Origin of the sequence: Mammaliicoccus sp. N-M50 (assembly GCF_022386995.1) — a bacterium.
Taxonomy (GTDB): Bacteria; Bacillota; Bacilli; order Staphylococcales; family Staphylococcaceae; genus Mammaliicoccus; species Mammaliicoccus sciuri_A.
The window spans coordinates 1-57,671 of sequence record NZ_JAJNJA010000005.1 but is presented as its reverse complement, the minus strand read 5'-3'; the positions used below and the strand labels follow the sequence as shown (position 1 = coordinate 57,671).

General features: G+C 32.8%; 47 protein-coding genes, 2 pseudogenes and 1 riboswitch (1 of these 50 running past the window's edge). Of the genes and pseudogenes, 26 read left to right on the top strand and 23 right to left on the bottom strand.

Features of this window, described 5'->3' with window-relative positions; translation table 11 throughout:
- From LQ622_RS09120 to LQ622_RS09105, 4 genes are all read left to right on the top strand, one after another.
- Positions 1–639: the 3' portion of a glycerophosphoryl diester phosphodiesterase gene (locus LQ622_RS09120; protein ID WP_126476579.1), read on the top strand. It extends 105 nt beyond the left edge of the window; the window shows 639 of its 744 coding nt (coding positions 106–744); its start codon lies off the left edge, out of view; its stop codon occupies positions 637–639.
- A gap of 162 nt (positions 640–801) precedes the next feature.
- On the top strand, positions 802–1,755 hold the full coding sequence (locus LQ622_RS09115) for an extracellular solute-binding protein (RefSeq protein ID WP_239774989.1): 954 nt from the start codon (positions 802–804) through the stop codon (positions 1,753–1,755).
- Positions 1,752–3,293, top strand: a complete 1,542-nt coding sequence (locus tag LQ622_RS09110; protein WP_239774987.1) for a sensor histidine kinase — start codon at positions 1,752–1,754, stop codon at positions 3,291–3,293. Before LQ622_RS09115 ends, LQ622_RS09110 begins: the two co-directional genes overlap by 4 nt.
- 5 nt (positions 3,294–3,298) lie before the next feature.
- Positions 3,299–4,033, top strand: a complete 735-nt coding sequence (locus LQ622_RS09105; protein ID WP_037589169.1) for a response regulator transcription factor — start codon at positions 3,299–3,301, stop codon at positions 4,031–4,033.
- Positions 4,034–4,067: 34 nt separating this feature from the next.
- On the opposite strand, the gene uhpT is transcribed toward LQ622_RS09105, so the two are convergent.
- The 3 genes from uhpT to LQ622_RS09090 form a co-directional block, all read right to left on the bottom strand.
- The gene (gene uhpT / locus LQ622_RS09100) at positions 4,068–5,447 is read right to left on the bottom strand and encodes a hexose-6-phosphate:phosphate antiporter (RefSeq protein WP_159316073.1); all 1,380 of its coding nucleotides are present in this window, start codon (positions 5,445–5,447) and stop codon (positions 4,068–4,070) included.
- Positions 5,448–5,614: 167 nt separating this feature from the next.
- Entirely contained in the window at positions 5,615–6,958 is a 1,344-nt protein-coding gene (locus LQ622_RS09095; RefSeq protein WP_239774985.1) for a dihydrolipoyl dehydrogenase family protein, read from the bottom strand.
- Between the two features lie 20 nt (positions 6,959–6,978).
- Positions 6,979–7,416, bottom strand: a complete 438-nt coding sequence (locus LQ622_RS09090; protein WP_037589172.1) for a MarR family transcriptional regulator — start codon at positions 7,414–7,416, stop codon at positions 6,979–6,981.
- 195 nt (positions 7,417–7,611) lie between these two features.
- Here LQ622_RS09090 and LQ622_RS09085 point away from each other — a divergent pair, with 195 nt between their 5' ends.
- Positions 7,612–7,797, top strand: coding sequence for a hypothetical protein (locus LQ622_RS09085; protein WP_037589173.1), 186 nt, complete (start codon positions 7,612–7,614; stop codon positions 7,795–7,797).
- Between the two features lie 49 nt (positions 7,798–7,846).
- Here LQ622_RS09085 and mecA1 read toward each other — a convergent pair whose 3' ends face one another.
- Positions 7,847–9,847, bottom strand: coding sequence for a PBP2a family beta-lactam-resistant peptidoglycan transpeptidase MecA1 (gene mecA1, locus LQ622_RS09080; protein WP_126476573.1), 2,001 nt, complete (start codon positions 9,845–9,847; stop codon positions 7,847–7,849).
- 619 nt (positions 9,848–10,466) lie between these two features.
- Here mecA1 and LQ622_RS09075 point away from each other — a divergent pair.
- From LQ622_RS09075 to fadH, 4 genes are all read left to right on the top strand, one after another.
- Positions 10,467–11,804 (top strand): aspartate aminotransferase family protein, encoded by a 1,338-nt coding sequence (locus LQ622_RS09075; protein WP_037589175.1) that lies wholly within the window; start codon positions 10,467–10,469, stop codon positions 11,802–11,804.
- A 12-nt stretch (positions 11,805–11,816) separates the two neighbouring features.
- Entirely contained in the window at positions 11,817–12,890 is a 1,074-nt protein-coding gene (locus LQ622_RS09070; RefSeq protein WP_126476572.1) for a YkvI family membrane protein, read from the top strand.
- Between the two features lie 193 nt (positions 12,891–13,083).
- Positions 13,084–13,962: a hypothetical protein gene (locus tag LQ622_RS09065; protein WP_185805773.1), complete on the top strand. Its 879-nt coding sequence runs from the start codon at positions 13,084–13,086 to the stop codon at positions 13,960–13,962.
- A gap of 185 nt (positions 13,963–14,147) precedes the next feature.
- The gene (gene fadH / locus LQ622_RS09060) at positions 14,148–14,912 is read left to right on the top strand and encodes a 2,4-dienoyl-CoA reductase (RefSeq protein ID WP_159316064.1); all 765 of its coding nucleotides are present in this window, start codon (positions 14,148–14,150) and stop codon (positions 14,910–14,912) included.
- Between the two features lie 49 nt (positions 14,913–14,961).
- Here fadH and nadA read toward each other — a convergent pair whose 3' ends face one another.
- Genes nadA through LQ622_RS09045 form a run of 3 tightly spaced genes read right to left on the bottom strand, consistent with a single transcriptional unit; the run spans position 14,962 to position 18,421 of the window.
- Positions 14,962–16,062: a quinolinate synthase NadA gene (nadA, locus tag LQ622_RS09055; protein ID WP_239774983.1), complete on the bottom strand. Its 1,101-nt coding sequence runs from the start codon at positions 16,060–16,062 to the stop codon at positions 14,962–14,964.
- On the bottom strand, positions 16,063–16,896 hold the full coding sequence (gene nadC, locus LQ622_RS09050; RefSeq protein ID WP_239774981.1) for a carboxylating nicotinate-nucleotide diphosphorylase: 834 nt from the start codon (positions 16,894–16,896) through the stop codon (positions 16,063–16,065).
- Positions 16,847–18,421, bottom strand: a complete 1,575-nt coding sequence (locus LQ622_RS09045) for an L-aspartate oxidase (protein WP_239774979.1) — start codon at positions 18,419–18,421, stop codon at positions 16,847–16,849. Before LQ622_RS09045 ends, nadC begins: the two co-directional genes overlap by 50 nt.
- 88 nt (positions 18,422–18,509) lie before the next feature.
- On the opposite strand from LQ622_RS09045, the gene LQ622_RS09040 reads away from it, so the two are divergent.
- The 7 genes from LQ622_RS09040 to LQ622_RS09010 all read left to right on the top strand — a co-directional run bounded on the left by LQ622_RS09040 (position 18,510) and on the right by LQ622_RS09010 (position 27,905).
- On the top strand, positions 18,510–19,601 hold the full coding sequence (locus tag LQ622_RS09040) for a cysteine desulfurase family protein (RefSeq protein WP_204258695.1): 1,092 nt from the start codon (positions 18,510–18,512) through the stop codon (positions 19,599–19,601).
- 1 nt (position 19,602) lies between these two features.
- A complete protein-coding gene (locus LQ622_RS09035) occupies positions 19,603–20,121 on the top strand; it encodes a transcription repressor NadR (protein WP_239774977.1) in 519 nt (172 codons plus the stop codon).
- A 178-nt stretch (positions 20,122–20,299) separates the two neighbouring features.
- The gene (locus tag LQ622_RS09030; RefSeq protein WP_239775069.1) at positions 20,300–22,636 is read left to right on the top strand and encodes an immune inhibitor A domain-containing protein; all 2,337 of its coding nucleotides are present in this window, start codon (positions 20,300–20,302) and stop codon (positions 22,634–22,636) included.
- A gap of 143 nt (positions 22,637–22,779) precedes the next feature.
- Positions 22,780–23,292 (top strand): YfiT family bacillithiol transferase, encoded by a 513-nt coding sequence (locus LQ622_RS09025; protein ID WP_058612126.1) that lies wholly within the window; start codon positions 22,780–22,782, stop codon positions 23,290–23,292.
- Positions 23,293–23,460: 168 nt separating this feature from the next.
- A complete protein-coding gene (locus LQ622_RS09020; RefSeq protein WP_239774974.1) occupies positions 23,461–24,705 on the top strand; it encodes an aminoacyltransferase in 1,245 nt (414 codons plus the stop codon).
- A gap of 150 nt (positions 24,706–24,855) precedes the next feature.
- Positions 24,856–26,163 carry a CitMHS family transporter gene (locus tag LQ622_RS09015; RefSeq protein ID WP_037589187.1) on the top strand — a complete coding sequence of 436 codons (1,308 nt, stop codon included), beginning with the start codon at positions 24,856–24,858 and terminating at the stop codon, positions 26,161–26,163.
- Between the two features lie 173 nt (positions 26,164–26,336).
- Positions 26,337–27,905, top strand: a complete 1,569-nt coding sequence (locus LQ622_RS09010; RefSeq protein ID WP_239774972.1) for a hypothetical protein — start codon at positions 26,337–26,339, stop codon at positions 27,903–27,905.
- 149 nt (positions 27,906–28,054) lie between these two features.
- On the opposite strand, the gene trhO is transcribed toward LQ622_RS09010, so the two are convergent.
- The 4 genes from trhO to LQ622_RS08990 all read right to left on the bottom strand — a co-directional run bounded on the left by trhO (position 28,055) and on the right by LQ622_RS08990 (position 30,837).
- A complete protein-coding gene (trhO, locus tag LQ622_RS09005) occupies positions 28,055–29,002 on the bottom strand; it encodes an oxygen-dependent tRNA uridine(34) hydroxylase TrhO (RefSeq protein ID WP_037589192.1) in 948 nt (315 codons plus the stop codon).
- Positions 29,003–29,240: 238 nt separating this feature from the next.
- The gene (locus LQ622_RS09000; RefSeq protein WP_239774970.1) at positions 29,241–29,717 is read right to left on the bottom strand and encodes a MarR family winged helix-turn-helix transcriptional regulator; all 477 of its coding nucleotides are present in this window, start codon (positions 29,715–29,717) and stop codon (positions 29,241–29,243) included.
- Positions 29,718–29,916: 199 nt separating this feature from the next.
- Entirely contained in the window at positions 29,917–30,249 is a 333-nt protein-coding gene (gene spn, locus LQ622_RS08995; protein WP_126476562.1) for an SPIN family peroxidase inhibitor, read from the bottom strand.
- A 96-nt stretch (positions 30,250–30,345) separates the two neighbouring features.
- Positions 30,346–30,837, bottom strand: coding sequence for a GNAT family N-acetyltransferase (locus LQ622_RS08990; protein WP_239774967.1), 492 nt, complete (start codon positions 30,835–30,837; stop codon positions 30,346–30,348).
- Between the two features lie 171 nt (positions 30,838–31,008).
- Here LQ622_RS08990 and LQ622_RS08985 point away from each other — a divergent pair, with 171 nt between their 5' ends.
- Positions 31,009–31,833 (top strand): class I SAM-dependent methyltransferase, encoded by an 825-nt coding sequence (locus LQ622_RS08985; RefSeq protein WP_159316047.1) that lies wholly within the window; start codon positions 31,009–31,011, stop codon positions 31,831–31,833.
- A 25-nt stretch (positions 31,834–31,858) separates the two neighbouring features.
- Positions 31,859–32,329 (top strand): peptide-methionine (S)-S-oxide reductase, encoded by a 471-nt coding sequence (locus tag LQ622_RS08980; protein WP_239774965.1) that lies wholly within the window; start codon positions 31,859–31,861, stop codon positions 32,327–32,329.
- Positions 32,330–33,199: 870 nt separating this feature from the next.
- On the opposite strand, the gene LQ622_RS08975 is transcribed toward LQ622_RS08980, so the two are convergent.
- From LQ622_RS08975 to fni, 5 genes are all read right to left on the bottom strand, one after another.
- Entirely contained in the window at positions 33,200–34,276 is a 1,077-nt protein-coding gene (locus LQ622_RS08975) for a phosphomevalonate kinase (RefSeq protein WP_037589206.1), read from the bottom strand.
- Positions 34,277–34,288: 12 nt separating this feature from the next.
- Positions 34,289–35,272 carry a diphosphomevalonate decarboxylase gene (mvaD, locus tag LQ622_RS08970; protein ID WP_126477642.1) on the bottom strand — a complete coding sequence of 328 codons (984 nt, stop codon included), beginning with the start codon at positions 35,270–35,272 and terminating at the stop codon, positions 34,289–34,291.
- A 5-nt stretch (positions 35,273–35,277) separates the two neighbouring features.
- Positions 35,278–36,201, bottom strand: a complete 924-nt coding sequence (mvk, locus tag LQ622_RS08965) for a mevalonate kinase (protein ID WP_025907576.1) — start codon at positions 36,199–36,201, stop codon at positions 35,278–35,280.
- A gap of 117 nt (positions 36,202–36,318) precedes the next feature.
- Positions 36,319–37,293 carry an SMP-30/gluconolactonase/LRE family protein gene (locus LQ622_RS08960; RefSeq protein ID WP_239774963.1) on the bottom strand — a complete coding sequence of 325 codons (975 nt, stop codon included), beginning with the start codon at positions 37,291–37,293 and terminating at the stop codon, positions 36,319–36,321.
- A 199-nt stretch (positions 37,294–37,492) separates the two neighbouring features.
- Positions 37,493–38,539 carry a type 2 isopentenyl-diphosphate Delta-isomerase gene (fni, locus tag LQ622_RS08955; protein ID WP_025907581.1) on the bottom strand — a complete coding sequence of 349 codons (1,047 nt, stop codon included), beginning with the start codon at positions 38,537–38,539 and terminating at the stop codon, positions 37,493–37,495.
- Positions 38,540–38,739: 200 nt separating this feature from the next.
- On the opposite strand from fni, the gene LQ622_RS08950 reads away from it, so the two are divergent.
- The gene (locus LQ622_RS08950; RefSeq protein ID WP_196308041.1) at positions 38,740–39,651 is read left to right on the top strand and encodes an osmoprotectant ABC transporter substrate-binding protein; all 912 of its coding nucleotides are present in this window, start codon (positions 38,740–38,742) and stop codon (positions 39,649–39,651) included.
- Positions 39,652–40,247: 596 nt separating this feature from the next.
- Here the strand turns inward: LQ622_RS08950 and LQ622_RS08945 are convergent.
- Positions 40,248–41,492: a Glu/Leu/Phe/Val family dehydrogenase gene (locus tag LQ622_RS08945; RefSeq protein ID WP_107576772.1), complete on the bottom strand. Its 1,245-nt coding sequence runs from the start codon at positions 41,490–41,492 to the stop codon at positions 40,248–40,250.
- A 671-nt stretch (positions 41,493–42,163) separates the two neighbouring features.
- Between LQ622_RS08945 and LQ622_RS08940 the strand changes: the two genes are divergently transcribed.
- Positions 42,164–43,087 carry an AEC family transporter gene (locus LQ622_RS08940; RefSeq protein WP_025907587.1) on the top strand — a complete coding sequence of 308 codons (924 nt, stop codon included), beginning with the start codon at positions 42,164–42,166 and terminating at the stop codon, positions 43,085–43,087.
- Here the strand turns inward: LQ622_RS08940 and LQ622_RS08935 are convergent.
- Both LQ622_RS08935 and LQ622_RS08930 read right to left on the bottom strand, forming a co-directional pair.
- Entirely contained in the window at positions 43,084–44,391 is a 1,308-nt protein-coding gene (locus LQ622_RS08935; RefSeq protein ID WP_239774960.1) for an NtaA/DmoA family FMN-dependent monooxygenase, read from the bottom strand. The two genes, LQ622_RS08940 and LQ622_RS08935, sit on opposite strands and share 4 nt — an antisense overlap.
- Before the next feature lie 30 nt (positions 44,392–44,421).
- Entirely contained in the window at positions 44,422–45,174 is a 753-nt protein-coding gene (locus tag LQ622_RS08930) for a 3-oxoacyl-ACP reductase (protein WP_196308036.1), read from the bottom strand.
- Between the two features lie 109 nt (positions 45,175–45,283).
- Positions 45,284–45,385: riboswitch (TPP riboswitch) on the bottom strand.
- 135 nt (positions 45,386–45,520) lie between these two features.
- On the opposite strand from LQ622_RS08930, the gene LQ622_RS08925 reads away from it, so the two are divergent.
- Positions 45,521–46,669, top strand: coding sequence for an NAD(P)-binding domain-containing protein (locus tag LQ622_RS08925; protein ID WP_159316035.1), 1,149 nt, complete (start codon positions 45,521–45,523; stop codon positions 46,667–46,669).
- Positions 46,670–46,859: 190 nt separating this feature from the next.
- Here LQ622_RS08925 and LQ622_RS15215 read toward each other — a convergent pair.
- From LQ622_RS15215 to LQ622_RS08915, 3 genes and pseudogenes are all read right to left on the bottom strand, one after another.
- A pseudogene (locus tag LQ622_RS15215) lies at positions 46,860–47,294 on the bottom strand (PTS sugar transporter subunit IIA); the annotation flags it as partial.
- Positions 47,295–47,359: 65 nt separating this feature from the next.
- A pseudogene (locus LQ622_RS08920) lies at positions 47,360–48,815 on the bottom strand (PTS fructose transporter subunit IIC); the annotation flags it as partial.
- A 79-nt stretch (positions 48,816–48,894) separates the two neighbouring features.
- Positions 48,895–50,766, bottom strand: coding sequence for a BglG family transcription antiterminator (locus LQ622_RS08915; RefSeq protein WP_239774955.1), 1,872 nt, complete (start codon positions 50,764–50,766; stop codon positions 48,895–48,897).
- A 517-nt stretch (positions 50,767–51,283) separates the two neighbouring features.
- Between LQ622_RS08915 and LQ622_RS08910 the strand changes: the two genes are divergently transcribed.
- The 5 genes from LQ622_RS08910 (at position 51,284) to LQ622_RS08890 (ending at position 55,481) form a co-directional block, all read left to right on the top strand.
- On the top strand, positions 51,284–53,050 hold the full coding sequence (locus LQ622_RS08910) for a YSIRK-type signal peptide-containing protein (RefSeq protein WP_239774953.1): 1,767 nt from the start codon (positions 51,284–51,286) through the stop codon (positions 53,048–53,050).
- 339 nt (positions 53,051–53,389) lie between these two features.
- Positions 53,390–53,731 (top strand): transcriptional regulator, SarA/Rot family, encoded by a 342-nt coding sequence (locus LQ622_RS08905; RefSeq protein ID WP_204253235.1) that lies wholly within the window; start codon positions 53,390–53,392, stop codon positions 53,729–53,731.
- 147 nt (positions 53,732–53,878) lie between these two features.
- A complete protein-coding gene (locus LQ622_RS08900; RefSeq protein ID WP_037589220.1) occupies positions 53,879–54,079 on the top strand; it encodes a hypothetical protein in 201 nt (66 codons plus the stop codon).
- A 134-nt stretch (positions 54,080–54,213) separates the two neighbouring features.
- Complete coding sequence (locus LQ622_RS08895) at positions 54,214–54,510, top strand: DUF3219 family protein (protein ID WP_204253236.1); 297 nt, start codon at positions 54,214–54,216, stop codon at positions 54,508–54,510.
- Positions 54,511–54,515: 5 nt separating this feature from the next.
- Positions 54,516–55,481, top strand: a complete 966-nt coding sequence (locus tag LQ622_RS08890; protein ID WP_239775067.1) for an LLM class flavin-dependent oxidoreductase — start codon at positions 54,516–54,518, stop codon at positions 55,479–55,481.
- A 186-nt stretch (positions 55,482–55,667) separates the two neighbouring features.
- Here the strand turns inward: LQ622_RS08890 and LQ622_RS08885 are convergent, their stop codons facing one another.
- Entirely contained in the window at positions 55,668–57,470 is a 1,803-nt protein-coding gene (locus LQ622_RS08885) for an acyltransferase family protein (RefSeq protein ID WP_239774951.1), read from the bottom strand.
- Positions 57,471–57,671 lie beyond the last annotated feature (201 nt).

Genomic DNA, 57,671 nt, shown 5'->3' with positions numbered 1-57,671 from the left:
TTAGATGTAGGTATTACAAAAGATGAACAATTAATCATCATACATGATGACTATTTAGACCGTACAACAAGTATGTCCGGGGAAATAACAGCATTAAACTATGAAGAATTAAAAGAAGCATCAGCAGGATCATGGTATGGTGAGAAATTTAAGGATGAACACTTACCAACATTCGATGATGTTATAGAAATAGCGAATGAATATAATATGAACTTAAACGTAGAATTAAAAGGCGTCACTGGACCGAATGGACTGGCCCTATCTAAAAGTATGGTAAAACAAGTTAAAGAAAAACTAGCAAACTTAAATCAAAATCAAGAAGTACTCATATCAAGTTTTAACGTTGTACTCGTTAAACTAGCAGAAGAAATCATGCCAGAATATAAAAGAGCCGTCATCTTCCATACGACAGGATTCAAAGAAGACTGGAGAACATTGTTAGACTATTGCAATGCGAAAATAGTGAATACAGAAGATGCCAAACTCACAAAAGCAAAAGTAAGAATGGTCAAAGAAGCGGGTTATGAATTAAACGTTTGGACCGTAAACAAACCAGCACGCGCAAACCAATTAGCAAACTGGGGCGTTGATGGCATATTTACAGACAGCGCAGATAAAATGGTGCATTTGTCTGAGTAGGAGAGACTATAAAAATATAATCTTTTATACACTAGGTTGTTCAAATAGAATAACCTAGTGTTTTTTGTTTGTAATATGTAAAAAAACATATTGATAATTTATTCCAAATGATAAAATAATTTCAAGAGTAGTAAATGAAAAACAATAAACGGGAGAAAAAGTATGAAAAAATTTTTTGTTTTAGTTTGCTTATTATTGATTGTTTCTGGCTGTGGGAAATTAAACAATCATCAAGAAACGATAACTGTTTATTCTCCGTATCCTAGAGAATTAATACGTTCTTTATTAAATGACTTTGAACAAACTGAAAATGTTAAAGTTGAACTTAAGCAGGGTTCAACACAAGTATTATTAAGGGAAATACATCAATCAGATGAAGATGAACTAGGGGATATTGTGGTTGGTGGTGTTTTGTCAGAAATGATTGAACATCCAGATGATTTTGAAGTATACGAATCGAAAAATCAGAAGTATATGAAATATGCAAAACAAAAAGTTCCGTATGTATCAGATTTCATATTAATGCCAACTACGATTGTTGTGAACGAAGACTTAATAGGAAATATTAAAGTTAGAGGTTATAAAGACTTACATGCAAATGAATTGAAAGGTAAAGTGGTCTATTCTAATCCTCTAGAAACAACGACGGGATATCAGCATATGAAAGCTATTGAAAGTATCAACCATGATGTTGATGACGTAAAAGATTTTATGGCTTCTGCAAATAAAGTTGATAAATCTTCTAAAGTTATTCAAGAAGTAGCAAAAGGTAAATATTATGCTGGTTTAAGTTATGAATCGGATGCTAAAGCTTATATTAATAAAGGTTATCCTTTGAAAATGATTTATCCAAGTGAAGGTACAATGTTGAATCATGACGGCATCGCACTTGTAAAAAAAGAAAATATTAATCCGAAAAGTAAAAAACTGATTAATTATTTACAAAGTAAAAAAGTTCAACAAAAAATAGCAGATGAGTATAAAATTCAGTCTGGTAGAAAAGATGTTTTTAATCAAAATAAGCAAGTTGCAGCAAAGTTCAGGGAAATACCTGTTATTAAAGATGAGGACATTAGTCACTTATCAAGAAAGCAATTTTTGGAGTTGATTCAATGATACCAACTAAACCTTATCAACGTATGATTAGAAAATCTTTATTTATCACTACTATACTACCGGCATTTTTAATTATATTAATAGGATTTGCAACATTTTTAGGCGTATACAGAATGATTGAAATAAATAGTTTGAAGCATAATATAGTTGAAAGTAAAGATATTGTCACGTCATTAAATCAAAAAGTTACAAAAGCCATTAAGAATGATAAACACAAATTTGAATCTTTAAATCCTAAGAATGATCATGATAAAACAGAAATACGTCGTCTCATTAATGACTCGATTCACATAAAAGATGCTACCATGATTTATATATTAGAAAATCATGATATAAAAATGACGAATAATTATGAAGACAAAAATTTATCGAATTTACTTCGCATAAAAAGTCAAAATATAAAGTTTAACAATGGTTATTATAAACTTTCGATATACATAGAAGAACAACCTTATTTGAATCAATTGCATTATAAAAATAATCAACATTTATTATTAGTAGATAGTTATGATAATGTCTTGTATTCAAATTATGAAAAGATCCCGTCAAACTATAAAGTCACATTATCTAAATTTGGCTATGTTTATAAAAGTGAATATCTACCTGAGTTAAATGCACACATTGTTTTATTAAAAGATATACATGAAATATTGAATGACGGTTTTAAATTATTATCAATTATGTTGTTAACATTCGTCATTTTAACTATATTTGGTTACATTTCTTCTAGTAAAATTTCTCAAGTTCAAACGCGAGATATAGAATCAATTATTAAGCGAATTAAATACGCAAAAGAAAGAAAACTAGGTACATATGAACCTTTGTCTCGTACGAGTGAACTAGAAGAAATTAATAAGTATGTTTATGATTTGTTTGAATCCAATGAAGCATTAATTTATTCAATTGAAGATACAGAAAAATCATTGAGAGAAATTCAACTTAAAGAAATAGAAAGACAATTTCACCCGCATTTTTTATTCAATACAATGCAAACGATACAATATCTTGTAAGTACTTCTCCGAACAAGGCGGAAGAAATTTTGCAACAATTATCAGAAATGCTGAGATATTCATTAAGAGTTAAGTCTGATAATGTACTTGTTAAAGATGAACTCCTATATATAAAGAAATATATCTCTATTCAAAATGTAAGATTTGACGACAAAATAAAATTATTAATCGATGTACCTTCTGATATTAAAGAAATGAAAATCGATAAAATGTGTATATTTCCATTTATAGAAAATGCGATCAAACATAATGAACGTGAACATGATTTAACAATTAATATTCGAATAAGAGAAAACGCGCATCATCTTCTTATTATTGTTAAAGATGATGGGGATGGCATGTCAAAAGAACAACTAAGATTAACGCGAGAAAATTTAAATCTTTCTGTTTATGAAACAACACATTTAGGATTAAACCATTTAAATCATAAATTAATCTTGAAGTATGGTTTAAAATCAAAAATAAAAATTTATTCAATTGAAAATAAAGGCACAATGATTGCTCTAAGAATTCCTAGAGGTAGGTGAGTATAATGCATACAGTTATTATTTGTGATGATGAGAGAATTATAAGAGAAGGTTTGAAGTCTTCTATACAATGGTCTGATTATAATTTCAATGAAGTATTGTTAGCAAAAGACGGAGAAGAGGCACTGGAATTAATACATCTCAATCATCCACTACTTGTGATTATTGATATTAGAATGCCTAAGATGAATGGTATACAATTACTAGAGAACATTAAAGATATTTCTTGTGAGAAAATTATTTTATCTAGTTATGACGATTACGAATATATGAAAGCAGGCATTCAACATAAAGTAACAGATTATTTACTTAAACCTATTAACCAACAAGAATTAAAACAAATACTCAATAAGATTTATGAAAAGTATGATGATCAAGAAGAAAAAGTAGATATAGAAGTGTTTAAACCTTTAAAAGAGGTTGATTATGATGACTATTATGTAAATAAAATCATTCAATATATCCGTAAACATTATCATGATAAACAATCAGTGAAAGAAATGCTTAGTCAATTTGACGCAAGTGAAAGCTATCTTATGAGGATTTTTAAACAAGAAGTAGGTATTACAATATTAGATTACTTAAATAGATATAGAGTATTTAAATCCCTTCATCTACTAGAACACCATTATAAACATTATGAAGTAGCTGACATGGTAGGATTTTCAGAATATAAAGTGTTTAGTTATCAATTCAAAAAATATTTAGAAGTATCACCAAGTGATTATATGAAAAAATAAAAAGGAATGGGTTAAAATCCATTCCTTTTTTATATTAAATATTTAATGAGCGTATTTTCTTTTCTTCATAATATGCAACGATACATAATAAAATGATACCAATGAATAAAGCGAAGTAGAAGACGATAAAGACATCTGTCCAACCGCTAAGTGTGTATCCAAATACATTTAATCCTTTTGATTTAGGGTCTGCAATAGCAGCTAGTCCTACTTTGGCCATTGAATCACCGAATAAATAAGCGAATGATCCTGTCATACCGTTAGCAACACTGATTGCTCGTTTTGGTACAAATCCTGTTAATGAAACACCAATCAATAGTTGAGGTCCAAAGATTAATGCACCTAATGCAAATAAAGCGATATTAACCATAGCAACACTTGTAGCATTTGTATAAAGTATAACTACAAATGTAATGATAAACATACAACCAACTGCTACGACAGCACGACGTCCTTTTAGTAAATCGGAAACATATCCCCATAATAAACTCGCAACAAGTGCACCTATCTCAAAGTAGAATATGGTATTGATAGCATCAGCTTGACCGAATCCTAAATGCTCAGATACGTATAAAGGTGCCCAGTTATCTATACCTATACGTACTATATAAACAAATACGTTTGAAATACATAAAATCCAAATAACAGGATTTTTTAATATGTAAGTTTTGAAAATTTCCCATTTTGACATATGAACTGAATCAATATTTTCTTGCTCAATTGGTTCTTCCCATATTTCTTCAGCACGATTCCAACCTAATTCTTCAGGATCGTCTTTACCAATGAATAAACCAGCAATACCTATAATTAAAGCAATGACTGAAGGGAAGATGAACATACCAACAACACTACCATTAAAGAATGTATGTGCACCCCATAAAGCAAGTCCACCGGCTATTGCACCACCGATATTATGTGAAGTATTCCAAAATCCAAGGTAACGTCCTCTTTTCGAACGTGGTGCCCATCTTGAGATTGTCGAATAACTAGCTGGACCACCAACTGATTGGAACACACCGTTTAATCCCCATAAAACAATGAATAGTCCTAAAATAGAACCAAAGTAACTAAGCGTAAAGCCCATTATTAAAACAGCAAGTGCTGCTAAAACAAGTAAGAATGAAATAACTTTCTTAGTGTTCTTACCATCTATAAAGTAGCCGAGTAATGATTTACCAAGACCATATGTAATACTAAACGCTAACCCGATATATCCTAATTCTAAAGTAGTCAGACCGACTTCTTCTTTTAGTAATGGCTGAGCAGCTTTAAAGTTATTTCTAATTAAATACATTGCCATATATGTAAAGAATACTACAAAGAAAGCTTTCATAAAGTGTCGAAGCCATAACTTTCTTTGAGTTGAAAGTGGAATTCCTTTGTTAGGAATTTTGTTAATTTCAAAAAATTGCATGTAATCACCCCGTGTAGTTTTGTATATAAAAATCTTAGCAATTTGTGTAAGCGCTTTATATACGAATAAATGTCATTTTATCCAAAAAAGTGAAGTGATTTTCCAAAACAAAAACAGAGGTAAGTCTTCCGTATTAGTGACGGTAGTCTTACCTCTGTTTTTTAATATTACATCATTGCTACTTTTAATAAATCTAGCACGCCGCTTGATGAGCCTGGGAATGCAAAGATGAGTTGATTGAGTTCTTTGGATGTTAGTTTTTGGTTAACGAAAAATGTGAGTAGGTTGATTAAGTTTGCTGCGTCGTCTGCGTAGATTTCTGCGCCTACGAGTTGTTTGTCTGCGTTTAATATAATTGTCATTTCTGCTTCTGTTTCATTTTTATATTCAAATACCATTTGTTTACCGAACGGTATGTCTTTTATTGTATATGCTTCGTTATCTTCTGCTTCTTTAACAGTAACACCGATTTGTGAAAGTCTTGGTAATGAGTATAGTACTGATGGTATTGCTGGATATTGAATTGGATTTGGATTGATGCCTAATATGTGAGACGCGATGTAGTTAGATTCAAATGTTGCTGTTGGTGTTAATTTAGGAATTGTTTTATCTAATACATCACCACTTGCATATATGTTGTGTATGTTTGTTCTTAAATGATCATCGACTTGAATACCTTTTTCACTATATTCAATGCCTAATTCGTCTAATCCGATATTTTGTACATTTGGTTTACGACCTGTTGCGTCTAGTACATATTCAGTGTTGATGCTAAGTCCTGATTCTGTTGTAACGTTGTAACTGTTACCAGCTTGTTGGACTGATTGAACATTTTCATTGAAATGGAATTGTACGCCTTCTGATTCTAATTTATGAATTAATTTTGTGATGTGCTTTTCATTAAAGCCTTCTAATGGTTTGTTTGTATGGTGGATGACGTGAACTTCAGCACCTGATTTAATTGCGATTGAAGCGAATTCGATACTAATAATACCGGCACCAATAAATGTGATGCTATTTGGCATTTTATCTAAAGATAAGAAGTCACGACTATCATGTGTTAATGCACTACCTTCTATATCAAGTTTATTACTATGTTGTCCAGTTGCAATAACGATGTTCTCTGCTTGAATAGGTGTACCTTCAACATCAATTGTATGAGCATCTACTAATTTACCTGCACCCATGATTACTTCAATACCTTGTTGTTCAAACATAGATTTAAGTGTATTGGAAAGGGGATTAATGACAGCTTTCTTATATTGCATCAAGTTCTTCCAGTTTACATGTAATTGATCAGATTCAATAATTTGAGGATAGTGACTAGCTTCTTCTAACACTTCATAAGGTCCTTCAAGTAAGATTTTGGCATTACAACCGTAATTCGTACAAGTGCCAGCTATCGTGTCTTTTTCTATAATAGCTACAGATTTGCCAGAATGTTTTAACGTTAACGCAGCATGCCATGCAGCGTGGCCACTACCTATAAATACAACATCAAATTTTTTCATAGTTTATCATCCTTTATATATTATTTATTTAATTGCTTTCTTAAAGTTGTTTCTAATTGATCCATAATGTCTTTCGTTTGTTTGTATAATTCTAAATCCATCTCTTCTGATACACATTTAGAGATGGCATCATAAATAGGTTGTTTTTGTTCTTTTCCTTTTTGAGTTAATGAAACAATTAATTGTCTTTTGTCTTGGTCTGATTTTTGTCGAGTAACCCATCCTGATTGTTCTAATCTTTTAAGAAGTGGGGTAAGCGTGTTGCTTGAAAGGTCCAATTTCTGACCAATCGAATGTAATGTTTGAGGATTTTCTTCCCATAATGAAAGTAAGACTAAATATTGTGAGTAAGTTAAACCAAATGACTTAAGTTCTTTTTCATAAAATTGAGCAAATAATCGACTTACATTATATGCTGAGAAACATACTTGATTGGCTAGCTTCATATTGTGATCCATAAAATACTCCTTTCTATCGTGTGCGATTGATTATATATTAAACTATCGCGCGCGATTAATCAAAGAAGGTGCTCACAAATTGAAAAAAGATACTAATGTTGATAACTTATAAATAACAAAAGTAAAGATTGTCCTTTTACAGAAATTGTAATAATATAAATTTAAAGATGAACATGTAGTCGTGGAGGGATAGTTGTGAGTGAAAATCATGACAAAGATATTAATGAGGAAATAGAGAAAGAATTGCTAGAATATCTAGAGAATAAAGACGAAATAGAAGCAGCAAAGCCTAAAAAGAAAAAATATATGAGCATGGTATTTATATGTAGTTTAATTCTTGCATTACTATATATATCAAGAATTCTTATGAATATATTTTAAAGATATAACAAACAGAGCAGCATCCAATTACGGATGCTGCTCTGTTTGTTTATTTATCAATACGATACGTTTTCTTGCCGTTATCATATAAATCGTCATACACTTTTCCTGATATTTTGGCATTGTAACTTGCCATACCTTTATCTTGTACATCTTTCACATTAATAGCCATCATCATATTTGGATTATCTTTATCATATGAAATGAACCAGCCTATTTGTTGTCCTGTCTCACCTTGTTTCATCTTGAGTTCAGCTGTACCTGATTTACCAACTAAGTTGGCATATGATCTATAAATATCTTCTCTATGTGTTTTGTTGACAACTTGTTGCATACCGTCTGTTAACAATTTAATATTTTCCTGGGAAATGATGTTCTTTTTCCAGACTTTATTTTTCGTATCTTTGAGTACATGTGGTGCATTTACATTACCTTTATTCTCTAATGCACTGTATATTGAAAGAATTTGAACTGGATTAATCAATATTTCACCTTGTCCATAACCTGAGTCAGCTAACAATATTTCATTATCTAAGTTCTTATTTGAAATTTGTGCATTATAGAATGGATAATCACTCGGGATATCTTCACCAACACCTAGACGTTTCATACCTTCTTCGAATTTTTTACTTCCTAATTCAAGTGCAACTCTCGCAAAGAAGATATTATCGGATGATTCAATAGCTTGTTTTAAGTCGATATCGCCATTAACAACCTCATATCTTGTGACGTTGTAATCACCCCAAGATTTATCTTTTTGCCAGCCTTTTCCGTTAATTTTATAACTTGTTTTGTCGTCTAACGTCTTATTATTTAAGCCAATCATAGCTGTTAATATTTTTTGAGTAGAACCTGGTGATGTCGTGATTTGGAACTTATTAAGAAGTGGCTCTTTATCATCTTCTGTTAATTTCTTATAATCTTCATCGCTCATACCGTTCATAAATGGATAAACATCATAAGATGGCGTGCTGACAAGTGCTAACAATTCGCCTGTTTGTGGATGAATAGCAGTCCCTGAACCGTAGTCATCTTTCATGTTGTTATAAATACTTTTTTGAACTCTGGCATCAATGGTTAATTTAATATCTTTGCCATCTTTTTTCTTTTTCTTAATCAATGTATCTATCACTTTATTATTATCATCAATAATTGTGACACGATACCCGTCTTTATTTTGAAGTTCTTTATCGTAAAGTTTTTCGATCCCTTTTTTACCGACGATGGCATCTTTTTTATAACCTTTAAATGCTTTTTGCTTTAATTCTTCTGAGTTAATAGGGCCAACATAACCAAGCAAGTGCGTTGTTGCTTCTTCAAGCGGATACTGTCGACTTTCTGTTTCTTGTGTTGTGAGATGATACTTCTCAACAAAATTCTTTGTATCTTGATTCATATTTTGAACAGTCTTAAGAGGGACGAATGTATCATCTTTAACCCAGTCCTGTTCTGTTTGTTGTTTAATGTACGATTCTGAAAGGTCTAATTTTTCAGCGATTGCTTTATAATCATTTGACGAAACATTATTAGGAACAATGCCAACTTCATGTGCTGTTCCTGTAGTGGCTAACTCTACATTGTTTCGGTCTAAAATCTTACCTCGTTCTGATTTCAATGGTTCAATATTGATAGATTGATTTTTCTTCATGCCTGGAATAATGACACTTTGATTCCAATCCAATTTCCAATCTTTATCTTCTTTAATAAAGTTTAATTTAACGTCGCGATTAATTTTGCCGTAATTCGTTTGAAGTTCATATTTTGCTGTGACTTGCTTTTTGTCTTTTGAAACCTTTTTGATATCACGATCTTTAATGTTGATATCTTTGACGCCGAGACTGTCATAAATCTTAATAGGACGGTCTGTCATTTCTACTTCACCATTATCGTTTTTAGATTGGTAAGTACTATTTTTGAAGACTTGCTTAACGTTTTTATCTTCAATGGCATCAATTGTTTCGTTTATTTTCTTATCTTTAGATGCATAAAAGAATACGCCTGAACCAACAGCGATGATTACTATCACGATGGCGATGATTAATTTTTTCATAAGAATCCTCCCAGAATTAGGACTAAGAATGAGTGTTTCATTTATTCTATTGAAAGAATATAGTTATATCAATAATACCTTTTCAAATTAAAACATTAAACTAAAATCATTTGTATTTTACAACTATATATTTAAAAAAGCAGAGGAAACAATCAAAAGATTGAATATTTCCTCTGCCTTTTTAATGCAATAAAACTGAAAATTAACCGAAAGTTTGAATGCAAGTCTTGATTAAATCAATAATGCTTGTAATAACACCAGCGATATCCATTTGCAAAACCTCTTTCCTTTTAAGATACATTAAGTATAAATAAACTTAACCCATTTATGTTAAAAATTCCCTATAAAGCCAAAAATCATACATAACTGTTAATTAGATAAAAAACAACGTACAAATATGCACAAAAACCCGTCACTTAGGGAATGTGAAGGTATTTAAACAGTTTGGAAACATAACTATTCAAAAGAAAAAGTAATGTTAAAATGGCTGAAATTGTATATTTACTCCTTTTTTTAACACAAAAGTCAGAAAATTCCGAAATGTTTATTTACTTTGATGTTTCTAATTGGTAATATGCTTAAATAATAAGAATTTTTATTTAAGGAAAGGGGAATTTTTGTGGGAAAAGTACAAGATGTTATGAATAGGGATAAACAATATTTTGCTAAAGCTGGGCGTATTCCTTATTATCCATTAGTCATTGAAGAAGCTCATGGCTCAACTTTGATTGATGTAGAAGGAAAGAAATATATTGATTTATTATCGAGTGCTAGTTCACAAAATGTAGGACATACGCCTAAAAAAGTAGTTGAAGCTATTCAAAGACAGGCTTCTAAAATGGTTCATTACACACCAGCGTATATGCACCATGAACCACTTACAAAGTTATCTGAAAAGCTATGTAAATTATCTCCAGGTAATTTTGAGAAACAAGTTCTGTTTGGATTAACTGGTTCTGATGCTTGTGATGGAATGATTAAATTTGCGAGAGGCTATACGGGACGTCCATATATTATTAGTTTTGAAAATGCATATCATGGATCTACATATGGTTCGATTACAGCTTCAACTATTTCTTTGAATATGAGACGTAAAATTGGTCCATTATTACCAGGGTTCTATCATATTCCTTATCCGGATAATTACCGTGGTATGTACAAAGAAAATGAACCGAAGACTGTTGAAGGATATCTTGCACCGTTGAAAGAAATGTTTGAAAAATATGTGCCTCCAGAAGAAGTAGCTTGTATTATGATTGAAACATTTCAAGGGGATGGCGGTTTGTTAGAGCCGGTGCCAGGATATTTTGAAGCATTGTCTGATTTGTGTAAAGAACATGGTATTTTAATTGCTTTAGATGATATTCAACAAGGATTTGGTCGCACCGGTAAGTTTAGTTCAATTGAACATTTTAATATTGAAGCGGATCTTATTGCTTATGGTAAATCAATTGCAGGTGGTATGCCGATGTCAGCCATTGTAGGTCGAAAAGAGATTATGGAAGCACTAGATGCGCCAGCTCACTTATTTACAACTGGCGCTAATCCAGTTTGTTGTGAGGCGGCACTTGCCACGATTGAAATTTTAGAAGAAGAGCAATTAATTCAAGAAACTGAAAGAAAAGGTGAAATTGCCAAGAAGCGCATGAAAGAATGGGCAACAAGATTTGATTGTGTAGGAGATGTACGTGGCAAAGGGTTATCAATTGGAATTGATATTGTTTCTGATAAATCATCCAAGACAAAGGATTCTGAAGCCGCATTAAAAATTTGTAATAGATGCTTTGACCGTGGTGTAGTCATTATCGCTATAGCAGGTAGTGTGCTCAGATTCCAACCACCATTAGTGATTACGGATGAAGAATTAAATACAGCATTAAATATATTAGAAGAAACAATTGAAGAATTAGAACGAGGACAACTTAACAATTACAAGGTCGAAGGCCAAGGATGGTAAGGAGTGATATAGATGGAATTCAGTTGGAAAAATGTTATTAAATTAAGTGGTGCATATATAGCTTATTTAATTGGTTCTGGGTTTGCAACAGGTCAGGAAGTTATGCAATTTTTTGCGTCATATGGACCAGTAGGGATAGTTGGTGCATTGATTTCTGCAGTACTATTTTGCTTATTAGGTTCAATGATTATGGTTAAAGGTCACGAGTTGAAATTAAGTCAGCCTGGCGATATTTTTAAAGTTTATTGTGGTAACTTTTTCGGAAGAATTATAGAGTATTTCGCTTTATTATTCATATTTAGTATTGTGGTGATTATGATTTCTGGTACAGGGGCAGTTGTGTCTGAACACTTTAAATTACCTTCTTCAGTAGGATTTTTAGGAATGGGTATACTAGCAATGATTACAGTTATTCTAGGTTTAAATAAATTGATAGATATTATTGGTTTAATCGGTCCTGTCATCGTTGTATTAACTGTCTTTATATGTGGATATGTGTTTATTACACAAGTTGGAAACATACCATCATTTGATCATTTACCTCAAGCAGCTAAAGACTTACAACCGACTAGTCATTTTTGGCAATCGGCAATACTCTTCTTCTGTTATAACATGCTAGCAGGTACAGTATTTTTCACACAATTAGGTAGTGAAGCAAATAGTAAAAAAGAAGCGGTGGCTGCAGCAATTTGTGGAGGATCTGGTTTAATGTTAACGGTTATTATGATGGTTGTTGCGATGCTCGTTTATTATAATGATGTCATTAAATTAGAAGTGCCAGTATTGTATATAGGTGGTACAATCCATGCAATCGTTGCGCTCTTCTTCGCAATTTGTATTGTATTAGGTATATTCTCAACAACTGCGCCAATGTATTGGCTCGTTAAAAATGAAGTGATGCGCTATATCAATAATAGATTTGATATCATCGTTACAATTGTATTAGGCATTATCTTTATACTAGGTGGTACATTGCCATTTGGTTCATTAGTAGCAACCATTTATCCATTTGTAGGATATGTAGGAATATTGATTACAGTCATCATTATTGCACATACAGCATTTAATAAATTTAAGAAGGCATAATCATAAATAAAAAGGCTTTTGGGAACACATTCTTTTAAGTGAAATATCTCTGTATACATTTCAATTTACAACGTATTTGTTACAATAGTAAAGAACATGTATATAACTTATTTTAAATTATTTAGCGAATATATTATAAATTAATAAAGGAGTGATTCTTTTGAAGAAGCAACTGTTCTCTGGTCTTGTACTTATGTCGGTTGTGTTGTTGAGTGGTTGTACGATTAGTATTGGTGGAGATTCAAATGATGACAAGTCATCTAAAAATGCACAAAAGAGTGAATCACAGGATAATCAGTCTAATGGTTCAGAAAATAATAACTCGAATAAAGATGAATCTAATGATGGTAATAATCATGAATCCAATCAAGACAACAACACTTCTAACGAGAATACGAATAGTGATGAATATTATGCGAAAGTATGGTTAACGGCTTTACCGAGCTATCGAAATATGGATGAAAGTGAAATGAATGCAGATCTTCAATTTCATAATCTTGAGGGTGAGTATTTGAATCCATATAATAAAGCAAATACTGTGAAATATCCTAAAGGTATGTATCTTTTAGCAGGTTCGCCTACTGCTGCTGGACAAGTTGTGTATAAGAATAATGGAGATGGTACGATTTCTATTTATAACGTACCTTCACATTTCCAAGATAGAAGATGGTTAGAAGATGATGAATACTCTCAACAAGAGTCCGAAAAGATTTTAAACAATCCGAAAGTCGTTAAGCTTTATGATGCTTCTGATGAACAAATAGCAAAAACTGTGAAAATGTTTAATGGATCAACTTCTATGAATGATGGTTCAGATTCTGATTCAGATGATGACAGTAGTTCTGAAAAAGTAACACGTGAGAATGTTATTGATAAAGTAGAATCATATGAAGGTTCACTGTTAGATACAGATAAGTATACGTATAAAGAACCTGAGAAGACTGACGAAGGTAAATGGGGCTTCTCATTTGAAGATAAAGATGGCAATTTAGCAGGTTCTTATATTATAGACGATGACGGTAAAGTGACTGAGTATGATGAAAATGGAGAAGAAGTTGGTTCAGGATATTAATATATTGAAAGACCTTTGAGCTTATAAAGTTCAAAGGTCTATTTATTATACTAATAAATGTTTTTAAAGCTTGATGTAGCGTATAACTTCTGTTTAATTGTCCTTTATTGCAACTTATTGTACACTATATGTAAGCGCTTACTAAATACAAGTATTTTAATATAGTAAATATGAGGAGAATATATATGAAGGATAAAGTGATCATTGTAACGGGTGGTAGCAGTGGTATGGGTAAAGCGATGGCAAAGAGATTTGCAGCAGATGGTGCAAAAGTTGTCATAACTGGACGCTCACTTGAAAGACTTGAAGAAGCGAAAAAGGATATAGAACAAGAAGAAGGACAAGTATTATGTATTGATATGGACGTACGTGATCCAGAACGTGTTCAGTATACTGTTGATGAAACAATTAAAACATTTGGTAAAATAGACGGATTAGTCAATAATGCAGCAGGAAATTTCATTTGTGCAGCTGAAGATTTATCTTATAACGGTTGGAATTCAGTTATAGATATTGTGTTAAATGGGACTTTCTATTGTTCGCAAGCAGTAGGTAAAGAATGGATTAAGAGTGGTCATAAAGGACGTATATTGAATATTGTAGCAACATATTCTTGGACAGCTGGTGCTGGTGTGATACATTCAGCAAGTGCCAAAGCAGGTGTACTTGCTATGACGAGAACATTAGCAGTTGAATGGGGAACTAAATACGGAATTACGGTTAATGCGATTGCACCTGGACCAATTGATAATACAGGTGGTGCTAAGAAGTTAACGTTATCTGAAGATGCCAGACAACAAACATTAGATAGTGTTCCTGTAGGTAGAATGGGCCAACCTGAAGAAATTGCAGGATTAGCAAGATTTCTATTCTCAGATGAAGCGGCTTATATCAATGGCGATTGTATCACAATGGATGGCGGTCAGTGGCTCAATCGAAATCCATTTTAATATTAAATAACCTTTCACCTCGATTATATTGTAGGTGAAAGGTTATTTTTTATACGATACTTAACATGCGTTCTAATGATTGTTTCGCAAAATGCGATGTTTCTTTATCTACTTTAATAATATTTGATCGATCTCCGGCAATGATTTTATCTAAGCACCATGCGAGATGAGGTAAGTCAATTCTATTCATAGTTAAGCATGAACACATAAGTGGATTAAGTGATTCAATTGTAATATCTGTATAAGTCTCTTTTAAACGTTGTACGAGGTTCATCTCAGTACCAATCACCCAATGAGAACCTTTTGGCGCATTTTTTATTTTGTCGATTATATATTTAGTTGAACCTGCATAGTCTGCCATTTGTACAATATCAAATTGACACTCTGGATGTACAATAACATTCACGTCTGGATCTTTTTTTCGCGCTTGATCAATGTGAATGGGGTAGAACTTTTCATGAACAGAACAATGTCCCTTCCATAAGATGATTCTAATATCTTCATCACGACCGTCGAAGTCTAGTTTCTTTTGTATTGGATCCCAGACGGCCATTTCCTCAAGTTTAATACCTAATTTATAAGCTGTATTACGACCTAAATGTTGATCAGGTAAAAATAATATACGTTTATCTTGATCTAAAGCCCATTGAATCACGCTGTCAGCATTACCACTTGTCACACAAGAACCACCATTTTCTCCGACGAATTTTTTGATTGCAGCAGTCGAATTCACATAAGTAAGCGGGAGAATATTATCACCTAAACGTTTCGTTAATATGTCATAGCCATGAAGCGCTTGTTCAATATTCGCCATATCTGCCATAGAGCAACCTGCAGATAAATCAGGTAAGTAAATATCTTGATTATCGTCAGTCAAGATGTCGGCAGTTTCAGCCATAAAATGCACACCATTAAAGACGAAATATTGAGCTTTTGTGTTCTCTTTACAAATACGTGCAAGTTCAAGAGAATCGCCCATAATATCAGCAAATTGAGCAACTTCATTTTTTTGATAGTGATGCGTTGGCATAAATAAACGATCACCTAATGAAGCTTTAATGGATTTAATTTTGTCTTCAAGTTCTTGATGAGACATTTTTATGTACTTTTCAGGAATAGATTGGGTATTCTCAATTGTGAGATTAAACATTTATATAACCACCTTTGCAGAGATATCTAATGCATGTTGCTCATAAAATAACGAACCTATAGAAATATAATCGACACCCGTTTCAGCGTAATCGACAACATTTTTAATATTGATGTTACCGGATGCTTCAGTTTGTATATGTTCAGGCACTTTCGCGATATGTGCTTTTATCCATTCTGGTTTGCAATTATCAAACATAATGATATCCACATTGGATAATATGGCTTCATCTAAACTATGTTCATCTTCAATTTCTATTTCGATTTTATCCATTGGTCCGATATGTTGTTTAGCTTTAGCAACAAGTTCACGAATCGATGAACTGAAACTAATATGGTTATCTTTTAACATTAATCCGTCATTAAGCGTTCGACGGTGATTATAGCCACCACCAATAAGTACTGAATGTTTCTCGAACATACCTAATCCTGGCGTTGTCTTTCTCGTATCTACAATTTTGACGTTTGTATGGTGAACTTTTTGGACGATTTCATGTGTAGCTGTAGCGATACCGGACATTCTTTGAATTAAATTTAAAGTGATGCGTTCCATCGTCAGGAGTGTCGAAATGCTACCTTCAATAACAGCGAGCTTCTGACCTTTCTCTATGAATGTACCGTCTTGAACGAACAAAGTGGTCGTTATAGCATCATCAATCAGTTTAAAACTTTCTTGAATGATTATTTCACCACAAAATATGCCTTCTGATTTACTTAAAAGTGTTAATGTACCTTGTTGAGTGGCATCGAATAATCTTGAAGATAAATCACCATAATGGTTATCTTCAAGGTAAAATTGTTTGAGTTTTTCTTGGACGTATAACTTGTTTAGCATGAATTGAATCCTCCATTAGTATTTCGATATCAGTATGTTGTAGTGTTGGTTCAGTATTTGGATAATCTAATCTGTAGTGGACACCGCGTGATTCTGAACGACTTAAAGCTGATATTGAGATCATTTCTAAAGTCTTTACTTCTATATATTTCTGCCAATCTGATTGAGTCCATTCAGCTAAAGTCATCGCATTGTTTAGACAATCTTGTATTGAATTTAAGTAAGCTGAGATGTCTGGACCATTACGCTCTATACCTAACACTTTAAAAGTTTGTTGACGTAGACCTTGTATGTCTTCATCACTTATTTTAGGAATCGGTCGTTGCTCATATTCGCTAACATGAATATATCTTATTTCAGATTGGTGAATAGCTTCTCCGCAAAGATGTCCCATAACAAGTGCTTCAAGTAAGGAATTACTGGCTAGACGATTTGCACCATGAAAATTTGTATTACTCGCTTCTCCAATAACGTAAAAGTGGCTCAAGTTCGTTCGACCATAAATATCTGTTTTTACGCCACCCATTGTATAGTGTGCACCAGGTGTAATTGGAATGAGATGATGCGCATATTCATCTAGAAAGTGTTCAATGACGTTTTGATAAATCGTTGGAAATCTATTAGAAAATGCTTCAACCTGTTCAATATTAATAAAGCATTGATGACCAAGTTGTTGTTGCTGAAAGATGGCTCTACTTGTCACGTCTCTAGGGGCGAGACTGCCTAAAGGGTGTTTATCTTTCATAAAATGCTCCCCAAGGCTATTGACTAAAATACCACCATGACCTCTTACTGCCTCGGAAACTAGACCGTATGTTTGTCCGGGCTTACCGAGTAAAGTGGGATGAAATTGAATCATTTCCATATGTCTTAATGGAATGCCGTGATGATGCGCGATAACATGACCTGAACTTATTGAACTAGACGCACTGGAATGAGTAGGGAATAAATTGCTGTAACCACCTGTAGCCAAAATGACATCATGGGCTATGATATCAAGTTGTTGTCCATGTTTATCAAGTGCACGTACACCACAAACAGCATGTTCTGTATCTTTCAACAAATCAATTACTTCAGTTTCTTCATAAATCTTAATATGCTTGGATGATAATTGATTCATCAAATGGTGCGTTAAATATTTACCCGTTTGATCTCCACCAATATGTAATATGCGTGGTCGAGTGTGCGCACCTTCCATCGCGAAATCTAAATCTTGTTGATTTGTAACCGTATCAAAATTCAATCCATTTTGAATGAGTTGCTCAATATAACGGTGGCTATGTTGGATGATGGATTGTATGACCTCAATATCTCCAAGTTCATTGCCAGCTTTATATGTATCTACAATATGCGCATGGCCATTGTCATGTTCATATTGAGAACAACAAATCCCGCCTTGAGCTAGGGAACTGTTATGTTTATTTAGTTTATCTTTCGTAATGCAATAAATTTCAGTTTGCTCATTAAATGACTGTATAGCTGCTAATGCAGCGATGCCAGAACCTACTACAATGACTTTTCTCAAAGTTTACACCTTACTTTACATATATGTTATCATTTTATATACAATATATTGACACAATGAAACGTAAATAACAAGAGGGGGATTATAATTGATTTATTTAGATAATGCATCAACTACGAGGATTGATAGCCAAGTGATGGATGTCTATCAAGATATACAGCGCGAAGCATATTACAATAGCGAAAGTTTACATATAGGTGGTATACATACTAGACAGTTATTGGATGAGTGTAAACAATTTATAAAGGATTACTTTTCAACAGATAAAGAAGTGATTTATACAAGAAGCGGTTCTCATGCAAATGAAATTGCGATACATAGTTTTTTGAAAGAGATGGAGGGCGGTAAAGTACTCGTTTCACCTTATGAACATCCCTCTATACATGCCGCTTTAGAAGTTTATCAAGATAAATTTGAAATGATTATGTTGCCTTTAGACAATAATGGAGAAATAGATTTAGAACATACGACTGACTTCATGACAGATGATGTCGTGCTCATCATTGCACAACATGTTAATTCTGAGACTGGATACATATTACCTGTTGAAGCATTGAGTCAAATTGCACAGGATTACAATATTCCAATACATGTTGATGGCGTACAAGCAGTTCATAAATTAAATGATATTAATATAAAATGCTTCAGTTCATACGCTTTTTCAGGTCATAAGTTTCACGGTACAAAAGGTTCGGGTGTGTTAATGATGAATCATGAATATGTAAAGCCGTTAAATCAACATTATTTTCATGAAATGTATACACAAAATGGTACAATAGATTCACCAAGTATTATCGCGATGACAAAAGCATTATCAATAACACCTAGTATTGACGAGATGCATACTTTACAACAATACTTCATCGAACAATTAAGTGACTTATCATTTACACCTATTGTTTACAAAGCGCAAGCACCACATATTATTGCAGTATTAACACCGATATATGAAGGACAATATATTATGCAATATTTGTCGAATAGAAATATATGTGTTTCGACAGGCACTGCATGTGGTCATGGCGCATTGTTAAGTAGTGGTTTACAAGTTAAAATAGATTCAATACCTGAGAAAACGTATGACCAATATATACGTTTATCTATTGGAAAATTTACGACTAGAAATGACATAGATACTTGTTTGCACCATTTAAAAACAGCTATAAGAGGAGATCAGTGAAATGAATAACCCTTTTAAAAGAAGAGAACAAATTTTACAATTACTCGAATCTTCAGATGAACCGATTAGCGGTAAACAACTGAGTCAACAATTCGATGTTTCGAGACAGATTATTGTGAAAGATATTTCTATATTGAAATCACAAAATTATAATATTGATTCAACAAGTCGTGGTTATGTTGTTAATAATGTACAATGCGGTAAAAGATATAAACGTGTCATTGTTTGCCAACATGATAATGACCGAATGGAAGAAGAGTTAAAGCTTATATTGGATAACGGGGCAATGATTGATGATGTTGCGATTGATCATCCTGTGTATGGCAGTATTAAAGCGGATTTAATGATTGAAACGTACGAAGATTTATCTAAATTCATTAGTGAAATGGAAAAGTTTGAAGGACAAATGTTAGCGCACTTAACAGATAACCTTCATTTACATACGATTTCTGCACATACTGAAAAGATTTTAGACAATGCTGTAAGGGACTTGAAAGAAAATCATTTTATTATAGAATAACTAACAATATACCTCCGTATAATTTTGCATAAAGTAAAATTATACGGAGGTATATTATTTAGATATATTAAAAAGAAAAATTAGAATTTTTTGAATTCTTACTACTATTTTATGGGAATATGTATATAATGTATATAGATTAGATAAATAAGGGGGATTTTTTAAAGTGAATTTATTTATGAAAAAATTATCATTAGCGTCTTTGAGTGCTCTGATTGCACTACCTGCATTTGCTACTCAAGCATCTGCAAATAGTGTCGCACCAAATGAAGACAGGTTACTCGAAACATTAGAAAAAGACGGTGTTATTGAATCATCTGAAACACCTGAACAGAAAAACAAAAAGATCAGAGAGTATATGGATGGTAAAGGTGAACAATATCATCAAAAATACATACCGAATAAAGGACTTTTTGATAAGAAGTACAACAAGGGGAATAATGGTAAGCGTCAAGGACAGATGAATAAGAATCAAAAAGAAATGTATAAAAAGAAAAACAACGGTAAACGTGTTGATAATGTTCAAGAAGAAAAATATAAAGGTAAAGTACGACAAGATAAAGTGTTAGTACTAGCGATGGAATTTCCAGACTATCCACACAATTCAATTAAAAAAGATGAAACGGATATGTACTATGATGATTATACAGTTTCGCATTTTCAAGATATGGTATTTGGAGAAAATGGTTATAAAGGTCCAAATGGCGAGAATTTAATGAGTATGAAACAGTATTACAAAAACCAATCTGGTGGTAGTTATGATATAGATGGAAAAGTGCATGGTTGGTATAAAGCTAAACATCCTGCAAGTTATTATGGTGGAAATGTGCCAGACGAAAGTGGCAGTGATGGTAAACCGAAAGAATTGATTAAAGAAGCGCTAGAACAAGCAGCGAAAGATCCAGATATTAATTTAAGCGATTATGATCAATGGGATCGTGATGATATTGATGGTGACGGCGTTTATGATGAGAAAGATGGTATCATTGATCACATTATGATTGTACATGCAGGACCTGGTGAAGAATCAGGTGGCGGTAAATTAGGAACAGATGCTATTTGGTCACATAGATGGTCACTTGATATTGATGATAAAGGTGAACCTTATACAATTCCAGGCACTGATTCTGGGCTTGATCAATTTGATGGGAAATTAGCAGCAATTGATTACACAGTTCAACCTGAAGATGGTGCAGCAGGTGTGTTCTCTCATGAATTCGGACATGATTTAGGATTACCGGATGAATATGATACTGAGTATTCAGGTAAAGGTGAACCTGTTTCATTCTGGTCTATTATGTCATCAGGTAGTTGGGCAGGAACTGTTCCAGGTACTGAACCGACTGGATTTGATCCATACATGAAAGAAATGCTTCAACAATTACATGGTGGTAATTGGCAAACAGGTAATGAAATCAACGCATCTGAATTTAAAGGTGAAACGTCAGAACTTATAGATGAAGCATCTACTAAAGGAACAAACAATGATGCAATTAAAGTTAAGCTCCCTGACAAATCTACTTTAATTCAAAAACCATTTCAAGGTAAGAAAGCATACTGGAGTGGCGCAGATGATGATTCACAATATTCAATGGAAACAGCATTAGATTTAAGTTCTGCTAAATCAAGTAAGCTAAAATTTAAGACTTGGTATGATATAGAACAAGGATTTGACTATGGTTATGTTCAAGTATCTACAGACGATGGTCAAAATTGGGAAAACGTAGCAGGTAATATTACGAACAATGATGATCCATCAGAGAGTGGTCAGAACCAAGGAAATGGTATTGATGGTCAGTCTGAAGGATATGTAAATGCTAAATTTGATTTATCAAAATACGATGGCAAAAAAGTAAAATTAAGATTCTTATATGTAACAGATAAATTTGAAACAAATCCAGGTTGGTTTGTCGATAAAGTTAGAGTAACTTCAGAAGATGGACAAAAAATCTTCAGTGATAATGCAGAAAATAAAGCGAAATTTGATTTACAAGGCTTTGAACAAAGTGATGGCAATAGATATGATGAGAACTACTATTTATTACAATGGAGAAACTTTACAGGACCAGATAAAGGATTACAACACATTAAACGCGGTGGCGGAACAATGTCTTACAACAAAGGTTTAACAGTTTGGTACGTTGATAAGAGTTTCTCAGATAACAACGTAAGTTCACACCAAGGACAAGGTTTCATAAGCGTTGTAGATGCTGACCAAAATGCATTGAATTGGAAGAAAAAAGGTGTAGCTGATGATCCAGCAACAACACAATTCCAAATTAGAGATGCAGCATTTAGTTTAGATCACCAACCTAAATTGAAATTGAAAAACGAAGACGGCTATAAACTTCATGATAATAAAACGAAGAAAAATCCTGTATTCGATGACAGTCAAAATTACTCAAACCAAGGACAAAAAGATGCAGGCGTATTATTACCGAATCATGGCTTGAAATTTGAAGTATCAGCAAAAAGTAAAGACAACTCAGTCGGTAAAGTGAAAATTACAAAATAAATATTCAAACAGGAACGCCTAGTTGGTGTTCCTGTTTTTTGGAATTAATCAATTACTTAACCACTCAATCTGTTTAATTTTCTTTCATAGTAAATATCCCCTATAATAAAGGTGAATTTAATCTAATGAAAAGGGTGATTATTGTGGATGTAAGATTTCCGATTGGAGAATTAGAATTACCTGAAAAAGTAACAATGAATGATATTAATCAGTGGTTAGATGAGATTGGTAACTACGCAAATCGATTAAGAAAAGTTGTTGATGGATTAAACGACGAAGCATTAAAGAAAAAGTACAGAGAAGGTAGTTGGACAGTGAGACAGCTTGTCCATCATATAGCCGATTCTCAACTGAATATGTATCAACGTTTGAAGATTGCTTTAACCGATGATAGAAAGCCGACGATAGTTGGTTTTGATCAAGAAAAATGGATTGAATTACCAGATAATGAATTACCTATCGAATGTTCTCTTAGAATGCTAGAAGGTATTAACGAACGGATTGTTGCAGTAGGACGAAGTTTGTCTGAAGAACAACTGAAACGCGCATTCATTCATGAAGATAATGGTGAAACAACAGTAGCTTTTAAAATTGCGAAATTATCATGGCATGAAGAACATCATTTAGCACATATTAAATTAGCTTTAAATAATTAATCACATTACCGCCCAAATAATATTTGGGCGGTTTTTTATATAAAATACAATAGTGTTTAGATTTTTTTATCAAACATATTAAAGTGGAATAATCTTATTATAAGTTACATTTAATTCCATAATTGGTGTATTATTGTAAGTAGATATACAATTATGGGGGGATTTGTTGTGGAATTTGTAAATTTGGAAGTTGAGGAATTTGATTTATTTGTGAAGGGGCATTTTTCGCATTATACGCAATCGGCTGAACAATATAATTATCGAAATCTTACAAATGCCGACTGTCATTTAGTTGGGGTAAAAGACAGTCAGCAAAATATCATTGCTGCATGTTTATTAACAGAAGCACAGTCTTTAAAGTTCTTTAAATATTTCTATAGTCATAGAGGTCCGGTAATGGATTACAACAATATAGAGCTTGTTAATTTTTTCTTTGAGAATTTAACTAAATATTTAAGAAAAAGAAATTGTTTATTTGTACTTGTAGATCCATATGTTATTGAGAATATTAGAAATCATAGTGGAGAAATTTTGAAGTCGAATAATAATCGGGCTTTGATTCATAATTTGGATAAACTCGGTTACAAGCATGAAGGATATAGCATAGGTTATTCAGATAAACGACAAATTAGGTGGATTTCGGTATTAGATCTTAAAAATAAATCTCTAGATGACGTCTTAAATGATATGGAATATAAGACAAGACGAAATATTAAGAAGACTGAAGAGATGGGTGTGAAAGTACGAGAGTTACCAGTTTCAGAAGTGAGTTTATTTTACAGTTTATTTCAAATGGCAGAAGAAAAACACGGCTTTTCTTTTAGAGATGAAGCATATTTCAAAAAAATGCTAGAAATGTACAAAGGTAAATCATGTATAAAGCTTGCTTATATAGACTTGAATGATTATATTAGTAATTTGATTTTTGAGAAAGAAAAATTAAATATAGAAAGAACAAGTATCGAAGAAGCTTTAAAAGAAAGTCCAAATTCTAAAAAGAATAAGACGAGAAAGCAAGAAAATGAGAAAAAGCTAAATAGTATTGAAGGAAAAATAAAAGAAAGCGAAATTTTAAGAGGTATAGAAGGTGACATACTTAATTTAGCAGCAGCACTCTATATTTATAATGACCATGAAGTGTACTATTTATCTAGCGGATCTAATCCTAAATTTAATAGATTTATGGGAGCATACAAACTTCAATGGGAAATGATTAAATTTGCTAAAGAACACCATATAGACCGTTATAACTTTTATGGTATTACGGGTGATTTTACAGAAAACGCAGAAGATGCGGGTGTTATTAAATTCAAAAGTGGATTTAATGGACATGTAGAAGAATTAATTGGTGATTTTATTAAGCCTATCCGACCAGTATTTTATAAATTATATAAACTTTTGAATAAATCGTAAAATCTAGCAAAGAAGCCGTCCAAAAAATTGGACGGTTTTTTGTATATTAGAATAAGGTTATTAATATTCTGAAAATTTTTAAAATAGTCTATTGCGAATATTTATAAAAACGCTTACAATTATAAAATACAATAGAGGGGGTACTACAACATGAATTTGGCAATACTTGGATTTATAATGGTTATCATTTTTATGATTCTCATTATGAGCAAAAAGATGTCAGCTTTAGCAGCATTAATTATAGTGCCAACAGTTTTCGGACTGATTGGGGGATTCTATTCTAAATTAGGCGAATATATGGTGGATGGACTATTAACAGTAGCACCAACGGGTATTATGCTCGTATTCGCAATTTTATACTTTGGGGTTATGATTGACGCAGGATTATTTAATCCTGTTATTGAAGCAATTATGAAAGCTGTTAAAGGAGATCCAGTTAAGATAACAATTGGAACAGTTGCTTTAGCATCACTAGTTGCGTTAGATGGAGATGGCACGACAACGTTTATTATTACTGTTACGGCTATGCTTCCTTTATATAAGAAAATGGGCATGAACTTATACATATTATCAACGTTAGCATTGCTATCTATTGGTGTTATGAATATGACGCCATGGGGTGGTCCAACTGCAAGAGCGATTTCTTCGCTACAGTTAACGACTGAAGAAGTATTTACACCAATTATTCCAGTGATGATAGCTGGGATACTATTCGCTGTATTTGCAGCTTACGTATTAGGTGTTAAAGAAAGAAGAAGAGTCGGTATTAAAAATCATTTAAGTTTAACACTTGATGAAATGCATAATTCTAACGGTACAGATGAAGATGAAAAAGCATTATTAAGACCAAAAATTGTTATTGTTAATGCACTTTTAACTATATTATTACTAATCGCATTGATTACAGGTTTCTTACCAATTCCAGTATTATTCATGATTGGTTTTGCGACTGCATTACTAATCAATTATCCAAGCCTTGAAGTGCAATCTGAATTAATTAAACGTCATGCAGGGAATGTATTAGCAGTTGTAGGTTTAGTGTTTGCGTCTGGAATTTTCACAGGGGTTATGAATGGTACAGAAATGGTAGATGAGATGGCAAAAGCATTAGTAAATGTCATTCCTGAATCAATGGGTAATCATTTCGCACTTATTACCGCAATATTAAGTATGCCATTCACATACTTTATGGCTAATGATCCATTTTATTATGGTATTTTGCCAATCTTAGCAGAATCTGCCCAACAATTCGGAGTAGCAAAAGCTGAAATGGCAAGAGCATCGATATTAGGACAACCATTACACGTATTAAGTCCACTATACGCTGCCGGTTATTTATTAGTAGGTATGTTAGGCATAGATTATGGTACAAACCAAAAAGTTGTTATGAAATGGGCAATAGGTTCCTCAGTATTTATGATATTTGTTGCTGGGATAATAGGCGTTATTTCGTTTTAATAGAATGATCTAAGATTGAACAAACTCAGAAATCTAATTTATGGATTTCTGAGTTTGTTTATGGAATAAAGTATAAATATTCATACATTTAATATAAAAATTTTGTTATGATATATAAATAAAGAAATAATAAAATCTTAATATATAATTGTTTAAAACGAGGGATGGTTTATATGTTATACGGTAAAGATTTTGTTAATACACATAGCAAAGAATTTTCAAAAATTCTTGAAACAGAAATTAAAAATTTGCTGAAACCGGATGAGATATTATTATCTTTAACATTCTCAAGTAATAAGCATTCGTATTATGTAACATTGCTCAATACAGAATCACATCAATGGATTACATTTCGTATTAGTGATCATAAAAGAAAAGGGACACTTAAGTCACTTTATAGCGTTTATTATGATCGCTATAGAGATGTGGAAAGTATGATGAATAGCATCAAACAATATTTAAAAAGTGCGGCTTGGACTTATTTTAGTTATCATCATTATTTTGTACTAAAATCAGTTAGATCTATACCACATCATAGAAGTAAAATATTAGTCAAAATTCCTAAAGGAGATTATAAACACTTTAAACATAAAGTAACATTTGAACAAGAAATTAATGAAGGAAAAATTTTTATCGAAGTAAAAGATATAGATAAATCTACACAGAAAATTTTAAGGTCACTTTATGTACAAAATTTACTTGCAAGTGAATTATATGAGCATACGAGAAAGTCAGTTGTATATGTACGAAATTCCGGGATAAAGTTATTAGAGAGATTTGATTCATTATATTATCAGAAGTATGAAGATGATTTTTCAGAAACATTATATGAATATTTTAAAGTACCTGAGAAACTTAACATTCAAAGTGATAAAGACAATGAAATACTACTGCAAATGGAGAATATTAAAGCATTTAGTCAGTATTACGTATATGGACTACTGGATAATGAACAAAATGCGCTTTTATACATAGGGTATCACCAAGGAAATTTGACTGCACAGGATATTGATAAGATTCCTATCATCAATAGTCACAAACAATCAAAGGCTTATATCGAAAATTCATCGTATATCACACCAGTCGTATTTATGACGGATATAACAGAAAGAGAAGCACAAATCACTGTAAAGACAATGCTCAATCAATATACAGTATTTAGTCCAGTCAATTATGGAGGGGTTATATCCTATAATCAAATGTATAATTATACAAATGAATATCAAGTGGACAACGATGAAATTAATGCAAAAATATATGGAGATTTCAATACAATCCAACATCATACAGATATTCAATATATTGATATTAATGAACTAGGGCACTATAACATACTCATTGTAAAGTTGCGCATAGATAGTAAAGAAAATAACATACCAGCTTCATTAACGTATTCAACAACTTCAAAAACTATAAAAAAAGAAATCGTTACACGATTAGAAATCAGTGAAAAAGTAGCTAAAAAAGTCAATTATATTATCGGCATACATCCACTTGATGGCAGAGTCGTTGCAGTATATAAAGTAAATAAAAATAAAAAAAGATATATGAAATTTAAAAACGATTCAGGCAAGTATAAATATATGTTTAACTTCTTTGCCATTACAGAAAAAGTTTCAACCATTAATAATATTAAACTGGTCAAAACGACAAATACTGTACTCACAAATTATCAATTTGTAGATCAAAACGGGAAAATGAAGCGGAGTAAACGAAAAGTAGTGTTTGTAAAAGGGAAATAATTTGAAAGTGACAGAAGTCTATTTATAAACTATTTTATTTACAAATTATGGAATGATGCATATAATAAATGCATAACATAATTTCCATAGGCATCACAAAACCCCCTTACTACGTGACTAGTAAGGGGGTTTATTTAGTGACGGTTATTTTATACTAATGCTTTAAAGTTTTCTAAGCGGTTTGCTTTTTCTTCTTCGCTAATGTTGTGTGCTTTTACGTAACGGTTTCTTTCGTGTGATGCACATTCGTGTGAGCATGCACCAAGATATTTGTGTTCGTTCTCTTCTGTAACTAAGAATTGACGGTTACATTCTGGGTTACTACAGTTAATGTATCTTTCACATGGTGTGCCGTCGAACCATTCTTTACCGACTACTGTTTTTTCAACTTGGTTTACGTCTACGCTAATTCTTTCATCGAATACGTACATTTTACCGTCCCAGAATTCACCTTTAGTTTCTGGATCTTTACCGTAAGTTGCGATTCCGCCTTCTAATTGGCTAACATCTTCGAAACCTTCTTTTAATAAGAAGCCTGAGAATTTTTCGCAACGGATACCACCTGTGCAATAAGTGACAATTTTCTTATCCATAAATTGTTCTTTATTCTCTTTAATCCAGTCTGGTAAATCTCTGAATCTTGTAATGTCTGGACGAATTGCACCGCGGAAGTGTCCTAAATCATATTCGTAATCATTTCTTGCATCAATGACGATTGTATCTTCTTCTAATAAAGCTTCTCTAAATTCTTTTGGTGATAAGTAGTTACCAGTTAATTCTCTAGGATCTACATCTTCTTCTAAGTCTAACGCTACGATTTCTGGTCTTGGACGCACGTGCATTTTTTTGAAAGTATGTCCTTCTGCTTCGTCGATTTTGAATGTAATGCCTTCAAATCTTTCGTCTGCTTTCATTTGTTCCATGTATTTATCTGTGTCAGCTTTCGTACCTGAAAGTGTACCGTTAATACCTTCAGTTGCTACTAAAATACGTCCTTTAAGTTCAAGGTCTTTACAAAATTCTAAATGCTCTGCTGCAAAAGTTTCGGGGTCAGTAATTGTTGTATATTTATAAAACAATAGTACTCTATAATCCATTTTCTTATCTCCTCTAATTCTCTTTTTTATTTATATGATATGTCAATTTGAATGTATCTAGTTGATATGGAACAATTTTGATATGAATGCACATTTTTATCCTCATTATATTGTATCAAAAAAGTTGCATTTTTCAATTGTTTGATTTTGTAAAATAATATGAAATCGTTTTTATCTATCGTTTAATGTGAGTTCGAGGTGGAAATGGAGTTATGTTGACTGTTATTTTTTGAGAAAGTTAAATTTGTAATTCGCCTTCTTTAATTTCTTTCGCGTAATTACCGAAATGGTTGTCTAATTTATCTAAAGTTGAAATGAAACTTGTAAATTCATCATCAGGTATTATTTTTAGTAAGTGATCTAAATTGCAAATACATATGTTGTTTAATTCTTTAATTTTTTCACGACCAACTTCTGTTATAAATACATGAATCTTTCTATTGTCTTCCTTGTCCATTTTCTTTTCTACGAAGCCTTCTTTAATTTGACCATTTAACAAACGACTTAAATTCCCTTTATCCATGTCTTGAGACTCAGCAAGTCCAGCTAATGTCATACCTTCATTTTCACTAATAAAATACAATAAGTTCAGGTAATTTAATGAGTAACCATTGTTATTAGCAACATGTCCACATAGAAATTTAAAATTAGTATTTAATCGTAAAAGCTTAGTTTTAAAATCTTGTAATAACTCTTGTCTCTCTATATTTTCCATATTGTATTCCTCCATTAAATTAATTTATGCATTAAGATTTTATCAAACTTTGATTAAATAAAAAAGTAAAATTTCGCAAATTGTATGGTAATGTTTAGTTGTTATGTACAATTAATTGTTTTTGAGTATTAATGTTATTCAAAAACAAAAAGAAGTTGAAAGGGAATTTAATCATTCCCAAATTCAACTTCTGATATTATTATTTCCAGCCTTTATGATTTCTGTACTTATGAAAAGCTGAAACATCGATATTTTGTTTTTCTGCCGTTTTAATAACTTGTCCTACATTTTTAAAGCCTAATAATTTAAAATAATCAATAAGTTGCTGTTTAGTTAATGTGTCAGTATCTTTATTAAGTAGAACAGCTAAATCTTGATCAGTGTGGAAAGGTAAGCGCGTATCATCATGAAGCGTTAATCCATTTTGAGAATGTGTTTTAGCATCAGCATGATGAGAATCAGTAACACTAACCGCACCAAAACCTAGAATAACAGCAGATAAAGTAACAGGAATTAATTTTTTGAATTTCATATATAACCATCTCCATTCATTTGATAAGTTGATTATAATATATAAATTTCAAAAAAATAGGCAGTTAAAAGTTATTTAATGATAGTTAAGAATGAGTTAAGAATTAGGGGAGAATAAATCCTTCTCCATTAATTTTGTTAAGTCACCATCGTTATTTATTTCTACGCCGGTATCTACAAAGCCTAATTTAATATATAGCTCATATGCAATTTGATTTGGAATATCTACTAAGAGTGCAATGTGTTTTATATGTGGCATATGTTCTAATAAGTAATGATTGAGTTGTTGCAAGCTTTGTTTTGCATAGCCTTGTCTTAAATAGCGTTTATCTGTTGATAATGATCTTACAAAAATTGTGGATTCATCTGGTGTTGAAAAGTACTTTGTAAATTCGCTATGTTCATGTAAGACGAAGAATACAGCCAGTTTGTCATCTTCTGATAATCCCAATATGCAATGTCTATTTTTATTTTGTGCTGTCAGTTCAATATTTTCTTTCGGTGTTTTTGTAAACTGAAGTTGTGAATCATCCATTTGATATGACTGCACTTTATTATAATAATTGTCGTTATATGCAATTAATTTCATAGTAAACCTCCAATTTGATTTCTAAATTAAAATAACTCTTTTATGTCTGTTAAATTATTGTTTGTATTTTAACATAATTTAAATAACCTTTTTCAAAAGAAAACAAAGTTTAAATTGACATTTTTTTACAATGTGTAATAATAAATTTAAAATTCTAGTGGGGGATAAGATATGTCGGAGTTGAAAGGGATACCAGAATCTATGCTAATACCGATTGCTGTTAAGGCAAAAGAGACTTTAAGTGATATGCCAATTATTAATGATCCTTTATCTGTTAAAATTATAAAAGAAATAGATAATCCTGTGCTTGATACATATGTGGATTGGCTAACGCAGCTTGGTATTAGTATTAGGACAGAAATTTTAGATGAAATAGTGATTAATTTTATTAAAGATTCTAATCATCCATTTATTATTAATATTGGATGCGGATTGGATACGCGTCTCAGTCGCTTGAAATTGAATAAGATACCATGGATTGATATTGATGTACCTGAAAGTATAAATCTTAGAAGACGATTTTTTAATGAAACATATTTTTATAAAATGATTAATAAGTCTATGTTTGATTATACTTGGATTGATGATGTTAAACGTAATGTACATTTTAAAGAAGATAGTGATATTTTAATAATATTTGAAGGTGTGTTAATGTATTTTGAGAAAGTAGAAATTGAAGCTTTGTATAAAGAGATTGCTCAGTCATTTGATAAGCATCATTTAGTAATTGCTTCTGAATTTTGTTCAAAGTTTATGACTAAACATACTAATAATCATCCATCTGTCTCTAAACTTTCTAGTAAACCATTATTTAAGTTTGGTTATAATAATGTCGCAGAGTTAAAAGATATTTTGCCAGGAAGTTGGAAAGTTGTTAAAGAATATAATTACTTTGATAGATACTCACATAGATGGCGCTATTTGAAATGGTTTAAGTATATAGTCTATCTTAAAAATCGATTTAATAATAAAATTGTAATAATCAAAAACACTTAATATAAAAGTGTAGTGGGAGTTGGCTATGGAAACGATATATTTAGCAGGCGGTTGTTTATGGGGCGTACAAGCTTTTGTAAAGACGTTACCTGGTGTAATTGAGACAGAAGCGGGTAGAGCGAATGGAAGTAGCCGTACACTTGAAGGTGAATACGATGGTTATGCAGAATGTGTAAAGACTGTATTTGATCCTGCAATCGTTAGTGTAGAAGATTTGATGGCATACTTGTTTGAAATTATAGACCCATATAGTGTGAACAAACAAGGTGAAGACGTTGGGTTGAAATATCGAACAGGAGTCTATAGTGAAGAAGAGCATCATTTAGAAACTGCACGTCAATTTATAGCAAATAGAAGCGATGCAGACCGAATTGCAGTTGAGGTTAAAGCATTAGAGAATTATGTACGAAGCGCAGAAGAACACCAAGACCGTTTAGCAAAATGTCCAGACGATTATTGCCACATTTCCCAAGAAATGATGAATAAATATAAATAAAGAGGTATGTGAGATGGGGGCAGAGAAGTTGTATTTATCAAGACAGGTGAAACAAGATAAATAAAAGCGTTGTATTTATCAAGACAGGTGAAACAAGATAAATATGAGCGTTGTATTTATCAAGACTGGCCAAACAAGATAAATATGAGCGTTGTATTTATCAAGACTGGCGAAACAAGATAAATAGAGGCGTTGTATTTATCAAGACAGACCAAACAAGATAAATAGGGGCGTTGTATTTATCAAGATTGACCAAACAAGATAAATAGAGGCGCTGTATTTATCAAGACAGACCAAACAAGATAAATATGAGCGTTGTATTTATCAAGACAGGCCAAACAAGATAAATAGAGGCGTTGTATTTATCAAGACAGACCAAACTAGATAAATAGGGGCGTTGTATTTATCAAGACAGGCCAAACAAGATAAATAGAGGCGTTGTATTTATCAAGACAGACCAAACAAGATAAATAGAGGCGTTGTATTTATCAAGACAGGCGAAACAAGATAAATAGGGGCGTTGTATTTATCAAGACAGGCGAAACAAGATAAATAGAGGCGTTGTATTTATCAAGACTGATCAAACAAGATAAATAGAGACGTTGTATTTATCAAGACTGATCAAACTAGATAAATAGGGCCGCCGAATATTGCAAGACGTCCATGACTAGCAACATAGAGGCATCGAATATTGCAAGACGACCATGACTAGCAACATAGGGCCGCCGAATATTGCAAGACAGCCCTAACTAGCAACATAGAGGCGTCGAATATTGCAAGACGGCCGTGACTAGCAACATTCCCCACGGTTCCCCATATATCATTCCGAAAAAAAGCTAGGACTTGTTCAAAGTCCTAGCTTTTCTCATTTTATTGTCCGTGATAAATACTAAAGTTCAGTGGCTTAATGCCATTGCTTGACCATTCATTGTATATTTTTTGTTTATTTCTATCATTTTCTACAATTGTGATACCGCAGTCGCCACCGCCAGCTCCTGATGTTTTACTTGCGCCACCGTATGATTCTCCGATATCGCATAATTTTTTAAGATGTGGTGTTTCGATATCAATTGTAGCGAATGAATCTAAATATTGTATAACGGTACGATTCTTTCTAATTGTATCTTGAACACCTTGTATATTGTTTGTCTTAAATGCTTTAATAAGTTGTTCGACATATTTCTGTGATTGATCTAAAAATTGTGTATATATTGTTGGGTCTGCTTTTAAGCGTTTGACTTCACTTACTAAATGATGTGAAGAAGCGGGTGAGCCTGTCCAACCGATTAATACTTCCATATGCTCTGGTGCTTGAAGTGGTTCGATGTGTAAGCCTGGCCAGTTTTTATAAAGGACGTCCATTACAGATGTTTCTTCTATTTGTTGTTTGACCCAAACGTGATCAAAAGTACTATAGACTAACCAACCTGTATAAACACTTACTGCGATATCACCGCAAGAACTTAAACTTTGTAATTTCATATTAGCGATAACAGCTAACTTATAAATAAATAAATTTGATAATTGTAAGTTATAGAATTCGTTTAGAGCTTTGATAACAGATACTAATACTGCTGCACTAGAACCTAAACCATATTTATGACCGGATGCATCATCAAGGTTACTATCAATTGTTAAGTTGTAATGTCTTAATGTGACATTGGAACTTTTAGCAAATTGTTCAAAGACTTCTATAGCTTGTGTAATATATTTAAGCTGATCTGCAGCATCATTATCAGAAATGATGATTTTGTCTTGTTCTCTTGTAAATGTAATCGGCTCATGATGTAAAGTCTTAGAATGGATAAATCCTGATGATGAATTCGTATCTTCAATTGTTGCTGTCACAAATCGATCAACTGCAATTAAGACAGATTTATATCCAGGCTCTGTTACTGCATATTCTCCAGCAATATACAGCTTTCCTGGCGCTTTGACTTGAATCATTATATCTCTTCCTTACTCAATAATTTCAATTCCTGTGTTTGTAATATCACTCGCAATAACTTGTTCTTTATTAAAAGATTTAAGTAAAGCGTCTATTATAAATTGCTGGTTTTTCTTTTCGACTAATATTTTAACATTTGGACCTGCATCCATTGTAAAATAGCACGGATATCCAGCTTTTCTACATTGATGTACAATATCCATAACTTCATAACTTTCTGGTACTAAGTATGTGAAAGGTGGCTGTGCACCTAAATTAGTAGCGTGCATGCGTAAGCCATTTTCTTCGATGACTTCACCTAAATGTTTGAAGTCTTTATTACGTATAGCTTCTTTAACTGATGCAATATCTTCATCAACATGATCTAACCAATATTGGTAGAAGCGAGATGTGTCTCTCGTATGGGACATACCTGAACGACTAGATACTTTTTTAGATTGGTTATTGATGACAACAAATACCATTGATAAATCTTCTTCCCAACCTTGTGCATCGATTGCGTGTGCATACGATGTTTCATCGTCATGACCTTTTTCCCATTCAGCAAATCCACCAAAAATACTTCTAGAAGCTGAGCCTGAACCTCTTCTAGCTAATCTTGATAAATCTTTATCAGACATATTTAAGTTGAGTGCTTCGTTACAAGCTGCAGCGAGGGCTGCAAATGCGCTTGCCGATGAAGCAAGACCTGCTGCTGTAGGAACATAATTGACACTTTCAATATAAGCATAGTGTGAAGTATGACTACGTTCTCTTACAAGGTTCATAAACTGATAAATTTTCTTCGATTGTTCTTCGTTTACTTCTTCACCATTTAGAACGAGTATATCTTTTGTATATTCAGGACTAAATGTTACTTTTGTTTCTGTATAAAATTTATCAAGCGTAACGGATAAGCTATTATTCATGGGGATGATCAGTGATTCATCGGCTTTTCCCCAATATTTAATTAAAGCAATATTTGTGTGCGCGCGGGCTTTACCACTCATATTCAATCTCGTTAACCTCCTAAATTTTCAATCCAAGTATGATGAGCACCGAATTTTTCAGCACTTGTTGCAATTTTTTCAGCAATGTCGAGATTTTGAGCGAGTACAATCATGCTACCACCACGGCCGCCGCCTGTAAGTTTACCAGCAGTTGCACCTTGTAATTTACTTATTTCAAGTAATGCTTCAATATTGTCATGACTAACTGTTAACTTGCGTAAATTTTCTTGTGCACGTTCAAATACGTGTGCTAATTTTGTGAAATCATGATGTTCGATTGCTTCATTAGCATCATATACGAGCGTACCAATATGCTCTATATATTGCATATATTGTTCGTTATGATCACATAATTGGTGGACATCTTCGACTGCTTGTTTAGTAGAACCTTGAACACCTGTATCAATCACGACCATATAGCCGTTTATGGATAGTGGTTTTAAAGTTGTTACTTTTCCTTGTTGGAACCATACTGGTTTATTAGAGACAATCGTTTGAGTATCGATGCCACTCGGTTTGCCATGTGCGATTTGTTCTGCCCAATTCGCTTCTTCTATTAATAATTCGTCAGAAAGAGGCTCTCCTATATAATCATAACTTGCTCTTACAAAGGCGATAGCCATAGCAGCACTGGAACCTAATCCTCTTGAAGGGGGAAGATTTGTTTCGAATTTAACATTTATAGGCTCTTCGATATGATGTTTATCGATAAATCTTGAAATAACAGATTTAATATGTTCAGGAGCTGATTGTAACGTTCCTTCATATACATCACTATTAATATATGAAGTATCACCAGCGTTAAGAGACTGGATCGTTACTTTCACTTTACCTGTTGTAAATGGAATCGCTATTGCTGGTTGTCCAAAAGTAACAGCATGTTCTCCTATTAAAATAACTTTCCCATTTGCTTCCCCGTATCCTATTTGTGCCATATTTTCAATCACCTTTAGTATTTCTTATTTTATTTTTGTTAAACACTTTATTATTATAAAGCTCTGTCACCATATATTCAAAAACTTTAACTAATTAATGTGTAATTATTACAATTTTTAATGAAATTGATAGCTATTATGACCTTTTGCAAAGCCTTTCGCTGTAAATAACCAAGAATCGCCACCACGTTCTATATCATTGGCACAAATGATTAATTGATTTGTACCTGGTATAAATGCAGGATGTGTCGATCTTAACATATGCCCTTGATCGCGACCTGGCATTAATATTTGTCCGATAGGGTAACCACTTTTGTTAAAGACAAGTACTCTACCTTGACCATACATAGCAACATAAAGGTTATCATCACTATCAATACAACAAGAGTCCGGGCCTTCATGACCTGTAAAATGATATGGAATAGATGCACCAAATGGTTCGATTGTCACACCGTCTTCTTCTAGTGAAATACGATGTAATCTATTCGCATTTGTTTCAGTTACCCATAGTACACGTTCATCTGTACTTAATGCAATCCCATTTGCTACTGCGATATTTTGAATAATAGGTGTAATTGTTTGATGATCTGGTGAAACATAATATACGCCACCAAGTGGATTTGTAGAGTATCCTCTAAAATCAGTAAAGTAGAATCCACCTTTACTATCAAATACTAAATCATCAACGCAATATTCTGTATCGATATCTGAAACGATACTTTGTGGATTTTTGCCGTCTGCATCAGTCGCAAAAATACCACCAGAACTTTTGAAGTCACCTAAATAAGACATATATAATCGTCCGTCTTTATGTATTTTAACAGAAGCCGGGTTAGTTTTCTCAGATTTAAATACTGTATTAACTTTTTTCTCAGGTAAATCAACGTGGAAAATAGTCCCGCCAAATACTTCGCATAAGAATAGATTATGATTTCTATCAAAGCATAAACCTTCTAATTGAAGACCTTCATCAGAAATTTTGAGCCAAGGTTCAGCTGTTACAGTTTGCAAGTGTTGTTCATGCGCAAGTAGTGGGACAGCACTTTTTGAAGCTTCCGTATAATATAAAGATGGTATATGTTGATCAGCCATAATAATCTCTCCTTTAAGTTGTACAATATAGAAAAGTACACATGTACTTTAAAGATGTGTTTAATATATATGTTTAATATTATCACTTTTAACTTACAATGAAAATGAATATTAAATTGCGAAAAATATGAATGATGTAAAAGATATTATAAACATATAAAAAACAGCTTTTCGAGAAGTGGAAAAGCTGTTTTTCTGATTAAGCTTTAATTGATTTCGCGCGTTGTTCTACATATGTCTGTAATTCTGGAGACAATACATAGCTGACTGATTTTAAATCAGATACGTTTGATGCATTCAATAAATTAGCAATGACATGCATTTGTTCGATAAATTGTTTCATATGTTCAATTGTATCTTCTACGCCATAAGCATCTAAATATTTGAGAACATATCCAGATAAGCCAACAGCTTCTGCACCTAGTACAAGAGACTTAATGGCATCGAGTGGGTTTTTAACGCCACCACTTGCTAATATGTGAATATCTGCATTTAATAATTGTGCTTCTAATAAGCTTTGAACAGTGCTTTGTCCCCATTGATTTAAGAATGCCATATCTTTTAATGGTCTTCTTTGATTTTCAATGTCCGCAAAATTCGTACCGCCTCTACCACTAACATCTACGTATTGAATACCAATATCTTTAACTTTTTGAATCGTTTCAGCACTCATACCGAAACCAACTTCTTTGATTATCACAGGTATATCAATATTATCTTGAATTTCTTGAATGTTTGTTAGCCAATTTTCAAATTCAGTATCACCTTCAGGCATTATCAGTTCTTGAGGTGCATTGACGTGAATTTGTAGGGCGTCAGCATTTAGAAGTTCTATAGATTTCTTAGCTTTTGCATATTCAATATCTGCTCCGACATTACTGAATATTAGACCTTCAGGATTTTCGTCACGTACTACTGTGAAACTTGATTCAGCGTTAGGGTCTTTTAGGGCTGAATGTGTAGAACCTACTGCCATAGGTATGTTACAAGCTTTAGCGATTTGAGCTAACTCTTTGTTAATAGTTGCTGCTCTTTCACTTCCACCCGTCATCGCATTGATATAAATAGGGTATTTAAACGTGAAATGCGGAAATTTTACTGATAAATCAATTTGATTTTTATTAATAGAAGGAATGGATTGATGTATAAGCTGTACTTTATCAAAATCAGTACTAACTGGTGAATACGTATCTAATGCCAGCTGAATATGTTCATTCTTCCTTTTGCTTCTTAATGAGTCGTCCATTCATTTATCCTCCGTGCGTTTATATGTTTAATGATATATTTTATCTTAATACACATTATACCAGTTGTATAATTGAATATAAACTAAACATTGTTATACATTCCGCTTCAAAATCTTTTTCCAAATGGTAGAAAAATAAGGCAATCAATTTATGCTAATATAATACTATACAAATATACATAAAATGGAGGAGAATCGTTATCAAATTTAAAAAACTTACTTTAATTTTAATTTGTACATTATTATTAAGCGGTTGTACTTTACCAGGCTTAGGTGGCGCATCGTCTGATACAGTGAAAATTACGGCGCTTGCTACAAGCGAGTCTCAAATCATGGCGCATATGATTCGCCTACAAATCGAGCATGATACAAAAGGACAAGTCAAACCGATAATTGTAAATAATCTTGGTTCTGCGGTAATTGAACATAACGCGATATTAAATGATAATGCGCAAATATCCGCGACAAGATATACAGGTACTGATTTAGTAGGTGCTTTAAACTCTGAACCCATTACAAATACTAAAAAAGCTGAGAAAGCTGTTAAAACAGGTTTTCAAAAGAAATTTGATCAAACATTTTTTGACTCATATGGATTTGAAAATACCTTTGCATTTACAGTTACTAAAGATACAGCTAAAAAGTACAATTTAAAAAAAGTTTCAGATTTAGCAAAGCATAAAGACGAACTAAGAGTAGCAAGTGACCCTACATGGATTAAGAGAAAAGGGGACGGCTATCCAGCTTTTTCAAAAGCGTACGGATTTGAATTTAAAGATATTAGAACAATGCAAATCGGACTCGTATATGATGCATTGAAGAATAAAAGCATTGATGCCGCACTTGGGTATACAACAGATGGAAGAATAGCTGCTTATGATTTAGTGACACTAGAAGATGATCGTCACTTCTTCCCACCATATGACGCCAGCCCATTAGCAACAAATGAATATTTGAAACATAATCCAAAAGCTAAAAAATCAATAGAAAAATTGGTTGGGAAAGTATCCACTGAAAAAATGCAAGAATTGAATTATCAAGCAGACGGCCAAAAAGAAGAGCCCGCTATAATCGCAGAAAAATTCCTTAAAGCACATCACTATTTTGAATAGTTAATATAGTAAAAAGCAGGAACCACAAGTGAGGTTCCTGCTTTTTTGATACATATTGAGGGTGAAATATAAGTGAGATAGGTGATTCTTGGCTTAATAGAGTCGTTAAGCCAAGAGATGGTGAAAGTCGTGGCTTAAGTATTGAGTAAAGCCAAGAGATAGAGAAAGTCATGGCTTAATAGAGTCGTTAAGCCAAGAGATAGCTGAAGTCTTGGCTTAAGTGCTGAGGAAAGCCAAGAGATCGCTCAAGTCGTGGCTTAAGTACCGAGTAAAGCCAAGAGATGGCTAAAGTCGTGGCTTAAGTACTGAGTAAAGCCAAGAGATAGTCCAAGTCATGGCTTAAGTATTGAGTAAAGCCAAGAGATAGTCCAAGTCATGGCTTAACGCCTGAATAAAGCCAAGAGATTGTCCAAGTCGTGGCTTAAGTATTGAGTAAAGCCAAGAGATGGCTGAAGTCGTGGCTTAAGTGATGAATAAAGCCAAGAGATTGTCCAAGTCATGGCTTAAGTACTGAGTAAAGCCAAGAGATTGTCCAAGTCGTGGCTTAAGTACTGAGTAAAGCCAAGACTTCACTATTTTCATTAATACTCTATTTATTAAGCCCATCCTCTGAATCGTGTTGCTTCGGCTGTACGTCTAACACCTACAACGTAAGCTGATAATCTCATGTCTAGTTTTCTCTTTTGTGAAATGTCATATACTTTGTCAAAAGCTTCGACAATCTTAGTTTTTAATAACTGATTCACTTCTTCTTCAGACCAATAAAGTCCTTGATTGTTCTGTACCCATTCAAAATATGAAACAGTTACACCACCAGCACTGGCAAGTACATCGGGAATTAAAAGTACATCATTTTCTGTCAGAATACGAGTTGCTTCTTGTGTTGTAGGACCGTTAGCCGCTTCTGCTACTATACTCGCTTTAATGTCTCCTGCATTTTGTGCGGTGATTTGGTTTGCTAAAGCTGCTGGTACTAAAATGTCACAATCAATTCCAAATATATCTTCGTTCGGAATAATGTTATCAAATAGAGGTGTGATTCTACCGTGTTCTTTACGAAGCTCTAATAAATGATCAATATCTAAACCTTCTGGATCATATAAAGCACCACGACTTTCTGAGATACATACAATTTTTGCACCTTTATCATGGAGGATTTTAGCGATAAAGCTACCGGCATTACCAAATCCTTGAATAACAACTTTTGACCCTTCGATATTAATATGCTTACGTTTAGCCGCTTCTTCAATCGTAATTACAGCACCTAGAGCTGTTGCTTGTTCACGACCAAGTGAACCGCCTAATGAAATGGGTTTACCTGTAATGAAATTTGGCGCGTTAACTTTATGCATAATACTATATTCATCCATCATCCAAGACATGATTTGAGCATCCGTATATACATCGGGTGCTGGGATATCCTTAGTAGGTCCAACGATTTGAGCAATTGCTCTAACATATCCACGTGACAATCTTTCTAGTTCGTTTTGACTCATGCTATGAGGATCACATTGAATGGCTCCTTTACCACCACCATAAGGTAAGTTGACGAGACCACATTTTAAAGTCATCCACATAGATAATGCTTTTACTTCATTTTCATCTACATCAGGGTGGAAGCGGACGCCACCTTTAGTAGGTCCCACTGAACTATTATGTTGAGATCGATATCCTGTAAAAGTTTTTACAGATCCATCGTCCATTTTAACTGGAATACGAACTCTTAAAAATCTAGCAGGTTCTTTAATCAATTCAAAAAGACCTTCATCGTACCCTAATTTATATAAAGCTTGTTCAATTATATTTTGTGTAGAAGTTACAAGATTGCTATTTTCACTCATGATTGACGCTCCTTTGTTGATTAAAATAATGTCTAAAAAAACATATTAAATAAAATCATAATACAAATGAAAATGGTTTTCAATAAAATAAATTGAATTTACTAAAAATTCAAATATGTATAATGATAAAATTTGATGTATTTTAATGTATTGAGTGTAAGTAGTTGGTAGTAATTGGAAGACATGATATAATTCAATTACGAGCATATACAAATATAATGAAACCATTATATTTACTAGTGTGAATGAATCTTGGACAAATGAATTTTTGTCCAAGATTCTTCTTTTTTGTGTAAATTAAGAGGTGTAGTAAGGAGGTTAATGAAGTCATAGTGTATATTTTATAAATTGAGTAATGATGAAATAAGAATATTGGCTGTGATGTGAGTTAAAGAGGTAGTAAACACACGAGATCGTCAAAGATGTGAGTTAAAGAGGTAGTAAACACACGAGATAGCTGAAGATGTGAGTTAAAGTCAAAATAAACTCACGAGTTCCATAAAAACCTAATTCTCTCGCACATCCCAGCCCTAACATGATTCAAATCCTGTATTATTCTCTCACATATAGCACACGATTATTTGTAATATTAAAAAGACGCCCAACGATTTAATAAGAATGTTATGATATTACTATCAAAAACTTATCTTATACATCGTGGGGGTGTCTTTTTGTCTGAAATGCTGAATATTTTACTAACGGTTGTTGTACCGATTTTTCTAATGACGGCGTTAGGTTATGTGCTTCAAAAGCGTGTGAAACTTGATTTACGTACGCTCGCAAAATTAAATATCAATGTGTTTGTGCCTGGATTTATTTTTGCGAAGTTTTACAAAGCTGAGTTAGCGGTCAATTTATTATTATTAATCATCGTATTCTTCGTCATATACATAATTGCTTTATATATCGTCGCTTTTGCTATCGCCAAAATGCAAAATTTAGATAAAGGTAAAGAGACGACTTTAACAAACAGTGTGCTCTTCTTTAACTCTGGTAACTACGGTGCGCCGTTAAATGATATTGTATTTAAAAGTGATCCACTCGCAATGTCTGCACAAGTTATTGTATTAACACTGCAAAATGTCTTCACGTTTACATATGGTGTCTTCGCAATTCAATCTGTTCAATTAGGTAAACTTAAAGCATTACTCAATTATTTTAAGATGCCTATTATATATGCACTCGTTCTTGCTATTATTTTAAATTATAATCATATTCCAATTCCTGAGTTCATGTGGACGACTGTCAGTTATTTGTCTGATGCTATGATTGCGATTGCTTTAATTCTTCTCGGTGCACAAATTGCCAATATTAAACTTAATTTTAAATGGTCATCTTCTTATATTTATATCTTTATAAGATTAGTTGTTGGACCAGCTATCGCATTAGTCATTATAAAATGCATGGGGTTAGATGGCATTATCGCACAAACACTATTTATTGCTTCAGCGATGCCAACATCTGTGAACAGTTCAGTTATTGCGCAAGAATATGATAATTATCCAGCTTTAGCTGCAGAATTAGTCTTCATGTCTACGTTGTTTAGTTCTATTTCAGTTGTTGTTGTCATTTATTTATCTTATTTGATTTTTTAATGGACATTTAAAAGTTCTTTAAATGTCTGACTTGAATAAGCTTCTCTATAGAGTCCACGTCGTTGTAATTCTGGAACGATGTATGTTACAAAATCTTCAAGACTATGTGGTAAAGTAGGTGGCATTAAATTAAAGCCATCTGCAACACCAGACTTAAACCAAAGCTCCATTTCATCTACTATTTCTTCAGGTGTTCCTATTAATGTGAGATGCCCACCACCTGCATTGAGATATCCTAATAATTCTCTCACTGTAGGGGCGGTATCTTCTATAATTTCTAAAATTGTTTCATATCTGCCTACTGGACCATCGAACGCTTCTACAGGTGGAAGTTCTGGGACAGGTTCATCCAATGCCCATTTCGAACAATCTTGTCTAACAAACGTACTTAATTGTTTGATGGCATTTTCAATTGGTAAAGCTTTATCTAATTTTTCTTTTTTGAGCAGTGCTTCTTCTCGTGTTTCGCCAACATAAGTGACTAATCCTGGGAAGACTTTAATGTATTTCCCGGGTGTATCACTTTCGCTAATAGCCGTATTTAATTTATTTCTATAAGCTTTCGCTTGTTTCAAATTCCATGAAACTGAATAAACTGCATCTGCATGTTTGACGGCTAATGCAATACCTTGTTTGGATGCACCAGCTTGCATAGCGACAGGTTTCCCTTGTGGGCTACTTGGTGTCGATAAAGGTCCATTTACTTGGAAATAATCGCCAGAATGATGAAAAGCATGCACATGCTCATGATTAATCACTTTATTGTTATGACGGTCATGAACGAAGTCTTCTTTATGCCAAGATGTAAATAGTTTGTCCATCAATTCAGCAAATTCTTGAGCTTTATGATATCTAGCATCATGCTGAGGTAAAGCTTTCATACTATGATTTTGAGCTTCTATATCTGTCATAGATGTTACTAAGTTCCAACCAACACGACCATTCGTCGCATGATCGAGCGTTAAAATTTGCCTAGCAGCAGTATAAGGATTTGAAAATGAGCTTGATATTGTTGAAACTAGACCAATATGTTGTGTAACTTGTGATATAGCAGTTAGATTCACAATTGGATCTAACCAGAATGCAGGTAATTCGCTATCTGACTTTGCAGGGAATGATTGATTATCTGCAAAGAATACGGCATCTAATAAACCTCTTTCTGATAGTTGTGCTAATGATTGATAATAAGAGATATCACCAATCTGTTCGATAGAGGAGTCTTCCATAAGCCATGCAGCTTGATGATGGCCACAGCCATATAATAAGACACCAATATTGAGTTGATCACTTCTTAAATTACGCATTTCTATTCTCCTTATCTCTCTTTTGGAATTCTAGTTCATTGTTAAGCCGCCATCTACAGTATAATTTTGGCCAGTTATACCACTTGCTTTATCAGAAGCAAGGAAGCTCACCATATTTGCGACATCTTGTGGTGAAGTGACTTTTTTAAGAGGTGTTGATTGAGCAATTAAGTCGAACACTTCAGGTGTTGTTACAGAGCTGGCATCGGTCGTTTTGAGTAAGCCACCTGAAACAACATTGGCTGTAATGCCGTATTGACCTAATTCAGCAGCGATATTACGCGTGAAACCAATTAAACCAGCCTTCGCAGTTGTATATTCGTGATAAGGTACGACAGGATTTTGGAATAAGTTTGTACCGATGCTAATGACAGCACCTTGTTTTCTTTCAATGAATTGTGGTGCAACACTTTGCACAATATTAAATGCTGCTTTTAATGTGCCATCAATTTGTTGTTGATAGTCTTCCCATGCAAGATCGACGAATGCTTTTTGTTTTACTGGGTCAAATTTAAAGTTAACTAAAGCATTGTTGACAACGACATCAATTTTTCCAAAATGTTTCGTACCTTCATCAATTAACTGGTCAACTTCAGAACGATTTGTCACATCCGCTTGAATAGCAATCGCTTGTTCTGCACCGATTTCAGCAACTAACTGTTCTGCTAACGCTTTACTATTATGATAATTAATGATGACTTGATGTCCTTCAGATGCTAATGTACGTGCGATTGTTGCGCCTAATCCTCTGCTACTACCTGTTACTAAAATTGTCTTTGTCATATGTAACACTCCCATATAGAATTTTAAATAAAAAAATACACAACCTTCTCGTAAGAAAGTTGTGTAAAAACAAAGATATTTATAAAAAGGGCATAGTCATCCCTATAAATTCTTTTCACAAACACTTTCCTACGCTAGTACGATCTAGTTCAGGTTCAAAGGGTTCGAGTTCATACTCATCTCAGTTAAAAAAACACCCCTAGTGCATCTATTTAATTACTTTCAATGTATAGTTTTTAATAATCGATGTCAAGTTTGTATAAATGTTCAGTTGCAAAAGATAGGTAAAATCGGTTATGATATAAAACGTACTGATTACGATTTAAAAAAGAATAAAGGTGATAAGATGAAGTGGACGATAGTAGGTGGTGGTATCCACGCGATAACGATAGCATTAGAATTAAAAGTTAAAGGATTAAAAAATAAAGACTTAACAATTATTGACCCGCACGATGTGTTCTGTCATCAATTTGACCATCGAACGCAAAATATTAGTATGCCTTATTTAAGGTCTCCAATCGTACACCATGTTCACCCAAATCCTTTTCATTTAAAACAATATTTTAAGAAAATGGATTATGCAGGTGGTATTTATGGTAAGTATAAAAGACCGAAAAGAGATATGTTTATGGACCATACAGCAGAACAAGTTGAATATTATCGATTACATGAATGTCATGTTAAAGATACTGCAGTAGATATAAAGAAATATCGAGATAATTGGTGTGTCGTATTGGAATCAGGGGAGATGATATATACACAGAATGTCATCATCGCATCTGGTTGTAACCATAAGCCAAAGATTCCAAAAATGTATGAACATGCACCAGATGTACAACATATTTTTGAAGATACTAATATTCAATTTAAAGAAAGTTCTCATGTCGTTGGAAGTGGGATATCGGCTGCACATTTAGCGTTAAAATTAATTTATCATGATGATGAAAAACATGTACATTTATGGACGAACAAGCCGTTAGAAATTCATGATTTTGATGCTGATCCAGGGTGGTTAGGACCTAAAAATATGGCAAGCTTTTCAAAAGTGATAGATCCAGAAGAGAAGATGGATATTGTCTTAAAAGAACGTCATAAAGGTTCGATGCCACAAGAGTTATTCATTAGATTAAAGAAATATGTGAAAAAGGGCAGACTAACGATACATCTCAATGAATTAGATCATATTAACAATCATCAAATCATAACAGTTGATGGGAAACATATGGATTATGACCATATATTATTGGCAACAGGATTTGATAATACTTTATTAACACAACCAATATTAAATCGTTTAATTCATGAATATAAAGCACCACTCAATAAATGTGGGTATCCTGAAATTAGCAAACATTTAGAATGGCTGCCGAATTTATTCGTATCAGGTGGATTAGCTGATTTAGAATTGGGACCTTTCGCTAGAAATATTATGGGTGGAAGAGAAGCGGCACGCAAGATAGGTGAGAAGTATCACGAAATAGAGCAATGCAGTTAGACTTATAAGACATAGAAAAGAGTCTGGGACATAATGTAATGTCTCAGACTTTTTTAGTATCTTGGCAGTAGATGTCTGAATTGAAAATGCGCTTGTACCAAGCTTTTTTCAACTCTAGTCATCCTTGCCGGGGCGGGACTACGAAATCTTTTTTATCTAAATTAGATTTCTGTCCCGCTCCCTTTTTAAATTAAATTTCTTTCAAAATGTTATAAATAGCTTCTGTGCTTTCAGCGTTGATTAATTTTTCTCTAGTATCATCGTCCATAAGCGTACGTGACAGTTTTTGTAATAACTTCAAGTGTGTGTCACTACTATCATTTGGTACAGCAATTAAGAAGATGATCTTAGGTTGTGTTTCATCTAAACTTTCCCATTCAACACCTTGTTTGTTATTAAGAACAGCTACGACAGGCTGTTTGACAACGTTTGATTTAGCGTGTGGGATGGCTACATTCATGCCAATTGCTGTTGTTGATTCTGATTCGCGTTTCAATACAGCTTCTTTTAACGCTTTTTCATCGTCTATAAAGTTGTGATGTTTTAAATTGTGAATTAGTTTATCGATTGCGTCATCTCGAGACATTTCAGCGTCTTCTATTGTGATGACTTTTTCGTGAAAGACTTGTTCTGATTCTGTCTGAGTTTCATCATTTGATGATTCTTTTTGATTGTTATCATCTTCATCTAATCCCATAAATGATGTTGTCATACCACTATTAGATGATTCCATTTCAGGTGTTGCAACGGTTGCTTCTTTTTTCTTTAATAAAAGTGTGACAAGCATTGTAACACTACTTCCGATGATGACAGCAATAAAGAACCATAGTATTTTATCGATACCACCAAGTACAGCTACAATCGGACCACCATGTGCAACTCTATCGCCAACGCCACCTATAGCTGCAATAGCTGCTGCAACCATTGCACCAATCATATTTGCGGGAATAATACGTAATGGGTCTTGTGCGGCGAATGGAATAGCACCTTCAGTAATACCGAATAAGCCCATTGTAAATGATGCTTTACCCATTTCAATTTCACCTTTATTAAATTTACGTCTATTGATAAAAGTAGCAAGACCTAAACCAATAGGTGGTGTACATACAGCTACTGCAACCATACCCATAACGGCATAGTTTCCTTCAGCAATTAAAGCTGATCCGAATAAGAAAGCAACTTTGTTTACTGGACCACCCATATCGAATGCAATCATAGCTCCGATAATAAGCGCTAAGATAATACTATTTGTACCTTGCATACCTTTTAACCATGTTGTTAAGCCTTCAAAAATACTCGCAATCGGTGCGCCGATAACAAATATGAAAATAAGTCCTACAATAATTGAAGAAATAATAGGAATAATGATAATTGGCATAATCGGTGCCATTGCTTTAGGAATTTTAATATTTTTAATCCATTTAGCAATATAACCTGCTAAGAAACCAGCAACAATACCACCAAGGAATCCTGCACCAGCTTCACTTCCGTAAAAGCTACCATCAGCAGCAATTGCGCCACCAATCATACCTGGTACTAAACCTGGTTTATCAGCAATACTAACTGCAATGTAACCAGCTAGAATTGGAACCATAAAACTAAATGCTAAACTACCGATATTTTCAATGGATTTCCAGAATGAATCATCAGGAATTTTAAGACCTTCAGGTGTTGTATGCCCACCTAAAGTTAAAGCAATGGCCATTAATAAACCACCAACTACGATAAATGGCACCATGAATGAGACACCATTCATTAAATGTTGGTAGACCATTTGTAGACCACTTTTTTGTTCTTCGTCATCATGAGTTTGTTTATTGCCACCTTTTTCATGATGGATATGTGCATCTTGATCGATGATGCGTTGAATTAATAATTTAGGGTTGTGAATACCTTCTCTAACACTTTCGTTAATTAATCGTTTCCCGTCAAATCTTGATAAATCGACTTGTCTGTCAGCAGCGATAATAATACCGTCCGCTTCTCTAATTTCTTTTGATGTCAGAACATTTTCTGCACCGACACCACCTTGTGTTTCTACTTTAATATCTATGCCCATTTCTTTTGCGGCTTGTTCTAATTTTTCTTGAGCCATATAAGTATGTGCAATCCCGTTTGGACAAGATGTAATTGCTAAAATTTTCATAACGTCAGCTCCTTCTTAATTCAATTGTAAACGCATTCACTGAAACATAAAAAAGAATAATTGCCGTTAGTAGTGGCAATTATTCTTTAAAACGATCAATGATATATTGTTTGAATGGTTCATCTTCTAATTTTAGTAAATGTTTAACATCTTGTTCTGTTAATGCAGCGATACTGTGTATGATTTTCTTCATTACTTGTTTATCTTTGTCTGCAATAGATAAGAAGAATACTAAATGAACTTTATGCTGTTTCCATGATATATCTTGGCGGAGTCTAAACATTAATACATGTGACTTAAAGACTTTAGTAGGGTCACCATGTGGAATAGCGATGCCATTTCCAATATAAGTTGATGAGAACTTCTCTCTTTCTAATGCACTTTCAATATACCCACTTGATATTGCATGTTGTTGATTAAGCAAACGTTCCGCATGTTGGAATATATCAACAGTAGAATGTATGTCTGTTTCGATTGGTACCGATAGAAAGTCGATAGGCAATAATGCGTCGTTATTTAAAATAGGGTTTTGCTTTTGATTTAAAATGGTTTGAAATTTATGTGCATCTTCTTCTGAAAATAAAGGCGATACTTGAACAACTTGTACATTACTAGGGATATGTGTCATATCAATTTCGTGTGTTGTAACGAGTATATCCGTATTAGAAAATGGGTAAGTTGAAACGTCTTCAAGTTTAATCGTATCCGTAATATTAATTTTATGGTTTAACTTTTGAATTTTTGCTTCTAATAAGCTTGAAATGCCAAGTCCATAGTAACAAGTAATGACAACGTTAAATTGATCTTGTACATTACGATCTATCGATGATTGAAAATGCAATGCTAGAAAGGCTATCTCGTCTTCACTTAAATTAAGTTGTGCATCTTCTTCCAGTAAATGAACCGTTTCATATAATGCATTGAACACAAATGGGTATTGCTGTTTTATATCCTCTGTAAGCGGATTGTTAATATAAACGTTCTTAACGATACGCAAATATGTTCTGCTAAAATGTGAATAAACATTTTCACGAAGTACAGCATCTTGCATAAAATCTATACCGACTTTGGCATTCATTTGATAAATTAAACGTTCAATATAACTTTGAATAAATATTTGTTTGAAGCCAAGATCATATTTATCAAAATAATAGCTAATAAAAAATGAAAATAACTTCGCTGTTTCATCGCTTAAAGTGTACTTAAGTTGTCTATTAATATCTTCTATAATTGCCCGGGAAATGGCCAATGCCTCTTGATTAATATCCCATTGTTCTGTTGTATCGTGGATTCTTTTGAAAATAATGATCAGGTGTACGAGCAACTGTTTAATATGTACTTTTGAAGTTTGTATATGGTTATGCTCTAAATGTTGTTCCATAATATGCATCATTAATTCGCTATGCGCTTTTGGGATTTCATTCAAAATGAAGTCCTCTACCTTAACATTGTTTGTAGAGAGTTGGTTTAAATGAAGAATAGCGTTGCGAATATCCATTTCATTGCCACTTACCGTAACACCTTTTCTTTTAACAAGTTTAATCGCAACGTCATAAGATTCACACCAAGCTTGAATTTGATTTAAATGATCGATGAGTTCATTCTTCGTTAAAGCATAGTCTTCAGATAATTGTTCAAGCGTAACAGATCGTTTATACATTAATAATTGATAAGCCATCTTGATGAGTGTTTGGCCGTTCTTTTCCGTATATTGATTCAATATGGATTCTATCTCTTCAGTTTGATACAACTCGTGATTTAATTGATAACCACGCCCTTTAATACTGATAATGACATCTTTAATTTCACTATTAATATATTTAATATCGCTTCTTACAGTTCTATTTGAAACATTCAAATAGTCAGCTATTTCAGTCCCGTTTAAATAACTATCACGATTTAAAAGTAATAGCCTCATTAATTTCACATGTCTTTCTAACAATAATCCCACCACATTTCAAGTCCACATTTAGATTCATATTATATTGTAAGCATTTAATGAATGGGTGACAAATAACGATAATTCTAGAGTGTCCAATTAGTTGTGAGTGTTCTTTAATTCCACTTAAAATAACTATTTTAAAAAACTAAAAAAATAATCTTATACTGTTGATTTTGTAGTTAAGGATAGTAGGAAAATAATATAAGAACTATATTAATAAAGCTAAATTAATACGATAAAAATAAATAGTGTATAAGCAAGATTCTTTGAATAAAACTAAATTAATATACGGAAATATTTGTTTTTACATTGTTAACATTTTTTATTCATACAATTATTTATAAATAAAACAACTGTAACGTAAATATTAAATAAAATATCGAATTCTTATAAAATTATATAAAAAGTACTTGAAAATTTTTCAAAATGTATTGTATAATTTTTCTGAAGTTTATTGTGTATATTTACATCATTTACAAAGCAAACTTCATATTTTACGTTTTGATAAAAGGATGGGGAAGTTAAGGTGGAAAGGAAAATTAATAAACAAAGGTTTAGTATTAGAAAGTACTCTATTGGCACAGGATCAGTATTATTAGGGGTACTAATATTTTTAGGGGTCAATCAAGAAGCGCAAGCAGCTGAGAATGATCAAGCTACTGAAAATGTTATGACCGAAGAAAGTACAATGAGTGAAGAAAATCCTATAAATAACGCAAACAACATGACGGAAAACACAGACACTAACACTAACGAAGCGGAAAATAAAGAAAGCTTGCAAAATGATGATAAAAATACAGAATCAGAAAGTGTAAATGAAGCAACAACAGAAGAAAGACAGCCAAACAGCAATCAAACTTCAAATACAACAGAAGAAAACATGGAATCAAATATCACTCAACCAAATGAAACTGCAAATACAGATTCAAATAATGAACGTAATGAAAATACAGATAGAATGACTGCAACTTCAGCAGAAACAGACAATCAATCAATTATTCAAGACATTAGTGTTAAGATGTTATCTCCTGAGAATGGAAGTACTATTGATTACAATACAAATATTAATCTAGCTTTAAATATGACATTTAATCCTAATGCAAAGCCTGGAGATAAGTTTGAAATAAAGCTACCAGATTATATGAATAAGTATAGTGGATCAAAGATGTTAGATGTTTATGATAAAGAAGGGGAATTATTAGGAAATGTTAATTATGAGAACAACAAATTAATATTTACTGCTGATAATTACTTTGATACACATACTGACATAAATGCAAACTTAAATATTGTTACAAAAGCAACTTCACCAATTTGGGAAAACAACACTTCTCGAGAAGTTGGATTATTGATCAATGATAATTTTGTATCAACAAATAATACTTTAAATCTTAAAGTAAGCACATATTCTGGATATACAGAATCTCTTACGCCAGTTCAAGAATATAAAGAAGGAGTAAGTGATATTTTACATATGTATTCAACGCCTCAATTTAAAGAGTCAGGCAGACATACTGTAGAATTCATTTCTGAAAATTATCCAGATGCATATTATAACTGTGAAGCAATCGAAAAGTATGGATTAAATTTACACTATGGTGTTGCTAAAAATAACTATACGCTCGTAAATACAGTTAAAGATGCGGATAAATACAACATAAAAGTCGTTTGCTCTAAAGGGAAAGTTACTGTTTCTATGGATGTAGAGCAAGGTTATGGTTATACAGTAGCAGTCCCAGTTTTACTTGCAGATAATATTAAACAACAACAAAGTATGGATGAATTTTATTTTTCAAACAATTCAACTGCACCAGAAGGTACTACATGGTCTGGTAAAAAACTTTTAAAATATGATTGGCAAAAAGGTGACGGTAATGGTAACAAACCTGTGAAGCCAGAAGAGCCAGAGCAGCCAGAACAACCAGAACAACCAGAACAACCGGAGCAACCGGAGCAACCAGAACAACCGGAGCAACCAGAGCAACCGGAGCAACCGGAACAACCAGAGCAACCAATGGAACCAATGGAACCAATTAAAGCTAACAATCCAGGAAATAAAGATAAAACGATGGTTCCTCTTAAATCTGAAAATATGAATAACCAAAATAATGATAATGAAAATAATATGTCTTCTGGAAAAATAAATATGAACACGCATAGTGACAAAGATCATAAAAGTCAAATGCTTCCGAATACGGGTGAAGCTAATGTTGATAAAGGTTTAATTGGTAGTTTAATAGGTATATTTGGTGCTAGCTTCCTCTTATTCAAGAGAAGAAAAGTAACTAAATAAAAAGAAGATATGTAATTTAAAAGGTTAGTTAAAAGTGATGTTTGTATAAGTTTGAACGATAAAGAACTAAATATTGTTTAAGATTTGGTCATTTCTAAATATAGAGAAGATGAAGTAAGTTTATTCTTCTTATTTAGTGTAGGACTGAGGATAGATGTTTATTGAATCCAAAAATAATGAGCCTTTTCTTAGTGTAGAAAAGGCTCATATATTTAAATTATAGAGTATTCATTTATTAGTATATTCCATAGCAGCTAATGAATTGAAAAATATGTTTATTGTATTTGAGTTTCAATAATATATTTAGTTGAGTGCTTTTAAAGGTTAGGAGAGGTTAGTATGAAAGGCATTATACAATATGAATTACATAGAAAAGATGTTTTGAATCAAATACATGATAAGAAGAAGTTAAAGAAAATAGACATTATAACGTTGTTTTATATAAATGAAATGAATGCTACAAAAATTTATGTGCGACGTCTGAGGAAACTTATGTACAACACTTCTTCATCTGAAATTGCATCATCTTTAAAAAATCTTGAATCATTAGGGTATTTTAAGAAAAAACGAGATGTTCAAGATGAAAGAAAAATAATATTATTTGATATTGATTTAGAAGCAATAAGAGAGACGTTAGACTTTATTGAAGAAACGTTAGACGAAAAAGATTTAAAATTTTAAATAAATCTCCTACTTAATAGGTAGGAGGTTATTTTTTTAAAGGCGGTTCTGCACATAACTGATGTTTAAATTAATTGGGTAATAAGGTAATATTGGTGTAAATAATAAATGTTAGAAAATAAGTAAATTATATAAGGAGCAATGAAAATGGAACCAATTCAAGAAGTTATATCAACGGTACAAAAGTTAATAGATAATAAGGATATTAGCGCTTATAAAATTAATAAAGATATCGGAATTGCAGCGACTACTATTAAACAAATTAGACAAGGTATACACGATATCAATAAGCTTAAATTTGAAACGGTTATTGCGTTATATGAGTACCAAAAAGCATTAGAAAAATAAGGCTACAAGTTACATATCAATTATACTTGAGCTCATCATAATGTTCACTTACTATAAACAGAATGCATGTATTATATCTTTCGACATATTATACTGAACTTAGATAATAAATATAAACTTTGAAGGTGACGTAATTGGTTGAAAATATATATTTAGATGAAACGAAAATTCCATTAACATTTTTTGAAGACGAAACTGTAGATGGTTTATATAAAGTAACAATTGAATTTAATGTAACGAGTGAAGCGTATCACGATATTGCAGTTTTGTTATATAGAGGGCGTTTTGATGTTGAAGTTCCGGATAAAGATAAGAAGTTTAAAGGTGAAATCTATAATTATTCAACGTCTTTAACAAATTTATATGAGGACAATCAAGTTGCGGTGTACCGTCTTGTGCTTAAAGAAATACGAGAGGACCAAAAGGGATGAACGGTATGAAATTGAGTATACTTGATCAATCACCGATTGCACCTGGTCAAACAGCGAGTGATGCTTTTAAAGATTCGTTGGCATTAGCGCAATTAGGAGAGGCTTTAGGTTATGAAAGGTATTGGCTAACTGAACATCACGGTTTGTCCAACCTTGCAAGTTCAGCGCCAGAGGTATTACTTTCTTATATTGGTGCGCATACAAACCGTATTAGAATTGGTGCGGGTGCTATCTTGTTACCACATTATAGACCGTATAAAGTTGCCGAGCAGTTTAATACTTTGGCTACTTTATTTCCAAATAGAGTAGATTTAGGTATAGGAAGAGCACCCGGTGGCTCAGCTGAAGCAACTAATGCGTTATCGAAGCATTTTTTGAAACAAGTGTGGGCTTTACCAGAACTGTTAGAAGAATTATTGATGTTCTTGGAAGGTCAATTTCCTGTAGATCACGAATATCATAAAGTAAATGTGTTACCACAACCTGATGTACCACCAACACCGTGGTTATTAGGAACAAGTGAGAAAAGTGCTTTACTTGCTGCTAAAAATGGCATGCCATATGTGTTTGGTGCTTTTATGAGTGATCAAAATGGTCGTGCAATTGTGGATCGTTACCGTGAACATTTTGAACAAAGAAATCAAGAAACACCTAAAGTGATTGTAACGGTATCTGTCATATGTGCAGAGAATAATCAAGAAGCGGAAGCACTTGCTATAGAAAGTTTAATACCTAAAGCACAAGGTGAAGATAAAAAAGAAAAAGTACAAACATTTGATGCGTTAAGTGATCGTGAAAAAGAAATGCTTAATGACATGAAAGACAATATGATTATTGGTGATGTTGAAACCGTTCAATCAAGACTTCAAACAATTCGAACTGAATATCAATGTGATGAAATCATGGTCAGTACAAATACAATAACGCATGAGGATAGAATGCAATCTTATAGATTATTAGCACAAATATAAATACTTGTTTCAGAACTCAAATATGATATTAAAGGGTGATTTCGTATGATTTTATTAATAGGAAAAATCATCATCTCAGTCGGTCTCATAGTCGGTTCAATTATAGAAGAAACAATACGAGCTAAACGAAAAAAAACAGTCTAGAACAAAATAGGGTTCTAGACTGTTTTTTGTTAATTTCAAATATTATGACTTGATGTGTTTATTTATTTCGGATACGAGTGTTTGTACGCCTTTATATTCTAAATGCACGCCGTCATAGGCGAAGTATTCTGAATGGTCTTTTGCTTTTTGATACCAATTGACTAATTGAACATTCTTATGTGAATCTGCTGCTTTTGAAAGTTTCTTGTTGACACTTTGTTCCCAATCTCTTGGTACGTGTGTATTCACGACATATACATGCGCATTACCAAACATTTTAATGAGCTTTGTCAAATCATCATAAGAAAAATCTCCATTCGTACCAAGTTCAAGTACGACTTGTTGATTGGCTTTATTAAATGTACTGTATTTTTCTTGAACGAGTGGAATAGCGTCATTTAAATTACGACCGACTTTACCATCTATTATTGCATCTGGATATGCTTTATGTATTTCTTCCCCGATATCAACCATGACGGAATCACCGATAAATAACATTTTATCTTGATGTTTCCCTTTATAATCATGGGTTTGTTCACTATTAACATTAATTTTAGGAATAGGTAATATCAAACTATTCCTATCATCGTGATTTGAAACTTTAAAAGTCTTCTTGGCATGATGTTGTTGCGTTTGTTGTAAATAATCAAAATGTCCAGAAAGTATTGTTAACGTAAGACCAATTAATACTAAAGTAATGCTACTCTTAGCAATAAGTGATTTTAATTGAGCTTTTCCAGGTTTGAAATACGCTAGCCCGTGTATTCTAATAGGTACTTCAACATAACGATATGAACATTCAGCTAACAGTAACGTTAATATGATTTCTATCAATATCATGTAAAAAGGGATTTGCCCTTGAACGAAATGTTTATTGATAAATGTTATGACAGGGTAATGCCATAAATATAAACTATAAGATCTCTGTCCAATCCATAACAATAATCGATTACCTAATACTTTAGATAATAACGTGCTAGGATGAACAGCACTCGCGATAACAGGTAAAGAACCTAAAGATATAAGATAAATACCACCAAAGTATAACCAATTGTCACTGGATGAAACAGTCAACATAAAATAAATTAATAGCGCAATTGAAATACAACCTATCGTTTCAATTCCAATCTTTAACGGCGTTATAATATGCTGTTTCAATCTAAAAGGCGGCCATATGTATGCTAGTATTACACCTAATAGCAAAGTTTGTAATCTAGTGTCTGTTCCGAAATATACTCTTGAATTATCAACATTCGGTTCAGCAATTAAAATCATTAACAATAATGAAATAAGAGAAGCTATAAATACAACTAAAAAGAAATGTCTTTTTAATTTTTTAATGCGAAGTAATATCATTAATAAAATTGGCCAAAATACGTAAAATTGTTCCTCAATCGCTAGACTCCATAAATGTTTAAGTGGCATCACTTTGAAGCTATCAAAATAACTAACATGATGAAAAATATACCACCAATTAGATACATAAAATAAAGCAGCAAACGTATCTTGTTTTACACTTTTAATAATACTCGGTTCAAATAATAAGGTATATATGAGTACAATACTTAATAAAAATAAGACTGCCGGCAGTAACCTTTTAATACGTTTCTTCCAAAAATGTAAGAGGTCAATCGTGCCAGTATGTTGATATTCATGGATTAATAAGCTCGTAATTAAATAGCCAGAAATGATAAAAAAAGTATCCACACCTAAAAAACCACCCGATAACCACTTAGGATTAAGGTGATAAATAATGATAGCTATAACCGCAATTGCACGTAAGCCATCTAAACCATATAAATAACGAATTGGATGTGACTTTATCTCTTTCATTTGACCATTCATTTCTCATTGTCTCCTCAATAAATTGTAAAAATTTCCAATAAGAAATATTGTACCATAATTTACCAAAGATATACAAAAAAAGGATAGTGGAGAGAAAGGGGCTAACGATCAAGACTCGAAAACAAGATTGTTAGAAATTGTAACGTTCAAGAAACCGAAACAAGATCGTTAGCCGGCAACATATACGGAAAAACTCAAAAA

What these genes read in the sequence shown, in the direction of transcription:
- fni (WP_025907581.1), bottom strand. Translation starts at nt 38,539, where the DNA reads ATGGACGACTCATTAAGAAGCAAAAGGAAGAATGAACATATTCAGCTG.
- LQ622_RS08925 (WP_159316035.1), top strand. Translation starts at nt 45,521, where the DNA reads ATGAAGTGGACGATAGTAGGTGGTGGTATCCACGCGATAACGATAGCA.
- LQ622_RS08960 (WP_239774963.1), bottom strand. Translation starts at nt 37,293, where the DNA reads ATGGCTGATCAACATATACCATCTTTATATTATACGGAAGCTTCAAAA.
- nadC (WP_239774981.1), bottom strand. Translation starts at nt 16,896, where the DNA reads ATGCTAAACAAGTTATACGTCCAAGAAAAACTCAAACAATTTTACCTT.
- LQ622_RS08900 (WP_037589220.1), top strand. Translation starts at nt 53,879, where the DNA reads ATGGAACCAATTCAAGAAGTTATATCAACGGTACAAAAGTTAATAGAT.
- LQ622_RS08885 (WP_239774951.1), bottom strand. Translation starts at nt 57,470, where the DNA reads ATGAATGGTCAAATGAAAGAGATAAAGTCACATCCAATTCGTTATTTA.
- LQ622_RS08980 (WP_239774965.1), top strand. Translation starts at nt 31,859, where the DNA reads ATGGAAACGATATATTTAGCAGGCGGTTGTTTATGGGGCGTACAAGCT.
- LQ622_RS09010 (WP_239774972.1), top strand. Translation starts at nt 26,337, where the DNA reads ATGTTATACGGTAAAGATTTTGTTAATACACATAGCAAAGAATTTTCA.
- LQ622_RS09090 (WP_037589172.1), bottom strand. Translation starts at nt 7,416, where the DNA reads ATGGATCACAATATGAAGCTAGCCAATCAAGTATGTTTCTCAGCATAT.
- LQ622_RS09030 (WP_239775069.1), top strand. Translation starts at nt 20,300, where the DNA reads ATGAAAAAATTATCATTAGCGTCTTTGAGTGCTCTGATTGCACTACCT.
- LQ622_RS08985 (WP_159316047.1), top strand. Translation starts at nt 31,009, where the DNA reads ATGTCGGAGTTGAAAGGGATACCAGAATCTATGCTAATACCGATTGCT.
- LQ622_RS08905 (WP_204253235.1), top strand. Translation starts at nt 53,390, where the DNA reads ATGAAAGGCATTATACAATATGAATTACATAGAAAAGATGTTTTGAAT.
- uhpT (WP_159316073.1), bottom strand. Translation starts at nt 5,447, where the DNA reads ATGCAATTTTTTGAAATTAACAAAATTCCTAACAAAGGAATTCCACTT.
- LQ622_RS09110 (WP_239774987.1), top strand. Translation starts at nt 1,752, where the DNA reads ATGATACCAACTAAACCTTATCAACGTATGATTAGAAAATCTTTATTT.
- LQ622_RS09065 (WP_185805773.1), top strand. Translation starts at nt 13,084, where the DNA reads ATGTCGGTTGTGTTGTTGAGTGGTTGTACGATTAGTATTGGTGGAGAT.
- trhO (WP_037589192.1), bottom strand. Translation starts at nt 29,002, where the DNA reads ATGGATTATAGAGTACTATTGTTTTATAAATATACAACAATTACTGAC.
- LQ622_RS09095 (WP_239774985.1), bottom strand. Translation starts at nt 6,958, where the DNA reads ATGAAAAAATTTGATGTTGTATTTATAGGTAGTGGCCACGCTGCATGG.
- LQ622_RS08935 (WP_239774960.1), bottom strand. Translation starts at nt 44,391, where the DNA reads ATGCGTAATTTAAGAAGTGATCAACTCAATATTGGTGTCTTATTATAT.
- LQ622_RS08945 (WP_107576772.1), bottom strand. Translation starts at nt 41,492, where the DNA reads ATGAGTGAAAATAGCAATCTTGTAACTTCTACACAAAATATAATTGAA.
- LQ622_RS08975 (WP_037589206.1), bottom strand. Translation starts at nt 34,276, where the DNA reads ATGATTCAAGTCAAAGCGCCAGGAAAGCTGTATATTGCTGGAGAATAT.
- LQ622_RS09105 (WP_037589169.1), top strand. Translation starts at nt 3,299, where the DNA reads ATGCATACAGTTATTATTTGTGATGATGAGAGAATTATAAGAGAAGGT.
- LQ622_RS09015 (WP_037589187.1), top strand. Translation starts at nt 24,856, where the DNA reads ATGAATTTGGCAATACTTGGATTTATAATGGTTATCATTTTTATGATT.
- LQ622_RS08990 (WP_239774967.1), bottom strand. Translation starts at nt 30,837, where the DNA reads ATGAAATTAATTGCATATAACGACAATTATTATAATAAAGTGCAGTCA.
- spn (WP_126476562.1), bottom strand. Translation starts at nt 30,249, where the DNA reads ATGAAATTCAAAAAATTAATTCCTGTTACTTTATCTGCTGTTATTCTA.
- LQ622_RS09035 (WP_239774977.1), top strand. Translation starts at nt 19,603, where the DNA reads ATGAATAACCCTTTTAAAAGAAGAGAACAAATTTTACAATTACTCGAA.
- LQ622_RS09000 (WP_239774970.1), bottom strand. Translation starts at nt 29,717, where the DNA reads ATGGAAAATATAGAGAGACAAGAGTTATTACAAGATTTTAAAACTAAG.
- fadH (WP_159316064.1), top strand. Translation starts at nt 14,148, where the DNA reads ATGAAGGATAAAGTGATCATTGTAACGGGTGGTAGCAGTGGTATGGGT.
- LQ622_RS09070 (WP_126476572.1), top strand. Translation starts at nt 11,817, where the DNA reads ATGGAATTCAGTTGGAAAAATGTTATTAAATTAAGTGGTGCATATATA.
- nadA (WP_239774983.1), bottom strand. Translation starts at nt 16,062, where the DNA reads ATGTTTAATCTCACAATTGAGAATACCCAATCTATTCCTGAAAAGTAC.
- LQ622_RS09115 (WP_239774989.1), top strand. Translation starts at nt 802, where the DNA reads ATGAAAAAATTTTTTGTTTTAGTTTGCTTATTATTGATTGTTTCTGGC.
- LQ622_RS08930 (WP_196308036.1), bottom strand. Translation starts at nt 45,174, where the DNA reads ATGACAAAGACAATTTTAGTAACAGGTAGTAGCAGAGGATTAGGCGCA.
- mecA1 (WP_126476573.1), bottom strand. Translation starts at nt 9,847, where the DNA reads ATGAAAAAATTAATCATCGCCATCGTGATAGTAATCATCGCTGTTGGT.
- mvk (WP_025907576.1), bottom strand. Translation starts at nt 36,201, where the DNA reads ATGGCACAAATAGGATACGGGGAAGCAAATGGGAAAGTTATTTTAATA.
- LQ622_RS08890 (WP_239775067.1), top strand. Translation starts at nt 54,516, where the DNA reads ATGAAATTGAGTATACTTGATCAATCACCGATTGCACCTGGTCAAACA.